Annotated in this window: 52 protein-coding genes and 1 pseudogene (1 of these 53 running past the window's edge); 22 read left to right on the top strand and 31 right to left on the bottom strand. The window is 69.0% G+C overall.

Going from position 1 to position 54,827, the window contains the following annotated elements; genetic code table 11:
- Window positions 1–54: 54 nt before the first annotated feature.
- The 6 genes from AC1RS9_RS01235 to AC1RS9_RS01210 all read right to left on the bottom strand — a co-directional run bounded on the left by AC1RS9_RS01235 (window position 55) and on the right by AC1RS9_RS01210 (window position 5,421).
- Window positions 55–1,227 (bottom strand): transposase family protein, encoded by a 1,173-nt coding sequence (locus tag AC1RS9_RS01235; RefSeq protein WP_492920246.1) that lies wholly within the window; start codon window positions 1,225–1,227, stop codon window positions 55–57.
- A gap of 11 nt (window positions 1,228–1,238) precedes the next feature.
- On the bottom strand, window positions 1,239–1,949 hold the full coding sequence (locus tag AC1RS9_RS01230; protein WP_170957188.1) for a TnsA-like heteromeric transposase endonuclease subunit: 711 nt from the start codon (window positions 1,947–1,949) through the stop codon (window positions 1,239–1,241).
- A 322-nt stretch (window positions 1,950–2,271) separates the two neighbouring features.
- On the bottom strand, window positions 2,272–2,724 hold the full coding sequence (locus AC1RS9_RS01225) for a hypothetical protein (RefSeq protein ID WP_051805866.1): 453 nt from the start codon (window positions 2,722–2,724) through the stop codon (window positions 2,272–2,274).
- A gap of 66 nt (window positions 2,725–2,790) precedes the next feature.
- Entirely contained in the window at window positions 2,791–3,711 is a 921-nt protein-coding gene (locus AC1RS9_RS01220; RefSeq protein ID WP_240742490.1) for a formate transporter FocA, read from the bottom strand.
- A 224-nt stretch (window positions 3,712–3,935) separates the two neighbouring features.
- Window positions 3,936–4,880, bottom strand: a complete 945-nt coding sequence (locus AC1RS9_RS01215; RefSeq protein ID WP_083603754.1) for an aminoglycoside phosphotransferase family protein — start codon at window positions 4,878–4,880, stop codon at window positions 3,936–3,938.
- Window positions 4,881–4,992: 112 nt separating this feature from the next.
- Window positions 4,993–5,421: a PH domain-containing protein gene (locus AC1RS9_RS01210; RefSeq protein ID WP_006947257.1), complete on the bottom strand. Its 429-nt coding sequence runs from the start codon at window positions 5,419–5,421 to the stop codon at window positions 4,993–4,995.
- 212 nt (window positions 5,422–5,633) lie between these two features.
- Here AC1RS9_RS01210 and AC1RS9_RS01205 point away from each other — a divergent pair, with 212 nt between their 5' ends.
- The 8 genes from AC1RS9_RS01205 (at window position 5,634) to AC1RS9_RS01170 (ending at window position 12,708) form a co-directional block, all read left to right on the top strand.
- Entirely contained in the window at window positions 5,634–6,110 is a 477-nt protein-coding gene (locus tag AC1RS9_RS01205) for an SRPBCC family protein (protein ID WP_006947224.1), read from the top strand.
- Window positions 6,111–6,213: 103 nt separating this feature from the next.
- Window positions 6,214–7,074 carry a pseudouridine synthase gene (locus AC1RS9_RS01200; protein WP_006947219.1) on the top strand — a complete coding sequence of 287 codons (861 nt, stop codon included), beginning with the start codon at window positions 6,214–6,216 and terminating at the stop codon, window positions 7,072–7,074.
- A 163-nt stretch (window positions 7,075–7,237) separates the two neighbouring features.
- Window positions 7,238–8,809, top strand: coding sequence for an APC family permease (locus AC1RS9_RS01195; protein ID WP_083607152.1), 1,572 nt, complete (start codon window positions 7,238–7,240; stop codon window positions 8,807–8,809).
- 126 nt (window positions 8,810–8,935) lie between these two features.
- Window positions 8,936–9,748: a gamma-glutamyl-gamma-aminobutyrate hydrolase family protein gene (locus AC1RS9_RS01190; protein WP_074045337.1), complete on the top strand. Its 813-nt coding sequence runs from the start codon at window positions 8,936–8,938 to the stop codon at window positions 9,746–9,748.
- Window positions 9,745–10,482, top strand: coding sequence for an HAD hydrolase-like protein (locus AC1RS9_RS01185; RefSeq protein WP_136788354.1), 738 nt, complete (start codon window positions 9,745–9,747; stop codon window positions 10,480–10,482). The genes AC1RS9_RS01190 and AC1RS9_RS01185 overlap by 4 nt, the downstream gene beginning before the upstream one ends.
- 11 nt (window positions 10,483–10,493) lie before the next feature.
- Window positions 10,494–10,697 carry an antitoxin gene (locus AC1RS9_RS01180; protein ID WP_074045335.1) on the top strand — a complete coding sequence of 68 codons (204 nt, stop codon included), beginning with the start codon at window positions 10,494–10,496 and terminating at the stop codon, window positions 10,695–10,697.
- Window positions 10,698–10,753: 56 nt separating this feature from the next.
- Window positions 10,754–12,121, top strand: a complete 1,368-nt coding sequence (locus AC1RS9_RS01175) for an MFS transporter (RefSeq protein ID WP_074045334.1) — start codon at window positions 10,754–10,756, stop codon at window positions 12,119–12,121.
- Between the two features lie 218 nt (window positions 12,122–12,339).
- Window positions 12,340–12,708: an RNA polymerase-binding protein RbpA gene (locus AC1RS9_RS01170; protein WP_006947299.1), complete on the top strand. Its 369-nt coding sequence runs from the start codon at window positions 12,340–12,342 to the stop codon at window positions 12,706–12,708.
- 132 nt (window positions 12,709–12,840) lie between these two features.
- Here the strand turns inward: AC1RS9_RS01170 and AC1RS9_RS01165 are convergent, their stop codons facing one another.
- Both AC1RS9_RS01165 and lnt read right to left on the bottom strand, forming a co-directional pair.
- On the bottom strand, window positions 12,841–13,473 hold the full coding sequence (locus tag AC1RS9_RS01165) for an FxsA family protein (RefSeq protein ID WP_235006151.1): 633 nt from the start codon (window positions 13,471–13,473) through the stop codon (window positions 12,841–12,843).
- 103 nt (window positions 13,474–13,576) lie between these two features.
- Window positions 13,577–15,274, bottom strand: a complete 1,698-nt coding sequence (lnt, locus tag AC1RS9_RS01160; protein WP_074045333.1) for an apolipoprotein N-acyltransferase — start codon at window positions 15,272–15,274, stop codon at window positions 13,577–13,579.
- Between the two features lie 284 nt (window positions 15,275–15,558).
- On the opposite strand from lnt, the gene ybaK reads away from it, so the two are divergent.
- Together ybaK and AC1RS9_RS01150 are read left to right on the top strand one after the other, a co-directional pair.
- The gene (ybaK, locus tag AC1RS9_RS01155) at window positions 15,559–16,062 is read left to right on the top strand and encodes a Cys-tRNA(Pro) deacylase (protein WP_074045332.1); all 504 of its coding nucleotides are present in this window, start codon (window positions 15,559–15,561) and stop codon (window positions 16,060–16,062) included.
- Window positions 16,063–16,105: 43 nt separating this feature from the next.
- Complete coding sequence (locus AC1RS9_RS01150; protein WP_006947213.1) at window positions 16,106–17,032, top strand: 5'-3' exonuclease; 927 nt, start codon at window positions 16,106–16,108, stop codon at window positions 17,030–17,032.
- A gap of 3 nt (window positions 17,033–17,035) precedes the next feature.
- Here AC1RS9_RS01150 and AC1RS9_RS01145 read toward each other — a convergent pair whose 3' ends face one another.
- From AC1RS9_RS01145 to AC1RS9_RS01090, 12 genes are all read right to left on the bottom strand, one after another.
- Window positions 17,036–19,825, bottom strand: a complete 2,790-nt coding sequence (locus AC1RS9_RS01145; RefSeq protein WP_006947218.1) for a DEAD/DEAH box helicase — start codon at window positions 19,823–19,825, stop codon at window positions 17,036–17,038.
- A gap of 82 nt (window positions 19,826–19,907) precedes the next feature.
- Window positions 19,908–20,732 carry a twin-arginine translocase subunit TatC gene (gene tatC, locus AC1RS9_RS01140; protein ID WP_006947222.1) on the bottom strand — a complete coding sequence of 275 codons (825 nt, stop codon included), beginning with the start codon at window positions 20,730–20,732 and terminating at the stop codon, window positions 19,908–19,910.
- A 17-nt stretch (window positions 20,733–20,749) separates the two neighbouring features.
- Window positions 20,750–21,034 carry a Sec-independent protein translocase subunit TatA gene (gene tatA / locus AC1RS9_RS01135; protein ID WP_006947258.1) on the bottom strand — a complete coding sequence of 95 codons (285 nt, stop codon included), beginning with the start codon at window positions 21,032–21,034 and terminating at the stop codon, window positions 20,750–20,752.
- A gap of 56 nt (window positions 21,035–21,090) precedes the next feature.
- Complete coding sequence (locus AC1RS9_RS01130; RefSeq protein WP_006947226.1) at window positions 21,091–21,432, bottom strand: hypothetical protein; 342 nt, start codon at window positions 21,430–21,432, stop codon at window positions 21,091–21,093.
- On the bottom strand, window positions 21,429–22,505 hold the full coding sequence (locus AC1RS9_RS01125; protein ID WP_006947310.1) for a helix-turn-helix transcriptional regulator: 1,077 nt from the start codon (window positions 22,503–22,505) through the stop codon (window positions 21,429–21,431). The genes AC1RS9_RS01130 and AC1RS9_RS01125 overlap by 4 nt, the downstream gene beginning before the upstream one ends.
- The gene (locus AC1RS9_RS01120; protein WP_006947232.1) at window positions 22,502–23,494 is read right to left on the bottom strand and encodes a helix-turn-helix transcriptional regulator; all 993 of its coding nucleotides are present in this window, start codon (window positions 23,492–23,494) and stop codon (window positions 22,502–22,504) included. Before AC1RS9_RS01120 ends, AC1RS9_RS01125 begins: the two co-directional genes overlap by 4 nt.
- A gap of 206 nt (window positions 23,495–23,700) precedes the next feature.
- Window positions 23,701–24,120, bottom strand: a complete 420-nt coding sequence (locus AC1RS9_RS01115; protein WP_006947303.1) for an FKBP-type peptidyl-prolyl cis-trans isomerase — start codon at window positions 24,118–24,120, stop codon at window positions 23,701–23,703.
- A 41-nt stretch (window positions 24,121–24,161) separates the two neighbouring features.
- Window positions 24,162–25,211 carry an FKBP-type peptidyl-prolyl cis-trans isomerase gene (locus tag AC1RS9_RS01110; RefSeq protein ID WP_074039273.1) on the bottom strand — a complete coding sequence of 350 codons (1,050 nt, stop codon included), beginning with the start codon at window positions 25,209–25,211 and terminating at the stop codon, window positions 24,162–24,164.
- 104 nt (window positions 25,212–25,315) lie between these two features.
- A complete protein-coding gene (gene pafA, locus AC1RS9_RS01105; protein ID WP_006947220.1) occupies window positions 25,316–26,689 on the bottom strand; it encodes a Pup--protein ligase in 1,374 nt (457 codons plus the stop codon).
- A 125-nt stretch (window positions 26,690–26,814) separates the two neighbouring features.
- Window positions 26,815–27,006, bottom strand: a complete 192-nt coding sequence (locus AC1RS9_RS01100) for a ubiquitin-like protein Pup (RefSeq protein WP_074045330.1) — start codon at window positions 27,004–27,006, stop codon at window positions 26,815–26,817.
- A gap of 179 nt (window positions 27,007–27,185) precedes the next feature.
- The gene (gene dop, locus AC1RS9_RS01095; RefSeq protein ID WP_492920235.1) at window positions 27,186–28,703 is read right to left on the bottom strand and encodes a depupylase/deamidase Dop; all 1,518 of its coding nucleotides are present in this window, start codon (window positions 28,701–28,703) and stop codon (window positions 27,186–27,188) included.
- Between the two features lie 70 nt (window positions 28,704–28,773).
- A complete protein-coding gene (locus AC1RS9_RS01090) occupies window positions 28,774–30,786 on the bottom strand; it encodes an MFS transporter (protein ID WP_492920233.1) in 2,013 nt (670 codons plus the stop codon).
- Between the two features lie 113 nt (window positions 30,787–30,899).
- On the opposite strand from AC1RS9_RS01090, the gene AC1RS9_RS01085 reads away from it, so the two are divergent.
- Entirely contained in the window at window positions 30,900–31,256 is a 357-nt protein-coding gene (locus tag AC1RS9_RS01085; protein ID WP_144694029.1) for a DUF3054 domain-containing protein, read from the top strand.
- A 141-nt stretch (window positions 31,257–31,397) separates the two neighbouring features.
- On the opposite strand, the gene arc is transcribed toward AC1RS9_RS01085, so the two are convergent.
- From arc to AC1RS9_RS01070, 3 genes are all read right to left on the bottom strand, one after another.
- On the bottom strand, window positions 31,398–33,029 hold the full coding sequence (gene arc / locus AC1RS9_RS01080; protein WP_144694031.1) for a proteasome ATPase: 1,632 nt from the start codon (window positions 33,027–33,029) through the stop codon (window positions 31,398–31,400).
- A gap of 210 nt (window positions 33,030–33,239) precedes the next feature.
- Entirely contained in the window at window positions 33,240–34,448 is a 1,209-nt protein-coding gene (locus tag AC1RS9_RS01075; protein WP_144694033.1) for a tRNA (adenine-N1)-methyltransferase, read from the bottom strand.
- 11 nt (window positions 34,449–34,459) lie between these two features.
- A complete protein-coding gene (locus AC1RS9_RS01070) occupies window positions 34,460–35,635 on the bottom strand; it encodes a site-2 protease family protein (RefSeq protein ID WP_144694035.1) in 1,176 nt (391 codons plus the stop codon).
- Window positions 35,636–35,668: 33 nt separating this feature from the next.
- Here AC1RS9_RS01070 and AC1RS9_RS01065 point away from each other — a divergent pair, with 33 nt between their 5' ends.
- The 4 genes from AC1RS9_RS01065 to thiC all read left to right on the top strand — a co-directional run bounded on the left by AC1RS9_RS01065 (window position 35,669) and on the right by thiC (window position 40,975).
- Complete coding sequence (locus AC1RS9_RS01065) at window positions 35,669–36,514, top strand: RecB family exonuclease (protein WP_074039296.1); 846 nt, start codon at window positions 35,669–35,671, stop codon at window positions 36,512–36,514.
- A gap of 293 nt (window positions 36,515–36,807) precedes the next feature.
- Window positions 36,808–37,998: a CE1758 family FMN-dependent luciferase-like monooxygenase gene (locus AC1RS9_RS01060; protein ID WP_074039298.1), complete on the top strand. Its 1,191-nt coding sequence runs from the start codon at window positions 36,808–36,810 to the stop codon at window positions 37,996–37,998.
- 103 nt (window positions 37,999–38,101) lie between these two features.
- Window positions 38,102–38,812 carry a CE1759 family FMN reductase gene (locus AC1RS9_RS01055; protein ID WP_492920229.1) on the top strand — a complete coding sequence of 237 codons (711 nt, stop codon included), beginning with the start codon at window positions 38,102–38,104 and terminating at the stop codon, window positions 38,810–38,812.
- 297 nt (window positions 38,813–39,109) lie between these two features.
- Entirely contained in the window at window positions 39,110–40,975 is a 1,866-nt protein-coding gene (gene thiC / locus AC1RS9_RS01050; protein WP_136788364.1) for a phosphomethylpyrimidine synthase ThiC, read from the top strand.
- Between the two features lie 161 nt (window positions 40,976–41,136).
- On the opposite strand, the gene AC1RS9_RS01045 is transcribed toward thiC, so the two are convergent.
- Together AC1RS9_RS01045 and metH are read right to left on the bottom strand one after the other, a co-directional pair.
- The gene (locus tag AC1RS9_RS01045; RefSeq protein ID WP_136788365.1) at window positions 41,137–41,889 is read right to left on the bottom strand and encodes an HAD family hydrolase; all 753 of its coding nucleotides are present in this window, start codon (window positions 41,887–41,889) and stop codon (window positions 41,137–41,139) included.
- A gap of 3 nt (window positions 41,890–41,892) precedes the next feature.
- Window positions 41,893–45,681 (bottom strand): methionine synthase, encoded by a 3,789-nt coding sequence (metH, locus tag AC1RS9_RS01040; protein ID WP_006947305.1) that lies wholly within the window; start codon window positions 45,679–45,681, stop codon window positions 41,893–41,895.
- A 164-nt stretch (window positions 45,682–45,845) separates the two neighbouring features.
- On the opposite strand from metH, the gene AC1RS9_RS01035 reads away from it, so the two are divergent.
- The 3 genes from AC1RS9_RS01035 to AC1RS9_RS01025 all read left to right on the top strand — a co-directional run bounded on the left by AC1RS9_RS01035 (window position 45,846) and on the right by AC1RS9_RS01025 (window position 47,275).
- Window positions 45,846–46,724 carry a proteasome assembly chaperone family protein gene (locus AC1RS9_RS01035; protein WP_492920226.1) on the top strand — a complete coding sequence of 293 codons (879 nt, stop codon included), beginning with the start codon at window positions 45,846–45,848 and terminating at the stop codon, window positions 46,722–46,724.
- 195 nt (window positions 46,725–46,919) lie between these two features.
- The gene (locus tag AC1RS9_RS01030; protein ID WP_040015113.1) at window positions 46,920–47,129 is read left to right on the top strand and encodes a type II toxin-antitoxin system Y4mF family antitoxin; all 210 of its coding nucleotides are present in this window, start codon (window positions 46,920–46,922) and stop codon (window positions 47,127–47,129) included.
- A complete protein-coding gene (locus AC1RS9_RS01025; RefSeq protein WP_160126205.1) occupies window positions 47,126–47,275 on the top strand; it encodes a hypothetical protein in 150 nt (49 codons plus the stop codon). The genes AC1RS9_RS01030 and AC1RS9_RS01025 overlap by 4 nt, the downstream gene beginning before the upstream one ends.
- 23 nt (window positions 47,276–47,298) lie before the next feature.
- Here AC1RS9_RS01025 and AC1RS9_RS01020 read toward each other — a convergent pair.
- A pseudogene (locus AC1RS9_RS01020) lies at window positions 47,299–48,473 on the bottom strand (trans-sulfuration enzyme family protein).
- Between the two features lie 85 nt (window positions 48,474–48,558).
- On the opposite strand from AC1RS9_RS01020, the gene AC1RS9_RS01015 reads away from it, so the two are divergent.
- Both AC1RS9_RS01015 and AC1RS9_RS01010 read left to right on the top strand, forming a co-directional pair.
- The gene (locus AC1RS9_RS01015; protein ID WP_492920223.1) at window positions 48,559–49,152 is read left to right on the top strand and encodes an Lrp/AsnC family transcriptional regulator; all 594 of its coding nucleotides are present in this window, start codon (window positions 48,559–48,561) and stop codon (window positions 49,150–49,152) included.
- 106 nt (window positions 49,153–49,258) lie between these two features.
- Complete coding sequence (locus tag AC1RS9_RS01010) at window positions 49,259–49,636, top strand: hypothetical protein (RefSeq protein WP_492920220.1); 378 nt, start codon at window positions 49,259–49,261, stop codon at window positions 49,634–49,636.
- Here AC1RS9_RS01010 and AC1RS9_RS01005 read toward each other — a convergent pair.
- The 5 genes from AC1RS9_RS01005 to AC1RS9_RS00985 form a co-directional block, all read right to left on the bottom strand.
- Window positions 49,623–50,204: a hypothetical protein gene (locus AC1RS9_RS01005; protein WP_241724521.1), complete on the bottom strand. Its 582-nt coding sequence runs from the start codon at window positions 50,202–50,204 to the stop codon at window positions 49,623–49,625. The two genes, AC1RS9_RS01010 and AC1RS9_RS01005, sit on opposite strands and share 14 nt — an antisense overlap.
- Complete coding sequence (mshC, locus tag AC1RS9_RS01000; RefSeq protein ID WP_492920218.1) at window positions 50,201–51,463, bottom strand: cysteine--1-D-myo-inosityl 2-amino-2-deoxy-alpha-D-glucopyranoside ligase; 1,263 nt, start codon at window positions 51,461–51,463, stop codon at window positions 50,201–50,203. Before mshC ends, AC1RS9_RS01005 begins: the two co-directional genes overlap by 4 nt.
- Window positions 51,464–51,534: 71 nt before the next feature.
- Window positions 51,535–52,356, bottom strand: a complete 822-nt coding sequence (locus AC1RS9_RS00995; RefSeq protein WP_006947217.1) for an SCO1664 family protein — start codon at window positions 52,354–52,356, stop codon at window positions 51,535–51,537.
- A complete protein-coding gene (locus tag AC1RS9_RS00990; RefSeq protein ID WP_006947252.1) occupies window positions 52,353–52,880 on the bottom strand; it encodes a DUF3090 family protein in 528 nt (175 codons plus the stop codon). Before AC1RS9_RS00990 ends, AC1RS9_RS00995 begins: the two co-directional genes overlap by 4 nt.
- A gap of 10 nt (window positions 52,881–52,890) precedes the next feature.
- Window positions 52,891–53,610, bottom strand: a complete 720-nt coding sequence (locus AC1RS9_RS00985; protein WP_006947223.1) for an MSMEG_4193 family putative phosphomutase — start codon at window positions 53,608–53,610, stop codon at window positions 52,891–52,893.
- 79 nt (window positions 53,611–53,689) lie between these two features.
- On the opposite strand from AC1RS9_RS00985, the gene AC1RS9_RS00980 reads away from it, so the two are divergent.
- On the top strand, window positions 53,690–54,694 hold the full coding sequence (locus AC1RS9_RS00980) for a magnesium and cobalt transport protein CorA (RefSeq protein WP_006947278.1): 1,005 nt from the start codon (window positions 53,690–53,692) through the stop codon (window positions 54,692–54,694).
- Window positions 54,685–54,827, top strand: partial view of an aldo/keto reductase gene (locus AC1RS9_RS00975; protein WP_473957301.1) — the 5' portion only. 832 nt of this gene lie beyond the right edge of the window; only the first 143 of its 975 coding nucleotides appear in the window; it begins with the start codon at window positions 54,685–54,687; the stop codon falls past the right edge of the window. The genes AC1RS9_RS00980 and AC1RS9_RS00975 overlap by 10 nt, the downstream gene beginning before the upstream one ends.

The raw sequence follows: 54,827 nt of genomic DNA, 5'->3' as shown, positions 1-54,827 counted from the left end.
TGGGCATGGTGCACATCCTCTCCTGCGGCACCGAACGGCACCACAGAGTCGATGTCACCTATCCGTGCAGCAGTCCCCTAGCGTTAGACCGATTTCGAGGCGTTCGCATGCGTTCCTGAAAACCTCACTCATGTAGTTCTTTCCCCGGTCGATCGTGATCGTTTCGGGGTAGATGAGGGGGCGGGCGGCGATCCCCGCTCTCAGTTCGGGGTCGGGAACCATCATTTCGACGGGCAGGGTGGATCGCGCGAGAGAGAGGGCGTCGTCCCATCCGGGCTGCATGGGAAGTGGGGTCAGAGAGCGCGCCAACAATTGAGTACCGAGTTCCACTCCCTTCGTTCCCTCGGGCACCAGGATGGCGCCGCAAATGGTCCCGGTGGCTACGTCGATCATTGCGGACAGCTCTGGGCGCCCGGTGCTTCCGTCTGGGTACACGATGGCGAGGTCGAGTGGGGTCGAGTCGATTTCAACGAGTTGGCCTGGAAGCGTGGCCCGGCGCCTGCTGAAGGGCTGGTTCGGCCGGTTGGCGCGGGTTCGTCTGGTCGTGGCGTTGCCAAATGGGTGCAGGTCACCTTCCACTTGGGACAGGAGGCGGTAGAGGGTCGCGTCGGAAGGAACCGTGATGCCCTCAAGCCGGGCCTGGTACTTCAGATGATCCAATGCGCGTTTACGGGTTCCGGTAGACGTCTCCGTTTGGTCGACGACGTACGCGTGTAGGAGCGTCATGATGCGCGGATCTTGTCGGAGACCGGGCCGCTTGTCGCGCAATTTGCGCTTGTCGACGAGGGCGGCCACGCCATCGCGTTCATATGCCTTCACGTATTGCCGAAGTTGCCGCTCCTTTAGGGGTCGTGCCGTTGAGGCGAGCTCGGCTACTTTGGCTTCAATGCGGCGGTAGCGGGGGACGTCGTCGGCGTAGGCCGGATTCGGGATAGTCTCCTGGGGGGTGTCGTCGATGGGTGGCACACCGCGGATGATTTCCACGATGTGCCGCTGGAGCCAGCGGGCATCCTCGGCGACCTGCTGGGGGACGCTCTCCAAGAAACGCACATCGTCGAGGGTTGGCAAGCGGTCCGGGGTCTCTGGCTGGAAGGAGTCATCGGCGAGTAGCTCGGTGAGCGCGACGTGGCGGATGCGCCCACTCGCTTGGCTTTTCAACGCGGCTCTCGGGCCATCCACGCCGACGACCTGCCAGGCCTGGGCGTCGAAGAGAATGAAGTCGTACATCCTGACAGATTTCATGCACTCTCCGCCGTGACTATGGTGCTGCTGCGTAGCGGCTGCTCGAGGTCAAACGTAAGCTGCTGGTGCCACATCATGTTGTAGAGGTGCATGCGCGCTTCGTGTTCGGGTAGCGCGGCCTCGCGCATCAGACGCCTCATCCCGAGGTTGAATGACGCGCCACCGTCGAACGCCGTTAGCGCTGCGTCACGCACTGAGGGATCGGGAACGAAGCGCGTGCGCCGGTAGGTGCACAGGTGTTCCATGTTGAATGCCCGCTGGGGTTCCCAACCTGAGAACACCTCGTACTGCCATCCAACGGTTTCACAGGCTGTGCGGGTGAGGGCGAACTGATCTGCGGCAGCTTCAGTGTGATCGGCGGACTTGACGTCAACGACGAGACCGTCACCGCTAGCGAGTCGGCAGAAGAAGTCTGGGACGTGGTCACGTCGTCCGGGTGTTCCTCGCGGCCAGGAGAAGATGAGCGGCTGCCATGAGTACGCGACCACATCGCGGCGGAAGTCAGCCTCGACCGCGAACCTCTTCTCGAGCCCAGATTCGTGGTGAACGAGGCACCCCAGCGTCGCGGACCAATAATCGCCCTCAAATGAGCGCTTCTGCTTGTACGAGGTGACCTCCCGTATGGGGCGAGCGTGCTCAACGGCCACCCTGGCTAAATCGGGCCCGAGGGGAGTTACGAGTCGCTCACCGTCCGCTGTGCGGATCATGCACATCGTCTCGTCACTGGCGGCTACGGAGGTTGTACCCATGGTCCCTCGATCTAGTGGCGATGAATCGTGCGAGTCAACCATCAAAAGGTAACAGGAGGAGTTGAGTGAGAAAACGGCAGTCTTTTATGAACGATAACACGTGTGGGGGTGCTGGGGAAGGCCCCTCATCCGCTTACTTAACATAATGTCGATTATCGGATGACGAACGTGGCTCGGAAGAGGTCCCGATGACAGTGGGTCACACCGCGTCGTGCAATGTGACCCACTGCTGGACTCTCGTCGCCAGACTCCTGACGCTTACGTCCGCGCGCCCGAAGCGTCAGGACACGTCGTCGAGCGTCGACGTCGTGCCGTTGAACTCGAATGTGTCTTCGGCCCGCTTGCCCTCGATGGCTGCGTAGATCGGTGCGTCCGGTGAGATGCCCAGGTAGGTCGTGCCGCCCGAGGTGAACTCGTCCGTCGCCACGCCGACGACGAAGTGCTCGCCGCCGAAACTGATGACCGCGCCGGGCTTGACGACGTCACACGCCGTCGTCGTCAACGCCTTCGCCGTCTCGACGATGCGCTGCTGCGTCTTGTCGACCTCCTGGAGCATGTCGTGCATGTCGCCAGCGTCCTCCTGATGCGAGACGTCGTCGACGCGGTGCTCGTCTTGCTCGATCACCTCGCCGACCTGCTGGCGCAGGCCGACAGCCTTGTCGGCCTGGTCGAGGCGCTCGCTCAGGTGTGCGACGAGGTCCTCCAGGACCTGCGCCTTGTCGACACCGCTCACGGTGGTCTCCTCCTGGTGCAACTCCCCTGCGCCATAAATATAGCTAATGAATGTAAAGCGCGATCCTCAGACCGCAGCTGCTTCGACCTTCGGACGGTTCGCGTACCACTGGTACAGGCCCGCGATGAGCCCGCCACCGATGATGTTGCCGAGCGTCACCGGCAGCAAATTGTTGACGAAGACATGCGTCCAGGTGAGATCCGAGTACGCCGACATGTCGAGGCCCTTGAGGAACTTCGCTCCCCCGTGATCCTTGAAGATCATGGCGAGCGGCAGGAAGAACATGTTGGCGATCGAGTGCTCCAGACCCGTCGCGACGAACAGCGCGACCGGCCCGACGACGGCGAACGCCTTGTCGACGAGCGTCTTGCCGGCGAACGCCATCCACACCGCGAGGCAGACCGCGAGGTTCGCGAAGATGCCGAGGACGAACGCCTCACCCCACGAGTGATGCAGCTTGGCGGCCGCGCCGTCGAGGACGACCTTGCCCCACCCGTTCTTACCGTTCGTCTGCAGCCCACCGAAGTAGCACAGCGCCGCGACGAGCAGCGCGCCGACGAAGTTGAACACCCACACGATCACCCAGTGCAGCGCGAACTGGGGCCACGTGATGCGTCCAACGACCTTGGCGATGATCGTCATCGTCGAGGACGTGAACAGCTCCGCGCCCGTCACGATGACGAGCAGCAGGCCGACGGAGAACGCGACGCCGCCAATGGTGCGCGAGATGCCCCACGGCATCGTCGACGCGCCCGTTTGCGTCGTGATGTAGAAGACAAAACCGAGCGCGATCCATGCGCCGCCCAGCACGGCGAGCATGGCGATGCGCCACGGTTCGCGCACAGGCCGCTTGGCCATCGCGGCCTCGGCAGCCGTCGCGATCGCTTCAGGGGTGAGGATGGCGGTCGATGCGGCGGGTGGCGCCGCAGGCGCCGGGGCCGAGCTGACGGGCGCGGCGGGCGTCGACGAATCACTGGGATGGCTCATGGCCACAGCGTACGAGATGGCCCGCCGCCGGGTGGCGCGACGCTCCGCACGGTCCGGGCACCTCACCTGCCACGTGCGACGGCCGGGGCGAATGCTTCCGAAAATCGCAGATGGGGACGCAGATCGCGAATGGGGACGTACATCGCACGTGGGGCGGGGCCGCTGGGCAGTAGTCGGAAGCTCTCTGAGGCCTTCGAACCGAGGCGTTCGGGCAGGGGTGAACGTCAGCCCTGCATGGCCTTGATGATGGCGACCTCGCGCGTCAGATCCGGTGCAGGAGCGCGTCGCTCGCGCGCGTCGTGGCAGGCCCACCAGGCGTTGGCGAGCACCCGAATGATCGTCCATGCCCGGGCCGCTTCGGGTGCGACGCCCATCGGGTCGCACGCGTAGTCGACGCGAAAACGCAGGTGATTCCTCAGGTTGTAGGCGTCAGCGGCCTCGTCCCACCGGTTCCACAACAACGGTGCAACCGCGAGCGCGAGGTTTCCCGCGACCGGTTTCGGGTCGATCGCGACGAGCCCGCCAACAGCTCCGGCTCGCGTCACGTTCATGACGTTGTCGTCGTGCAGATCCGAGTGCACGAGCGTCGCGTCGACACCACGCTCTTGCGCGAGCGATCTCGCCAACGACACCCCCTGGGTGACGAACCGCCTCGGCATCGGCAGCTCCTCTCCCGTCAGCCGCTCGGCGATCCGGCCGCACCACGCAGACGCCGTGTCGAGCTGCGGCAACGCCGGCACGGCGAGACGCCGGTGGATCGCGCCGATCGTCTCCGCCGCGTCGAGCGACGACATCTCCACCAGCTGCGTCGCCGGCCGACACCGTTCGAGCAGCAGCGCCCATGACGACGGTTCGGCCGCGACGAGCTTGACCGCTCCGACACCGCGCCACGCGCGCAGCGCCAGGTGCTCGTGCCGCGCCTCGGCGTGCGGCCACGCGAGCTTGAGCGCGAGCCGCTCCGAACCCTGCCGCACCGGCACGACGAGCGCGCACTGACCGTGCATCGACGGCCCGTCCGGCGTCAGACGCCAGGTGCCCAGCAGCGTCTCGAGCGTCTTCGGGACGCTGCGCAGCCACGCCTCACCGTCAGGCAGCCCGGCGCCGTCAGCCGCCCGACCGGCCATCAGCGCTCGCAGCGACTCGGGGATCAACGCGTCCGTCTCGACCATTGCCCGATCCTGTCATGCGCGTCGAGTCCCCAACTCGGCGCGCAGGCGACATCTCGCTCGGCGCGCAGCCCCGCGTCGAGCGGCTACGCACGCAGGCCGGCAGGCACCACTGTCACGCGCGGTTCAGGTTCTGACGGTTGTTGAGGGCGATGCCCATGAGATGCCGATACAGCGCCGCGATGTCGAAGTTCTTGGGGAACTCGAACGTGTACTCGCCGTACTGCAGGGTGTGGGCCCTGAGGTAAGGCGTCACGACGTACGTGATCGTGATCTCCGAGTCGTCGACTCCTCCGCCTGCGGTCTCTGCGGTGACGTCCACGATCGCAGCCAGCTGGATCGACTTGACGCGAGTCTTCTTCCCCGTCGCACCCTGGTGATCGAGCGTGATGATGCGGAAGTTGGTCATGCAGAAGCCGTCGCGCAGCATCTTGTACGCCGACTGGATCTGCTCACCCTCGAGCAGCCAGGGGCCGTAGAGCTCATGTGCTTGCTGCGGGTCGATCTGCTGCATGTTGCCAGCGAGGCCCTGAAAGATTCCCATGCCGTGAATCTACGTGGCTGGAGGTACCTGCGGGCGCCCGGCGCCCTACTCCTTGTCTCCGCGACTCCTGCTGCGAGGCCGGCCACGCGGGCGACCCAGGGCCTGTCCGGGCCGACCTGGCATTCCCTGCCACCACACTCGATGAGGGCGGCCGGGTGAGCCCCGGAGCGTGCGTGTACCAGCTCGGGCGGCTCCCGCATATCCTCTGGGGCATGGGTGAGTTCCGCGTCAGTCGCAGCCGTCACATCGCTGCGCCGCTCGAGCAGGTGCACGGGTTCGTCGACGACTTGCACGAATGGGTGCACTGGTCACCGTGGGAGGGGCTCGATCCGCAGCTGCGCCGCACCTATTCGGGGGCCGCACGTGGCGTCGGCGCGCCGTACGAGTGGGCCGGCGACAAGAAGGCCGGGTCGGGACACAGGGAGATCCTCGACTCGACGCCGCACGAGATCACCGTCGCGCTCACGTTCACGGCGCCGTTCGAGTCGGAGAACACCTCCCACTTCGCCTTCTCCCCCGCCGCTGACGGCGGAACCGACGTCACCTGGACGATGACGGGTCCGCAGAGCGCGCCGCAGCGCGTCCTGTTCACCCTCATCCGCATGAACGCGAAGGTGGCGAAGGACGTCGACAAGGGCCTCGCCGCCCTCGACGCCGCCGCGACGGGCCGCGCGCCCGCGGGCGCCTGACGGTTCGCGAGCGCCGTCCGTGCCAGATTTTCATCCCCTTCCCCGCCGTCACGGCCTCAGTGCCGCATGGGTGCGCACGCCCGATCGTGACCGCACGAACCCCATGCCCTGGCCGACGATGCGGGCGTTCCTGCACGACAAGCTGCCCGACCACGTCGACGTCGACGGGATGCTCGAACGCGGCCGTTTCGTCGACGACCACGGCCGATCCTGGAACGGTGACGAACCGTACCGGCCGCACACGTTCGTCCACTTCCACCGCGAGCTGCGCGAGGAGCCGGAGGTGCCGTTCGAACTCACGGTGCTGCACGAGGACGAACGCATCGTCGTCGTCGACAAGCCGCACTTCCTCGCTTCGATCCCGCGCGGCAGGCACGTCACGCAGTCGGTCGTCGTCAAGGCACGCGCGATGCTCGACGAACCGACGCTCGTGCCCGTTCACCGCCTCGACCGGCTCACCGCCGGGGTGCTCCTGCTGACGCGCGAGCCACGCTGGCGCGCTGCATACCAGGGCATCTTCGAAGCGCGGCAGGTGAGCAAGACGTACGAGGCCGTCGCGGCGTACGACCCGTCGCTCGAGCTGCCGCGTCGGGTCGAGTCGCACATTCGCAAGCAGCACGGCCTCGCGCAGGCGTTCGAGGTGCCGGGGGCGCCGGTCAACGCCATCACCGACATCGAACTCGGGCAGGTGCGCGGCGACGTCGCCACCTACCGACTGACCCCCGCCACGGGCCGCACCCATCAGCTGCGCCTGCACCTCAACGGTCTCGGCATCCCGATCGTCGGCGATCCGCTCTATCCGCACGTGCGTCTCGACGACGACATCGACGACTTCACGCGTCCGCTGCAGTTGCTCGCGAAGACGCTCGCGTTCGTCGACCCCGTCGACGGCACCCCCCGCCACTTCACATCGGCGCGCACCCTCACCTGGCCCGACGGCACCGCGGCTCCGTCGCCGGCGTGACCACGCTGACGTCCTGCCCAACCCGCGGACGTCACGTCGCCGGCGGCGAACGCAGCACTAGGCAGATGAGGACGAATCACGCGGCGATGCGTCTGGGGGCGACTCACCGCGACTGACGCCGTCGTCCCCTCGCCGGGGCACGGCCCGAGGAGAGGAAGCCGTCATGGCCGCATCATCGGCGGGTTCGACCCCGTCTGCGAGCGCGGACGGGTCGTCGACGCCCGCGACGACGCCTGATCAGCCCACTCGCGGCGAGACGCCACAGGACGCGACGACGCGCGGCGAGACGCCGCAGGAAGCGGCGAATCGGGATGACACCAGCGGGCGCAAGACGTCGCGCGCCAAGTTCGGGCTCGCGTCAATCGTCCTGCTGACGATCAACGGCATCATCGGCTCGGGCATCTTTCTCTCCCCCGGCGCCGTCATGAAGGTCGCGGGCACGTGGACGCCGCTCGTCTATGTCATCGCCGGTGTTTTCGCGGCCGTCCTCGCCGTGACGTTCGCCGCCGCGGCCCGTTGGACGAGCGAGAACGGCGCGGCGTTCGCGTACACGCGGGTCGCGTTCGGTGACGACGTCGGGTTCTACGTCGGCCTGACGCGCTTCGTCGGCGCCGCGATCGCGTGGGGTGTCATGGCGACGGCCGTCGTGACCACCGTGCTCACCGTCTTCGGCGGCCACGAGGCGGTGACGACGACGAACATCACGATCGGCTTCGTCCTACTCATGGTGGTGCTGCTCGCGATCAACCTGGCGGGCACAGGCATCACGAAGGTCGTCAACAACATCTCGACGATCGGTAAGGTCGCGGCGCTCGTCCTGACGATCGTCGCCGGCCTCGTCGTGCTGGCGATGACCGGCGACAACCACTTCTCCGATCTCACCCATCTCGAGGGCCCCGACGGCAGCCCTCTCGTGCCGAGCATGGACACGACCGCGTTCGTCGGCGCGATGCTCGCGGCGTTCTACGCGTTCACCGGGTTCGAGGGCGCCGGCAGCGCCGCGAGCGAGATGGAAGACCCGGCCCGCAACCTGCCGCGCGCCATCCCGATCGGTGTCGCGGTCGTCATCGTCGTGTACGTGGCCGTCGTGTCCGTGGCGATGATGATCAACCCGACGGGCGTGCTCGAGTCGAAGGACGCCGTCGTGCTCGCGAGCGCCTTCGACAACTCGATCGTGCGCGACCTCATCGTCCTCGGCGCCCTCGTCAGCATGTTCGGCATCAACGTCGCGGCGAGCTTCAACACGCCGCGCATCTTCGACGCGATGAGCCGCCGTCGGATGCTGCCCGCCGCGGCAAGTCGGACGTCGCAGCGCGGGGTGCCGGTCGTCGCGTTCGTCGTGACGGCGGTGCTCGCGATCGTCGTGCCGATGGCGTTCGGGTACTCGATGCGCGGCATCATGGTCATCAGTTCGGTGACGCGGTTCGTGCAGTTCGTCATGGTGCCGCTCGCGCTCATCCTGTGCTTCCTCGGGCGCACGCGGCACCGCCCGAACGATGTGAAGCGCAGCGTCGTCCTCGACGTCGTGTTCCCGATCCTGTCGATCGCCGCGTCGGTGTTCCTCATGGTCGAGTTCGACTGGCGTGGCCAGTTCAGCAACCCTGGCGGCGGCCTCAACCTGTGGGCGGTCGCAGCGATGATCGTCGGCTACGTCGTGTTACCGGCGGCGTTGTACTTGCCGTGGAAGCTGGGCGTCTACGACGACACCCCGAAGCAGCTCCCCGAGGACCGCTGAGCTGACACATCGGCGATTCACGGACACATTCGCGATCTACGGTCACATCGGCGATCTGCGGACACATCCGCGATTCACGGTCACATTCGCACCGCCCCACGAGGGCCAGGCCAGGAAGGACGCACGATGAGCGCCCGCAAACCCGTCATCGGCATCATCACCAACGTCGAGTACGACCCGCACTACCTCTTCCCCGGCTACCGGCGCGTCGCCGTCAATGAGGACTATTCGCGCTCGATCACGCAGGCCGGCGGCATTCCGATCATGTTGCCGCCGTCGACGGATCACTCGACGCTGCCGCAACAGCTGGCCCTGCTCGACGGCTTGCTGCTCGCCGGCGGTTCCGACGTCGACCCGCTGCTGTACGGCCAGCCCGCGAAGCAGGAATGCCAGACGACGTCGCCGATCCGCGACGCGTACGAGATCGAGGCGCTCCGGCTCGCGCGCGAGAACCGGCTGCCCGTGCTCGGCATCTGCCGCGGCATGCAGCTCATCAACGTGGCCCTCGGCGGGAGCCTGTTCCAGGATCTGCGCTACGCGGGCACCGACCAGCAGCACATGGCGATGGGCAACCCCGCCTCGCCGCTGCACCACATCAGCGTCGAGGAGCGCTCGTTCCTGCACGACGCGTGGGGCGTGACGAAGGCGGCCGTCAACTCCTTCCACCACCAGGCGCTCGACGCCATCGCCGACGCGCTGCGGGTCGTCGCGCGCGCCGACGACGGCCTCGTCGAGGCGGTGCAGCACGCGGACGACGCGTGGTGCCTCGCGGCCGTGCAGTGGCACCCGGAGATGATGAGCGGGGCCGACGTGCGTTCGCAGCAGGTGTTCACGTGGTTCGTCGACGCCGTCACCGCCGACGCTGAGCGTCGCGCCGCGGCCCGCTCCGCGCGCATCACCGCGAACCCCACCCACGACACCGCGCAGGCCGCGTCATGACAAGCGCTTCACACCAGGCTGACGCCGACACCACCTGGCCGCACGGCCCGCTCACTCTCGTGCTGTTCGATCTCGACGGGACGTTGTCCGACTCGGCGCGCGGCATCACAGCATCGATGCGGCATGCGCTGGGCGCCCACGACGTCGCGGTGCCCGAGCAGCACGTGCTCGACTCGTTCGTCGGCCCGCCGTTCAAGGTCGCCCTCGAAGGCATCGGTATCCCGGCCGAGCAGGTACCGGGCATCGTCGGCACCTACCGCGAGGATTACAACGCCGGGCGCCTGTTCGACAACGACCTCTACCCCGGCATGGCCGACCTGCTCGCCGAGCTGCACGCTGCCGGCGTCAGCGTCGCCGTCGCGACGTCGAAACCGCAGCCGACGGCGCGCCGCATCGTCGCCCACTTCGGCCTCGAGCCATACCTGACCGGGGGTCTCGACGGCGTCTTCGGGGCCGACATCACGCGCCCGGACGACGCGAAGGCGGACGTCATCGTCCGGGCGCTGGCCGCGCTCGGTCGCGACGCCGGGCCGGACGTCGTCATGGTCGGCGACCGCCTCCACGACGTCGAGGGCGCCGCGCGTCACGGCATCGCGACGATCGGGGTGAGCTGGGGCTACGCCGCGGACGACGAGCTCGCGCGCGCGGGAGCCGTGGCCGTCGTCGACACCGCCGAGCAGCTCGCGGCACTGCTGCTGCCCCGGGCACAGGACGAGACGGCGGACGTCCACTAGGATCACGCCCCATGAAGACCAACATCGCCAGGCAGCTCGTCGCGCAGGGTCGCCGCTACGTGCAGCAGAACCCCGAGAAGGTGCGCGCCATGACCGACAAGGCCGGCGAGTTCGTCGACCAGCGCACGGGCCGCAAGTTCTCGGCGCAGATCACGAAGGCGCGCGCCTCGGCTGGGCGCTACCTCGACAAGCAGCGCCTCGATCGGCGGCGCTGACCTCTCAGTGGCCCGCATCACCGAAAATCGCGTCGTCGATGTGACACGCTTCACCCGTGATCGAAGCCCCCACCCCGCCCCCTGACGCCGTTCGGACGAGGCGCCAGCGCAGCTGGTACTTCTACGACTGGGCCAACTCGGCGTACGTGACGACGACGTCGACGGTGCTGTTCTCCCCGTATCTCACGGCGGTCGCGAAGTCGGCGGCCTGCCCGGGGCAGGATACGGACCTGGCGTGCCACACCGACCTGCACGTGCTCGGTCTACCGATCTCGCCCGGCTCGCTCGCGCCGTACACGGTGACGGTCTCGACGATCATCAGCGCGATCCTGCTCATCTTCGTCGGCGCGATCGCCGACCGCATCTCGCGCCCGGCGCACCTGCTGGGCGTGTTTGCGTTCGTCGGTGCCCTCGCAGCGAGTTCGATGTTCTTCGTCGCAGGCAGCAACTGGCAGCTGGGTGTTGTCGTGCTCATCCTCGCGAACCAGTGTCTGGGTGCCTCCCTCGTCGTCTACGACGGGCTGCTCGTTCAGATCTCGAGCGACGACGAGCGTGACCGCGTCAGTTCACGGGGGTGGGCGCTCGGCTATCTGGGCGGCGGGCTGCTGCTGACCGTCAACCTCGTCATCATGACGATGCACGACTCGTTGGGGCTGTCGACGGGCGAGGCCGTGCGCGTCAATCTGCTGAGTGCCGGCGTGTGGTGGGGCATGTTCACGATCATCCCGGTCCTCGGCCTACGGGACGTGCGTCGCGTCGGCCCGGCCGTGACCGGCTCGCTGACGGCGGCGGTGAGCGGCAGCGTCCGTCAGCTTCGCTCGACGTTCGCGGAGTTGCGGCACTTCCCCGACACGATGACGTTCCTGCTTGCGTACCTGTTCTTCAACGACGGCATCCAGACGGTCATCGTCTCGGCGAGCCTGTACGGCAAGGAGGAGCTGGGCTTCGGCGACAGCCAGCTCATCGTGACGATCCTGCTCGTGCAGTTCGTCGCCTTCCTCGGCGCGCTGCTGTTCGGTCGGCTCGCTCGGACGATGGGCGCCAAGCGGGCCGTGTTGCTCTCCCTCGGCTTGTGGACGCTCGTCGTGTTCGCAGCGTTCTTCCTGCCGTCGGGGCAGTTCGGGTTGTGGCTCGTGCTGGGCGTCGGCATCGGCATCGTGCTCGGCGGGTCGCAGGCACTCAGCCGGTCGTTGTACTCGCGGCTCGTGCCGACGGGCCGGGAGTCCGAGTACTTCAGCCTCTATCAGGCGATGGAGCGAGGGACGAGCTGGTTCGGCACCCTCACGTTCGGTCTCGTGCACCAGCTGACTGGCTCCTACCGCCTGTCGATCGTCGCGCTCGTCGTCTTCTTCGCGCTCGGCGCGGTGCTGCTGCGCCGCGTCGACGTCGAGCGAGGCAGCGCCCGGGCACGCGCCGCCGGCTGACGCCCCGGGCTCGAGACCGGCGGCAGGATGCGCGCCGGCCGCTCCCCCGAACGCGATTCGTGACGCGTCCCGTCCGCGCCGTAGACTGGTGTGTCAGCGCGTCGGCGTGCGTGCGGAACAAACGGCCCCCGGCCGGCGTTGTTCCGTCAGGATCGCGCGGGCTGCAGGCTCAGCGCATCACGAACCAACACGAACCCCGTGTGACGTAGGGAGACACCATGGCAGAACGTTCACTGCGAGGCACCAACCTCAGCACGCTCTCGCTCGAGACCGACGAGGGCATCGCGTTCAGCGAGCGACAGATGGTCAGCTACAAGTGCGCTCAGGGCCACGTCATCGAGCTGCCGTTCTCCGTCGAGGCCGACGTGCCCGCGCTGTGGGAGTGCCGTTGCGGCCTCGAGGCGCTGCTCGTCGACGGCCCCGAGCCCGACCGCAAGCCCACGAAGCCGGCGCGTACCCACTGGGACATGCTGCTCGAGCGCCGTTCCGTCGAAGAGCTCGAGGAGCTGCTCGACGAGCGCCTCACGCTGCTGCGCGAGTCGCGCGGCGAAAAGCCGAAGCGAAAGCGTGCTGCCGCGTCCAAGTGACGCTCACGTCGTGACGAACAAGGCCGCCCCCGGTTCGGGGGCGGCCTTCGTGTGTGCTCGCCTGTCTTGTTCAGGGCCTTGGGTATCAGCCTGTGACGGCGGAGGGCACTGCGGCCGAGCCGTCTCACGAACTCAGTCGATGATCTCGCCCTCGACGACGTCGGACGCACCCCGTCGTGGAGAGTTCCAGGCAGCGTCTCGCCCGGCCTGCGTGGCGAACGCGTCGGCGGTGGGGTATGGCCCGGGCGCGGGTAACGGACCGGCCGCCGAAGAGCCGCCCGCATCGGCGGCGCGCACGCGGGTGAAGCGCACTCGGCCGGGCGCCGCGTTCGCGGCACCAAAGGCGGCCGCACCAAGGGGAGATGCACCGAACAGCTTGTGTGCGACGGCACCTTCGAGCAGTCGGCGCGTCAGCGGGCGCGTGAGGGGCAGCAGGACGAACAGGCCGAGTGCGTCCGTGAGGAAGCCCGGGGCGAGCAGCAGCGTGCCGCCGATGAGGACGAGCGCCGCGTCGGAAAGCTCGCGCGCAGGCATACGACCAGAGCCGAACGCCTGACGGAGGGAGCCGAACGCGCGCGAGAACTCGCGCTTGACGATCCACGCGCCGAGCGCCGACCAGAACAGGAGCAGCAGGAAGGTGCTGAGGCCACCGATCTGCTGCCCGACCTTGAGGATGATGAAGACCTCGACGACGGGGACGACGAGCAACGCCAGCATGAGCCAGCGCGCGAAGCCGCGGCGGCGAGGTCGAGTCGTGGTGTTCACATCTGGTTCAACGCGCGGGCACGCTCGAAGAGTTCCGATTCGTCGACGAATCGTGAAGCGATCGCCGGTCGTGGAACCCCGGTGGGCACCAGCGAAAGCGGGCTCAGGCGTCGCCGCGACCGTTCTTGCGGCGACGGCGCGGCAGGCGGGCATGACGCAGCGCGAACGCGAGCGCGACGACGCTGACGACGGAGGCGGCGATCTCGGGCCAGCGTCCGAGCCGCTGGGCGGGCGTCGCGTCCGAACGCAGGGGCAGCTGCCCGGTCAGCACCTTCTGCGTGAACAGTTCGCTGCGCTCGTGCAGCTGCCCGTCGGGGGTGATGAGGGCGCTGACGCCGACCGTCGAGACGTGGATGATCGAGCGGCCGTATTCGAGCGCGCGTAGGCGCGAGATCGCGAGTTGCTGCGTCGACTCGGCGGTGTGGCCGAACGTCGCGTTGTTCGTCTGGACGGCGAAGATCTGTGCGCCCTGGTTCGCCGGTTTGCGCAGCAGATCGTCGTAGGCGACCTCGAAGCAGATGATCGGGGCGAGCTTCACGTCACCCTTCGCGTTCGGCAGCGTGAACAACCCGACCTTGCGCCCGGAGGCGAAGTCGGCCTTGACGAGATCGACCTGCGAGGAAAACGTGCGGAAGAACGAGCGGTACGGGATGTATTCGCCGAACGGCACCGGGTGCTGCTTGACGTAGGTGTCGCTCAGGCCCTTGCCGGGCAGGTAGAGCATCGACGCGTTGGACACCTCGGGGCGTGGTTCGTTCAGCACCGCACCGACGATGAGCGGCGTGTTGACGGCGGCGAGGGCTGAGGCGATCTCGGCGCCCGCGTCGGGGTTGCGCTTGGGGTCGATGTCGGAGGCGTTCTCGGGCCAGACGACGACATCGGGGCGCGGCGTCGCTCCGGCATCGATCTGCTTGGCGAGGTCGAGCGTCGCGTGGACGTGGTTGTCGAGCACGGCGCGGCGCTGCGCGTTGAACTCGAGCCCCTCGGTGGGCACGTTGCCCTGCACGCCGACGACGCGCAGCATCCGCCCGCTCGTGCCGGGCGTGATGAGTGAGCCGACGATCAGTGCGAGGACGGCCGTCGACGCGGCCGCAGCGGGCACGGCGATCGGGAGACGAGCCGTGATGCCGCGCGCGCCGTCGGGCCGTGCGTCACCAACAGGCGTGGCCCCGGAGCCCGTGGCGTTCGCTGAGGTGTGGGCGTCGTCCGAAACCGAAGCCGAATCCGAAGCAGACGTTCGGCCCGCACTCCCCCGCCGCTCCGCCGTGAAGAGCCGCGGCGCGGCCAGGGCCACGCACGATGCGAGCGCCGCGCCGGCGAGCGCGAGCACGAACGTCAGGCCGGGTGCGCTGACCCACGCGATGAGCGGTGCCCACGGTGCGTCGGCCTGGGAGAACGACAGGCGTGCCCAGGGGAATCCGCCGAACGGCGTCGTCGAGCGCAGCCATTCCTGCATCACCCACAGGCAGGCGACGACGAACGGCGCGATGCGGCGACGTTGCACGAGCGCAACCGCTGCGCCGAGCGCGGCCATGTAGAGCGATTCGAGGACGGCGAGCGCTGTCCACGGGAACGCGCCGACGTAGACGCCCGACCACGACAGCGTCGGCAGGAAGAACGCCATGCCGAAGACGAAACCGAGCAGCGCGCCGGTGCGCGCCCGCACGCGCCAGAGGCACAGCGTGATGAGGGCGACGGCTATTGGCGGCGTCCACCACAGACCGTGGTCGGGAAACGCGAGCCACAGGAGCAACCCGGCGCCGATGGCGCCGAATGCGCGAAGGAGAGCTTTCGTGGGCACCGGCCAAGTGTAGGCCTCTCAGGCGAGAGGCGGCGGACGGGCTCACGCCGTTGGGGCCATCGCGGGGTGAACCGCGAAGTTTTCTACTAGGCGTGAGGCCCGTCCGCAATGACGCGCGCTACGGGCGCGTTCGAGCCAACATAGCCGCCCCACAGCCCAGGAGCAACGCAGGTGAGCGCACTGGCGCCCGGCCGACGGGGCGCCGAACAGTGGCCGAGGTGCGTCATGCCTTGTGTGCGCAGGCGTGTCACGCACCTTGAATCCGTCGCGCATGAGGTAGCAGGATGAACGCGATGTCTCGCACGATGAACACACCACCCGCCACGCCCGCGACCCGCGCCCTCGACCGGCTCGGTATCGCCTACGAGGCGCTCCCCTACGCCCACGATCCCGACGTCACGAGCTACGGCGCCGAGGCGGCATCCGCGCTGGGGCTCGACCCTGCGTCGGTCTACAAGACGCTCGTCGTGAAGCTCGACACCGGCCGCTTCGCGATGGCCTGCGTCCCCGTCTCGACGATGGCGGACCTCAAGGCGGTCGCCGCCGCGTGCGGCGCGAAGAAAGCTGTGCTGGCCGCGGAGGCCGACGTCCGGCGCCTCACCGGCTACGTCCTCGGCGGCGTCAGCCCACTCGGAACGCGCTCACGCCTCGACGTCGTCATCGACGCGCAGGCGCACGAACATCCGCGGGTCTGCGTCTCCGGCGGCCGTCGCGGCTTCGACGTGCGGCTCTCCCCCGACGACCTCGCCCGTGCCTGCGACGCCCACATGGCCGACATCGCGCGCTGACGAGCACTGACGCTCGACGCCGCACCGTGACAGGATGGCGCCCATGACGCCGCGCCGACTCATGCTGCTCGACTCTGCCAGCCTCTACTTCCGCGCTTTCTACGGCGTGCCCGAGCGCACCGCCGCCGACGGCACGCCCAACAACGCGCTGCGCGGCTTCGCCGACATGATCGCGACGCTGCTCACGACGTACGAACCGACCGACATCGTCGCCTGCTGGGACAACGATTGGCGCCCCGCGTTCCGCGTCGAGGCGATCCCGAGCTACAAGGCGCACCGCGTGCAAGAGGGCTCCGACGTCGCCGAGGAGAGCCCCGAGAACCTCACCCCGCAGGTGCCGCTCATCCGCGAACTGCTCGAACTCGCAGGCATCACCCGCCTCGGCGTCGACGGGTACGAGGCCGACGACGTCATCGGCACCCTGACGCACCGATTCCGCGACGCCGGCCCCGTCGACGTCGTCACCGGTGACCGTGACCTGTTCCAACTCGTCGACGACGCGATGGGCGTGCGCGTCATCTACACGGCCAAGGGTGGCGTGCGGGCCCCCGACCTCGTCGACGAGAGCTTCCTCATGGCGAGGTACGGCGTCGCGACGGGCCGCGCCTACGCCGACATGGCCGTCATGCGCGGCGACACGAGTGACGGGCTGCCCGGTGTCGCCGGCATCGGTGAGAAGACGGCGGCGGCCCTCATCGCCGAGTTCGGCTCCCTCGCGGCCATCCGCGACGCCATCGCCTCCGGCGACCCGCGGATCAAGGGCGCACGCCGCACGCGTCTCGAGGCAGCCTCCGATTACCTCGACGTCGCACCGCGCGTCGTCGACGTCGCTCTCGACGTCCGTGTGCCCCACGACCTCGTCACGACGCGCCCGCAGGGCGTCGCCGACGGCGCCGGATTCGCTGACTTCGCAGCGCGCTGGGACATGGGCGGCTCCGCTGAACGCCTTTCCGCAGCCCTCGCCCGCTGACGTTCAGTCGATCCGGTCAGCCGCGACGACGCCGCGCTGCACGCCCTTGATCGCCTTGCGCGCTGCCCTGCGGATGCCGTCGTCATCGGTGGCGGCGGCGATCTGGTCGAGCACGTCGACGAGCTGACGGCAGCGTCGTACGAAGTCGCCGGCGGTGAGGTCCTCGTCGCGTAGCACCGTCTCGAGGCCCTGGCCGCTCGCCCAGCGGTGCGCGGCCCAGGCCAGGCCCGCGTCGGGTGCCGCCATCTCGGGCAGTCGGTGCATGACGAGCGCGTCGTCGATGACCGACCACAGCTCGTGCGTGCGCTCCAGCGCGTCGGCGACATCACGGTTCGGCATGCGCGGGGTCTCACCGACCACGTCACGCCGCGACTCGTGGACGAGCGCCGAGACGGCCGCCGCGAGCGACGGTGCGTCAAGGCCCTTCCACGCACCCGAGCGCAGGCACTCGGCGGTGAGCAGATCCTTGTCCGAGTACAGGCGCATGAGCATCGCGCCGTCGTCGGTCAGCTTCACTCCACCGGCAGCCGACGGATCGGCCGCGAGGTAGTCGAACTCGAGCAGCAGGTCGCAGATGCGGTCGAACTGCTTCGCGACGGTGTTCGTCCGGTTCTCGACCTTCGTGACGAGCGCGTCGGTCTCGCGGCGCAGCGTCCACCAGCGTTGCGCCCAGCGCGCGTGCTCCTCGCGGTACTCGCACGCGTGGCACGGATGGGCGGCGAGCCGGCGTCGCAACTCCTCGATCTCCGCGGTGACGGCCTTGTCCGGTTCGATCTCGGTGCGTCGCAACGGCTTCGGCGGATCGTGCGGCACCTTGGCGCGCAGCGTCGCCGCGAGGTCGCGGCGCGACTTCGACGAGCGTGCGGTGAATGTCTTCGGGATGGCGAGGTGCGTCAGCACCTCGAGCGGCGCGTGGATGTCGCTGGAACGGATCTGGCGCAGCTGTGCGTCCTCGGTGACGACGGACGGGCTCGGGCCCTCGCGCTTGCCGCCGCGGTTGGTGCGCACCACGATGGCGAGCCCCTCACGTCGCCCGGACGGCACGCGCACGACGTCGCCGGGGCTGAGGTCGGCGAGCGAGCGGTCCGCGGCGGCGCGCAGGGCGGCGGCGCGTCGCTTCTGCGCGTTCTTCTCGAGGTCGCTGATGCGACGGCGGATGCCCGCGTACTCCGCGAAATCGCCGAGGTGGCACTGCATCGCCTCGGCGTAGCCCTCGAGGCCCTCATTGTTCTTGGCGATCTGACGCGACAACCCGACGACGCTGCGGTCGGCCTGGAACTGCGCGAACGACGACTCGAGCACCTCGCGCGCCCGCTCCCGTCCGACGGTGTGGACGAGGTTGACGGCCATGTTGAACGTCGGGCGGAAGCTCGAGCGCAGCGGGTAGGTGCGGCGCGATGCGAGGCCTGCGACCGCCTCCGGTTCGACGCCGCGGTTGTACAGGACGATCGCGTGGCCCTCGACGTCGATGCCGCGCCGGCCCGCGCGGCCCGTCAGCTGGGTGAACTCCGCGGGCGTGACGTCGACGTGAGCTTCACCGTTGTACTTGACGAGCCGTTCGAGCACGACGCTGCGCGCCGGCATGTTGATGCCGAGAGCGAGCGTCTCCGTCGCGAATACGGCCTTGATCTGACCGGTGACGAACAGTTCCTCGACGATCTCGCGGAACGTCGGCAGCATCCCCGCGTGGTGCGCGGCGAAGCCGCGCGCGAGGCCCTCGACGAAGTCGTGGTAACCGATGACGGCAAGATCCTCGACGGGGATGTGCGCGACGCGCTCGGCGACGTAGGCGCGGATCGTGGCGCTCTCATCGTCGGTGACCAACTGCATGCCGTACCCGAGCAGCTGCGCGACGGCGCCCTCGCACCCGGCGCGGCTGAAGATGAACGTGATGGCCGGCAGCAGCCCCGCGCGATCGAGTGCGGCGATGACCTCGGCGCGCGGCGCCGGGCGGAACGTCTCCCCCTGCGGCTGACGCGGCACGGGACGGCGGCCGCGCCCACGTCGACCGGACGGGGCGCCGACGTCGAAGCGGTGACCGCCGCGCGCGGGCGCCGTCAGGCTCGCGATGCGCGAGAGCAGGTCGGGGTTGACGACGCGATCGCCGCGTTCGTCCTCGCCCAGCAGGTCGTACAGGCGCGCGCCGACCATCATGTGCTGGTACAGCGGCACCGGGCGGTGCTCGGTGATGACGACGTCGGTGTCGCCGCGCACCTGCTGCATCCAGTCGCCGAACTCCTCGGCGTTGCTCACCGTCGCCGACAGCGCGATGACCTGCACCGACTCGGGCAGGTGGATCATCACCTCTTCCCAGACGGCGCCGCGGAAGCGGTCGGCGAGGTAATGGACCTCGTCCATGACGACGAAGCCGAGGCCGCCCAGCGTCGAACTGCCCGCGTAGAGCATGTTGCGCAGCACCTCGGTCGTCATGACGACGACCGGCGCCTCACTGTTGTGCGAGGTGTCACCGGTCAGCAGCCCGACGTTCTCCGTTCCGAGCATCTCGACGAGGTCGGCGTACTTCTGGTTCGACAGCGCCTTGATCGGCGTCGTGTAGAACGCCTTGCGCCCGGTGTGCACCGCGAGATAGCAGGCGAACTCGCCGACGACGGACTTGCCCGCACCCGTCGGCGCTGCGACGAGGACGCTGCGTCCGTCCTGCACGGTCCGCGCCGCCTCCGACTGGAAGTCGTCGAGCGGGTACGGCAACGTCTCGACGAAGTGGCCGAGGTGACTCGAGTCGAACTTTCGCCGACGAGCGGCCTGGGCGAACTTCTCGGCGGGCGACGACATGCCCCCAGGCTATGACAACGGCGGGCTCCCGCTCGGGAGCCCGCCGTCGGGCGTCATGTGTGTCGTGCCTGCAGCCTGGGCCTCACAGGGCCGAGGCCTGGTCGTCGCTGACGTCCATCCAGGCCGGACGCTCACGCTTCTCCTTGCGTGCACGCCACGCGTCGAGTGCGAGGGCTAGCCCCGCGCTGCCGAAGAACAGCACGATGAGCGGCACTGCCATGAGGAACATCGTGTAGACGTCCGGCGTCGGCGTCATGATGGCCGCGAAGGCCACTGCGATGATGACGGCGAAGCGCCACCCCTTGAGCATGATCCGGCCCTTGAGCACGCCGACCGCGTTGAGTGCCAGCAGCAGGATCGGCAGCATGAACGTCAGCCCGAACGACAGGATGAAGCGGGTGACGAACGAGAAGTACATCCCGCCGTCGGCGAAGTTGGCCGCGCCGCGCGGCGTCGCACTGATGAACATCTCGACGGCGTTGCCGAAGGTCAGCGACCCCATGTAGACGCCGCAGGCGAACAGCACGATCGCTGAGGCGACGAAGATGCGGCCGACGCGCTTTTCCCGCGGCGTCAGGCCGGGCACGAGGAAGGCCCAGATCTGCCACAGCCACACGGGCGCCGCGAGGATGAGGCCGGCCCACGCCACGACCTTCAACTTGAGGTTGAACGGCGCCGTGACGGCGTTGAACGCGACCTCGACGTGCGCCTCGGGGTGGGCGTGCTGGTAGTCGCGGAACGGCTGCTCGATGAAGTCGTAGATGTTCTGGTAGTAGTGCCAGCCGATGATGCAGCACAGCAGGATCGCGACGCCGGCGACGATCGCGCGGTTGCGGAATTCGCGCAGATGGTCGCCGATGGACATCCGCGCTTCGGGGTTGTCCTTGCGTCGTCCGAAGATTGCCACGAGCGAACGGGATCCGATCAGACGTCGTTGCGGTGCGCGTCGGTGCGCGTCACGGGGTCACCGGAGTGGACCGGGTTGCCGTTGGCGTCGTGCACCGGGTTCGCCGTCTCACCCTCGACGGTGGCGCCGGAGGCCTTCGACCGGTTGCTCTCCGTCTTCATCTCGTCGATCTCGCTCTTGAGGATGCGCGAGCTGCGCCCGAGGCTGCGCGCCATGTCGGGCAGCTTCTTCCAGCCCAGGAGCACGACGATGACGAGCACCAGGATGAGCAGTGACGCGGGGTGTTCGAGCAGGTTTTTCATGGCCAGTCCTTGAGTCCCGGGAGTTTCCGGCGCGGCGGCAGCCGCATGGTCGTCGTTCACTCTAGTGGATCGCGCCAAGACGACCACACCTCGGCCTGGGAGTCCAAGCGCAGGTCGCGCTGCCGTTCGCGGGCCCGCTGACGCTCGCCTCGCCAGTGCGAGGCCGGCTTGTTCCACGCGAGATCGTCGACGCCCTGCGTGACGAGCGCCGCACTGTTCTCGGCGGCGGATCGCTGCTCGGCGAGGTTGCGCGCCTCGTCGAGACGCGACCACGCCTCGGACGTCGTGCGGGCGAAGTCGCGCGCGTGCGGCCACACGCGCCAGCATCGCCAGGCGAGGTAGGCGACGGCCGTGACCCAGAAGATCGCCCAGAACAGCAGCCACATCCACCACGTCACGGCACGGTGCCCCCGAGCATCTCGGCGTAGGCGTCGAGGGCGCGGCGGGCCTCGTCGGCGACCTGCGCCCGCACCGCGGCAGGCGCGAGCACCTGGGCGTCCCGGCCGAGCTGCAGCAGCAACCGGCGCAACCAGCGCCCGTCGCCGAGGACGAGCGAGACGTCTGCGTGCTCGCCGTCGTCGGATCGTTCGACGTCGAAGCACGGGTAGTAGTCGATGATCCAGAACGCGGCCCGCTGCACCCGCAGACGCACCTGCGGCGCGTCGGGGCTGGGGGCGAAGAAGCCGCGCGAGAGGTCGGTGCGCTGCGCGTCCTGCGGGATCTCGGCCCGGACATCGAGGAGCTCGACGCTCTCGATGCGGTCGAGACGGAACGTGCGCATGCCCTCGGCGCGACGGCACCACCCTTCGAGGTACCAGTGGCCGTCGGAGGTGAACAGGCGCAGCGGGTCGACGTCACGCTCCGTCACCTCGTCCCGGGCCGGCGCAAGGTAGCGCAGGTGCACCCGATGTGCGCGGCGCACCGCGTCCTGCAGCGTGCTGAGCACCTGCTCACCATCGCGTTCGAGGCTGACGTGGACGCGTGCGGCGCCGCTCTCCCCCGTCGCCTCGCTCAGCTTGGCGAGGGCGCGATCGACGGCGTCGCGCTCCTGCAGCCCGGGCACGTCGAGCAGCGTGCGCAGCCCGACGGTGAGGGCGAGCGCCTCGTCGCGGGTGAAGCGCAGCGGTTTGGCGATGGCGTCGGCGTTGCGGATGTAGACACGCCCCTGCTCCCACTCGGCCTCGATGAGGTCGTCGGGCATGTGGCCGGGTGTGCCGCAGACGAAGAGCAGCTCGAGGTCGGCCTCGATCTGCGCGCGGCTGACGCCGAGGGTGCGGGCCGCCTCCTCGATGTCGATGCCCTGACGGTTCATCAGCCACGGCACCATCGTGAGCAGCCGTGACAGGCGCGTCGTCGCCGCTTCGGAGTTGATCGGCCCCGAGTTGATCGACCCCGAGCTGATGGACCCCGTGTCGGCGGACCCAGAGTCGATCGCCCCAGAGCGGGCGGCCTTGTCAGTGCGGGCGTTCATGGTGCAGTCTCCGCCGTCTGGGCTTCATAGGCGCCCCGCAGGCGCGCCATGACACGTTCGCGCAGCTCGTCGGGCTTCTCCACGAGCACGTCGGCGCCGAAGGAGACGACTTCGTCGGCGAGCACGCCGGGGTCGGCGTACTCGATGTCGATGAGCTGCCACGTCTCGTCGATGACGCCGACGGTGCGGGCGCGCCGCACGAGCGAGTGTCCTCGCCCCGCGCGCACCCGCAGGACGGCAGGCGCCCAGTCGGGGGTGCGTTCGGTACGTTCGATGAGGGCGCTCGTGTCGTGATCGTCCGGCACCTCGTAGGCGCCCGGCTTGCCGACGAGTCGCACCGGGCCCTCGATTCGCGAGAGACGGAAGACGCGCGGCGCGTCACGGTCGGTGTCGAACCCGGCGACGTACCAATGACCCCGGCGGTTCGTCACCGTCCACGGCTGAACGTGACGCACAGCGCTCTCCCGCCCGGCCGCGCGGTAGGTGAACGTGATGGCGCGCCGCGTCATCACCGCGTCCTTGACGGCGTCGAAGGCGGGTTCGCTGGTGCGGATACGAGGTTCGAGGCCGACGACCGATTCGACGTCGGGGCTGATGTCGAGCGCCTCGAGCTTGCGCATCGCCGCCGCCGCAGGGCCGGCGAGGCTGGCCTGCTGCCACGCACGCGAGGCGAGGCCGAGGACAGCGAGTTCGTCGGCGTCGAAGTGCAGGTCGGGCAGCTCGTACTCACGCTTGTCGATGCGGTAGCCGATCTCGTCCTCGAACAGGATGTCGATGGGTTCGGCGCGCAGCGGGATGCCGAGCTCACGCAACTCGTCCTTGTCCCGCTCGAACATCCGGTCGAAGGCTTCGTCGTTCGGTGCCTCGGTGTACGGGCGCACGGCCTGACGGATGGCGTCCTTCGTCAGCGGCCTGCGCGTGTAGAGCAGCGCGATGACGAGGTTGAGCAGGCGCTCGGTCTTCGCCTCCGGGGTGGGTCGTGCTGCCACGCTCGCTCCTTCGTCGCTGTCGGGTCTGACGCCGTGGTCCTGCTGCAGAGCCTACCCTCTCATTCGCACAGGTGTGCGATTGGCGGCACTCGGCCCCGCGTGATGGCCACGGGCACGCAGAACGGGGTGAGTACCGATGGCACTCACCCCGTCTTGTTGCTCAGGCCGAACCCACTCGCGGGACGACCAGAGCGGCGAAGGCTACCTCAGCGCAGGCCGAAGGAGCGTCCAGCGCCGGGCTTGTTCGTCGAAACGAGGTCGACGACGAAGATCAGCGTCTCGTTCGGGCCGATCGAGGCACCCGCGCCGCGCTCGCCGTAGCCGAGCGCCGGCGGGATGATGATCTTGCGGCGGCCGCCGACCTTCATGCCGAGCAGGCCCTCATCCCAGCCCTGGATGACCTGGCCGACGCCGGCGGTGAACTCCAGCGGCTCGCCGCGGTTCCACGAGGCGTCGAACTCCTCGCCGGTCGACCAGGAGACGCCGACGTAGTGCGCCTTGATGATGTCGCCGGCCTCGACGGTGGCGCCGTCACCAACGGTGATGTCCTCGACGACGAGTTCCGCCGGCGGGGTGTCACCGGGGAAGTCGATCTCGGGCTTGGTCGTCTTGGGGTCGAAACCCATGGTTGCTCCTTCGAGAAAGTGTCGCTGACAGGCTCAGCGTGTCAGTTGGCGGCGAGGATGTCGACGACGAACACGAGGGTGTCGGTGCCCTTGATGCCCGCCTGCTGGTTGCCGTCCTTGCCATAGCCCTCGGACGGCGGCACCACGACGAGCACGCGGCTGCCGACCTTCTGGCCGACGAGCGCCTTGTCCCAGCCGGTGATGACCTGGCCCTTGCCGATGACGAACACCGACGGCTTGCCACCGTCGTTGTGCTTCGCGGTGGCGTCGAAGATCGTCGACGTGCCCCAGATCTGGCCGGTGTAGCTGACGGCGACCGAGTCGCCGGAGGCGACCTTCTTGCCGTTGCCCTCGATGAGGGTGGCCGTCTTGAGGCTCGTCGGGGCCTTCGCGCCCTTGGCGACGGTGATGCTCGCCTGCTTGCCCTGGCCGGCGGGGACGCTGACCTTCGGCATGTCGGCGGGCGCGTCCTTGGTCGTGCCCTGGGCCTCCTTGAGCGGCGTGTCGGTGGCCTTGATCTCCATGTAGAGCACGAGGTTGTCGTTCGCGCCGACACCGATCTTCTCGTTGCCCGCGGCACCGAAGCTGTCCTTCGGCGGCAGGGAGACGACGAGCTTCGTCCCGGCCTTCTGGCCCTTCAGGGTGCTGATGATGCCCGGCAGGTTGTTGTTGTCGCTCATGTTGAAGCTGGGCACGGTCTCACCGAACGTCGAACCGATCGTCTTGCCGGTCGTGCCGTTCACCATGACGAAGTTGGCCTTGACGATGTCGTTGTCGCCGACCGTCTTGCCGGAACCCTGCGTCAGGATCTTCGGCTTCGTGCTGCTCGTGCCGAACGGCAGCTTGTCCTTCGGGATCGAGACGGTGGGCTTCGCAGCGTCCTTCGTGTCGACCTTGACGTCGTCGAGGTTGCCCTTCGTCGCGGGTGCGGACAGCCCGCTCGACGACGACGGTGACGATGCGTTCGACGACGCGCTGGCGCCGGAGGAGCCGCTCGAGCTCTTGGAGGCCTTCGAGTCGTCGTTGCCGCATCCGGCCAGGAAGACGATGGGCAGAGCGGCCAGGGCAAGCAGACGCTTGGGGGAAGTCACAGCAGAGGATCCTCGCGCGATGGGTGACAGGTCGTCCGCCACGATAACCCGCGTGGGGTGTGCTTTGCCTGGCAAGGGCCTGTGCGTCCGAGCCCGCAGGCGTCTCAGACGGGCGTCGTCAGGCTCTCGACGAGACGATCGACGCGGGCATCGGTGGCGAGGAACGGATCCTTGCACATGAGCGTGCGGCCGGCTTGGTCGTTGAGCTTGAGGTGCACCCAGTCGACGGTGAAGTCACGCCCCGCCTCACGCGCGGCCCTGACGAAATCGCCGCGCAGCTTCGCGCGTGTTGTCTGTGGCGGCGTCGTCATGGCCTCGGTGACGCGGGCGTCGTCGACGATGCGTCGCACGCGTCCAGCCTTCTCGAGCAGGCCGAACACGCCGCGTCCGGCGCGGATGTCGTGGAACGTGAGGTCGAGTTGGGCGAGCTTCGGGTCGTCCAACTCGAGGCCCTGACGCGCCGCGTAGTCGGTGAGCAGCTTGCGCTTGATGACCCATTCGATCTCGGTCTCGATGCCGGTGAAGTTCTGCGATTCGACCGCCTCGAGGGTGCGCCCCCACAGGTCGAGGACGTCCGCGATCGCCGGGTCGGGGTCGCCCTCGCGCTCGACGAACGCCGTCGCGCGCTCGAGGAACATGTGCTGCATCGCGAGGGCCGTCATGCTCGTGCCGCCCTGCAGCTCGATGACGCACTGGCCGGTGGGGTCGGCGGAGACGTCGCGGATCGCCTGGATCTGGTTGGCGAGGTGCAGGCGCGGGAAGCTCTCCCCCGCCTCGATCATGCGCAGCACGAGGTGGGCGGAGCCGACCTTGAGCAGCGTCGTCGCCTCGCTCATCGTCGAGTCGCCGACGATGACGTGCAGGCGACGGTAGCGCGCCGAGTCGGCGTGCGGTTCGTCGCGGCTGTTGATGATGGGGCGTGAGCGCGTCGTCGCGCTCGAGTAGCCGTCCCAGATGTGCTCGGCGCGCTGCGTCAGGTTGAACACGGTGCGCCCGTCGCGCACGAGCAGCTTGCCGGCGCCCGCGACGAGCTGGCGGGAGACGAGGAACGCGACGAAGATCTCCGCGATGCGGTTCATGTCGGCGCCGCGATCGAGCAGGAAGTTCTCGTGGCAGCCGTAGGAGTTGCCCGCCGAGTCGGTGTTGTTCTTGAATACGTAGATCGTGCCGTCGACGCCGTCCTCCGCCAGGCGCGCCTGGGCGTCGCTCGTCATGTCGTCGAGGATGCGCTCGCCGGCGCGATCCTGGGCGACGAGATCAAGCAGCGAATCGCACTCGGCCGTCGCGTACTCGGGGTGCGCGCCGACGTCGAGGTAGAGGCGCGAGCCGTTGTCGAGGAAGACGTTGCTCGAACGCCCCCACGCGACGACCTTGCGGAACAACGCGCGGCTCACCTCGTCAGGCGTCAGGCGACGCTGACCGTTCGTCGTCGCGGTGACGCCGAACTCCGTCTCGATGCCGTAGATGCGGCGTTCCATGGCTGCTCCTGATCGTCTGACTGGCTGCTGAGGTCGTGACTGGACGCGGTGTCAGGGCCGCTCGCGGTGGTGTCGCGTTATTGCGTTATCGCGTCAACCCTGCGTCGGGCGCGTAGCCCATGGCGTCACTCGCCGCCCTTCTGCACGAACCCGGAGACGAACTCGCTCGCATTGGTCTCGAGCACGCCGTCGATCTCGTCGAGCATCGAGTCGATGTCGCTCGTCGACGACGCCGCCTGCACCTGGCCGGCGTCTGCGCCTGCCTCGAACTCGTCGTCGCTTTTGCCGCCGGCGTTCTTGAATTGCTGACCGCTCATCGTTGCTCCTCGAAATGACGTCGCTGGTTGCTGTTCGCCACCCTATCGCCGCCCGAACGCCGGAGCGCTCGTTGCACGAGTAATGCGCATCTGCAGGAGGAATGAGCGGCACAAACCCCGTGCACTTGCACAATTCTCGAGCAGCTTTGCCACGGCGTCGCGCAGCCCGCCCCGATCGCTCACTCCACGACGAGGTCGGGTCCGACCTGAGCGATGAGGTGCTCGACGTCGGCGTCGAACCAACCGCGGGTCTGGTCGGCGCTGCCGGCGAGCGGCTCGGGCAGACGGATGCGCGTGTAGCTCGACGGCTGGGTGGTGCGGTAGACCATCCCGTCCCAGGATGCGGAAGCGACGTCGCTGCCGAACGCCTCGATGCTCTTGCCGCGCAACCATGCTCGCGTGTCGCGCGGGGGCTCGACGACGGCGCGCGCGACGTCCTCGTCACTGACGACGCGCATGAAACGACCGGCGCGTTCGAACGTGTGGAAGAGGCCCTTGTCGGCGCGCACGTCGGACCACTGGATGTCGAGCGCGCGCAGGCGCGGGTCGTCCCACCCGACATCATGGCGCGTCATGAACGCCTCCATGACGCTCTTCTTCGCCACCCAGTCGAGGTCGGCCGCGAGGCTCATGGGGTCGCGACGCAGCCCGTCGAGGACGCGCCCCCAGTGCTCGAAGACCTCGCGCGTCTGCTTCTCGACCGGGTCGTCGCCGCGCCGCTGCCACCACGTGTGCGTGGCATCGCGGTACACCTCGAGGATGTCGAGCGCGCTCATCGCGCGGCCGTCGACGAGGTCGAGCGGCTCGGCGAGCGTCAGGTCGTAACTGACGGCGCGCATCGACGTGACCGGTCGCGCGAGGACGATCCGCGGCAGGGCCTCGTCCTCGAGGGCGCCGAGCACGAGGCTCGTCATGCCCATCTTGAGCAGGTTCGCGACGTCGGCGTGGTTGGCGTCGCCGACGATGACGTGCAGGCGGCGATACTTGCGGTGGTCGGCGTGCGGTTCGTCGCGCGTGTTGATGATGGGACGCTTCAACGTCGTCTCGAGACCGACCTCGGCCTCGAAGAAGTCGGCGCGCTGAGTGAGCTGGAAACCGGCCCGCTCGCTCTCGGTGCCGATGCCGACGCGGCCGCTGCCGGTGACGACCTGACGCGCGACGAAGAACGGCGTCATGCCCGCGACGACGCGCGCCCACGGCACGTCGCGGCGCAGCAGGTAGTTCTCGTGCGTGCCGTACGAGGCGCCCTGACCGTCGGTGTTGTTCTTGTACAGCTGCGTCGGGCCGTCCTCGTCGTCGGCGAGCAACGCCGCCGTGCGCCGCATGATGACCTCGCCCGCGCGGTCGTACGCGACGGCGTCGCGGGGCGTCGTCACCTCCGGCGAGCTGTACTCGGGGTGGGCGTGGTCGACGTACAGGCGCGCGCCGTTCTTGAGCACGACGTTGGCGAAGCTCGGGTCGATCTCGTCGGTCAGCTGGCTCTCGTGCGCGACCTCGCGAGCGATGTCGTAGCCGCGTTGATCGCGCAGCGGTGACTCGTCGCTGTAGTCCCACCGACTCTGCGCCGCGTTGAGCCCGACGTCGTTCGCGTAGGCGCGCACGACGAGGCCCGACAGCACCATCGGCGTCGTTCGTTGATCGCCGGGGCGCAGCACGCCGTACTCGGTCTCGATGCCCATGATGCGCTGAACCGTCATGGCGCCACCCTAGTGATGTTGCCCGGGATTCCGCGTGCCCGCGCCCGAAATCGCGGGCAACATCGGCGGGTCAGAGGGTGATGTCGGCGCTCACCGGTTCGGTGAGCACGGTGACGCTCGCCGCGGCTGTCGCGTCGTGCTCGGCATCGAGAGCGGCGACGACGTAGCGCCCACCCGGCGGCAGCGGCATGACGTAGCGACCTTCGCCGTCGGTGAGCGTGTCGGCGTGGTACTCGCCCGAGTGCTTGATGAGCGTCACCGGCACCTGCGCGGCTGGCGAACCGTCGCTGCGCCGCACGACGCCCGTGAGCTGCAGCGGGTCGACGAGGCTGAACTGCGGCAGACCGGGGCCCGCGACCTCGACGATCCGCGAGCGCGTGGCCCAGCCCTCGGCGGAGGCGACGAGCACGTAGCGTCCCGCGCCGGGCAGGGCGAGGCGATAGCGCCCGTCGTCGTCGACGCGCCCCCAGTCGAGGTGGGCGCCGTCGCTCGCGAGCACCGTCACGACGCCGCGGCGTACGGGGTGGCCGTCGAGGCCGACGAGTGTGCCGGTCGCGACGATCTCGCGGCTGTCGCCACCACGCACGGCGTCCTTGTCGGCGCTCGTCGGGGCGGGGTGCGTCGCGGGGGTGGCGCTCGGTGCGCTCGCGGACGCGGGCTGCGCCGTCGGCACGAACGCAGCGACGATGGCGGAGGCGAGCGCCGCGATGGCGGCCATGACGAAGACGGCCTTGAACGCGGCGAGCTTCGGCAGGTCGTGCCCGTCGACGTGCATCGCCATGTTCGTCAGGATCGCCGCGACGGCGGCGGACGACGTCGACGTGCCGATCGAGCGCAGCAGCGTGTTGAGGCCGTTCGCGGAGGCGGTCTCCGTCAGCGGCACCGACCGCATGATGAGTGTCGGCATCGCGGCGTACGCGAACGCGGTCGCGGCGCTGCACAGCGTGGCGCCGAGCACGACCTGCCACACCGCGCCGGTGAGGAAGACGCGCAGCGTGTACGACGCGGCAAGGCCGAGCGCGCCGGCGAGCAGTGTCGTGCGGGCGCCGAAGCGCTTCGTGACGGCAGCGCTCGCGGGCGACAGCACGACCATCGCGAGGCCACCGGGCAGCATCGCGACGCCCGCGGCGATGACGGACATGCCGAAGCCGTACCCGGTGATCTCGGGCATCTGCAGCTGCTGCGTCGTCGTCATCATGTTGGCGTACATGGCGAAGCCGACGAGCAGGCTCGCGGCGTTCGTCAGCAGCACGGGGCGTCGCGCCGAGGTGCGCAGATCGACCATCGGCGAGTTGTGACGCAGTTCGTACGGCGCCCAGACGGCGAACAGCGCGATGCTCGCGGCGAACAGGAGCAGGACGCGCTCGCTCCCCCAACCCCACTGCCCGCCCTTGGTGATGGGCACGAGCAGGCACAGCAGCGCCGCCGACAGCAGCACGGCGCCGACGAGGTCGAAGCGTCCGCGCGAGGTGACCTTCGATTCGGGCACGACGAGCGCGACGGCCGCGAACATGAGGCTCGCGGAGACGACCGACACCCAGAACACCATGTGCCAGGAGAAGTGCTCGACGAGGAAACCGGCGAGCGGCAACCCGATCGCGGAGCCGATGCCGAGGGTCGCGCTCATCGTCGCGACGGCGCCGCCCACCTTCTCGCGTGGCAGCTCGTCGCGCAGGATGCTGATGCCGATCGGGATCATCGACGCGCCCACGCCCTGGAACGTGCGCGCGACGACGAGCGCGCCGAGCCCCGAGCCGATACCACCGATGACCGAGCCGACGATGACGAAAGCCAGCGACACGAGCATGATCTTCTTCTTGCCGACCATGTCCGCCAGGCGCGCCAGGATGGGCGTCGCGACGGCACCCGCGAGCAGCGTCGCGGTGACGAGCCATGAGGTGTTGTCGGCGCTCGTGTGCAGCAGCGTCGGCCACTCGGGGATGAGCGGGATGACGAGCGTCTGCTGCAGCGCGACGACGGTGCCGGCGATGCACAAGACGGCGGCGATCAGGCTCTGACGCGACGAGCCCGCACCGGAGCGGGCCGAGGGCTCGGCGTGGGCGGGTGAGTGACGGCTGGGCACGAAGCTCCTCGGGCGACGACTATTGAATTGACAATAAATATAGTCGATGTTGTCCGGGTTCCGCGGCGTCTGCGCTGCGAAACCCGGGCAAGATCGGCGGATACGGTGGGGTCATGCTTGCTCTCGCGCCGCTTCTCGACCTGCTCGTCGTCCTCGTCTTCGCCGCCGTCGGACGGCGCAACCACGGCGAGGCCGACGCCCTCACCGGCATCGTGACGACGGCGTGGCCGTTCGTCGTGGGAGCGATCGTCGGGTGGATCGTCCTCGTCGTCATGAAGCGATTGCCGGGGCGCTCGCTGACGTCGGGAGTGATCGTGTGGCTGACGACGGTCGTCGTCGGAATGATCCTGCGTCAGGTCTCCGGGCACGGCACGGCCGTCGCGTTCGTCATCGTCGCGCTGGCGTTCAACGGCGCGTGCATGCTCGGCTGGCGTCTCGTCGCGCGCGTGCTGGAACGTCGTCGCGCTTGATCCGGCTCCCCGTTCGGGAATCGCCGCAGCGATGCGGCACCTCGCGCCCTCGCCCGCATGGCGCCCGACGAAGCCGAACTGGAACGCGGCGTCGCGCGGCTCGTCGAGGTGCTGCGGGACTGACCCGTGGCGACGCGTGAGTCAGTTCTTGTCCGCGAGCGTGCGGATGTTGACGATGCGCTCACCGCGGCGACCGGACACGCGGGCCCAGTCGTCGGGGTTGCTCGTGCCGGGCAGATCCTCGTTCTCGCGGAACTCGTCACGGCACGCCTGACGCACGTGCTCCGCGCGAATACCGCGCTCGCCGGAGGTAATGAGGGCCTTGATCGCGGCCTTCTTCGCGCGGTCGACGATGTTCTGGATCATCGCTCCGCTCGCGAAGTCGGCGAAGTACAGCACCTCGCGCGAACCGTCCGCGTACGTCGCCTCGAGGTAGGCGTGCGCGTCGTCGCGGGCATACAACTCCCCCGCAGCGATGTCGATGAGCGACGCCGCAACCTTCGACGGATCGCCGTCGTACGCGGCGATCTCGTCGGCGTGGAACGGCAGGGCCGGCGTCAGATACTTGCCGAAGATGTCGCGCCCGGCGACCTCGTCGGGGCGTTCGATGCGGATCTTGACGTCGAGGCGCCCCGGGCGCAGGACGGCCGGGTCGATCATGTCCTCGCGGTTGCTCGCGCCGATGACGATGACGTTCTCGAGGCTCTCGACGCCGTCGATCTCGGCGAGCAGCTGCGGCACGATCGTCGTCTCGACGTCCGAACTGACGCCGGCGCCACGGATGCGGAACAGTGACTCCATCTCGTCGAAGAACACGACGACGGGCGTGCCCGAACTCGCGACCTCACGCGCGCGCTGGAACAGCACGCGGATGTGACGCTCCGTCTCGCCGACGTACTTGTTGAGCAGCTCCGGGCCCTTGATGTTGAGGAAGTAGCTCGTCGCATCCGAGTTGCCCTGCTTCGCCGCGACCTGCTTCGCGAGCGACGCGGCAACCGCCTTGGCCACCAACGTCTTTCCACACCCAGGCGGGCCATAGAGCAGCACGCCCTTCGGTGGACGCAGGTGGTGCTCGGCGTACAGATCGGCGTGCAGGAACGGCAACTCGACGGAGTCGCGGATCGTCTCGATCTGCCCGGCGAGACCCCCGATGTCGGAGTAGTCGATGTCGGGCACCTCCTCGAGCCCGAGGTCGGAGACCTCTGCGCGCGTCAGCCGTTCGAGCACGAAACCGCTCTTGGCCTCCATGAGCAGCGTGTCGCCGGGACGCACCGTCACGTCCGCGAGCGGCCCGGCGGTACGGACGACACGTTCCTCGTCGTTGCCCGTCGCGACGAGCAGGCGGCCGTCCTCGAGCGTCTCCTTGAGCGTGACGGTCTCGCCTGCGCGCTCGAACCCGACGACCCTGACGATGTTCATGGCCTCGTTGACCATGACCTCCTGGCCGGGCACGAGCTCCTCGATCGTGATCGCGGGCGAGAACGACACGAGCATCTTGCGGCCCATGTAGAAGATGTCGGCGCTGCCGTCGTCATGCGCGGCGATGACGGTGGCGTAGTTGTTCGGCGGCTGCGCGAGACGTTCGATCTCACCCTTCATCGACGCGATCTGGTCGCGCGCATCCTTGAGCGTGCGCACGAGACGCTCGTTCTGCGACGACACCGTCGTCAACTGCGAACGCAGCCGCAGGACGTCGGCGGGCGACGTCGCGCCTGATGACATGTCGTTCGAGGACGACGTCCGGTCCGTCGGGTCGAACTTCGGGCCGCTCATCACCGTTTCCTTCGCCTTCGGGGTGCTCGTCAGAGCCGTCCGGCTTCTCGTGCGCACCGAAGCGCGGCCCGAGCAGCCACTCGTTCCACCCTATCGACCTGCGCACACCCGCGACGACGAAAGAGCACGACCCGTGTGGATCGTGCTCGTTCGACGAGGCGCTGATGGCTGGCTCGTGCCTCGATGACGACGTCTGAGACGACCCTCGCGTCAGTCCTGATCGGTTGCGACGGGCGCCTCGGCGTTCTCTGCTGCAGCGTCCGGTTCAGCAGCGACGGACGTCTCCGCATCGGCGGCCGAGCCGGCGCTCGCCTGCGCCACCGAAGCGTCGTCAGAGCCCGCTGGCGCCGCCGACTCAGGGGCGCGTGCGATGTCATCGCCTGCGAGCGCCTGTGCCGTCGGGGTGTTCTCGAACGAGCGCACGAGCTTGCGCATCTTCTTGTCGGAGACGGGGCGTTCGCCGACGGCTTCGGGTGTCCACGCGTCGTCGGGCGTGGGCTCCGGGGCGCTGGCGGGAGCGCCGTCGTCACCGTAGGCACCCTTGGCAGGGCGGCGCTTGACGAGCGGCGCGGCGACGCCGTCGGCGAGGCGGCGCGTGGAGATGAGGAAGCCGGTGTGGGCGTGCATGCGGTGCTCGGGGCGCACGGCAAGGCCTTCGAGGTGCCAGCCGCGCACGAGGCTCTCCCACGCGTTCGGCTCGGTGAAGCCGCCGTGATCGCGCGCGGCCTCGGCGACGCGCGACAACTGTGTCGCCGTCGCGACGTAACAGATGAGCACGCCGCCGGGCGCGAGCGCCTCGTGGACGACGTCGAGGCACTCCCAGGGCGCGAGCATGTCGAGCACGACGCGGTCGATCGTGCCCGACTCGACGGTCTGCGGCAGCGCCTCGACCAGGTCGCCGACGGTGATGCTCCACGCCGGGTGGTCGACGCCGAAGAACTCGCGCGCGTTGCCCGCGGCGATGGCGGCGAAGTCCTCGCGACGCTCGAACGAGTACAGGCGCCCGTCCTCACCGACGGCGCGCAGCAGCGACATCGACAACGCGCCCGAACCGACGCCCGCTTCGACGACGCGTGCGCCGGGGAAGATGTCGGCCATCGTGACGATCTGCCCGGCGTCCTTCGGATAGACGACGGCCGCGCCGCGCGGCATCGACATGACGTAGTCGCTCAGCAGCGGACGCACCGCGAGGTACTCGACGCCCGCCGTGTTCGTCACCGTCACCGCATCGTGCGAACCGATGAGGTCGTCATGCTTGATGTGACCGCGGTGGGTGTGGAACTGCTTGCCGGGCGTCAGCGTGATCGTGTGCATGCGCCCCTTGGGGTCGGTGAGCTGGATGCGCTCGCCCTCCCGGAAGGGGCCGCGGCGGTACTCGGCGCCGGTCGACGGGGCGGGGGTCTGATCGCTCTCGCTCATGGGGAGCAAGTCTAGGCGCCCCGCGGCATGGTGCCGCTCTCGTGTGCGTGACGCTGCATCGCACGCTCGAGGTCGGCGAGCGTCGCGATGCCGACCAGTCGCAGCGCGACCGGGTCGTCGGCAGCTGCGGGCTGCCCTTCCACCGGCATGCTGACGGTGACGACACCCGGCGTCGGATCGCCCTCGAACGCGGGCAGGATCGCCATCACGTCGTCCTGCGGTGAGGAGATGACGGCGCCCGCATGCGGCAGCAGGGCCTCGCCGAGGGCGCTCGCGGGCACGTGCGGGCGCTGATCCACGGGCACCCGCACGTGCGCACCGGGCGCGACGAGGGCGCTCGCGGCGCCGTCTGCGTCGATGAGGACGATCGTGTCGCCCGTCTCCGGCAGCGCCGCGACGGGCGTGCTCGCGGGGACGGCGACGGCGGGGCGCATGACGTCGGCGACTCGGATGCCGCCGAGGAACTCGCGGTTGATGCCGACGTTGACGGCGACGCTCGCGCCGCGCCAGAGGAACGAGGCGATGAACAGCAGCCACACGAGGCTCCACAACGAGCCGGGCGCGCGTACGAACCCGAGCACGGCCCACGCGGCCACGCCGATGGCGACGACGCGTCCGCACCAGCCGGCGGCCTTCATGCCCGTGGCGCGGTTGCCCGTCAGCTTCCACACGAGCGCGTCGACGAGGAACCCACCATCGAGCGGCAGACCGGGCAACGCGTTGAACGCCGCGACGAACGCGTTGCTCCACGCGAACGCCCCGAGCAGCAGCGGCACGGCGCCGTCGCCGTCACTCGCGCGGTGGCCGAGGAAGCCGATCACCGCGAGCACCGCGTTCGACAGCGGCCCGACGGCGGCGACGAGCGCGCTGCGTCCGGGCGTCGCGTCGGGGGTGTCGTAGCTCGTGTGGCCGCCCATGAGGTCGGCGACGATGTGCGTGACGCGGTAGTGGCAAGCCTGTGCGACGAGGGCGTGCGCCGCCTCGTGGACGAGCACGCTGAGCAGCAGCAACAACGCGTACCCGATGCCGACGACGTACGCGCCGAAACCCCATTCGGGGTGCAGCGAGGCGACCTGCGGGCCGAAGATCGCGACGATGATGACGGCGATGATCGGCCACGTGCGTCCGATGTAGACGGGCACGCCGCGCAGCGAGGCGATCTTGAGGCCGGGTGTTGGCTCGGGCATGCCCCAAGACTATGTGGGCCTTAGACTCCTCGGATGCCCGCTTCGTTGTCTCCGTCGCGCGCCTCCGACTTCATGCAGTGCCCCCTGCTCTATCGCTTCCGCGTCATCGACAAGCTGCCGGAGTCGCCGAGTGCGGCAGCGTCGCGGGGGACGCTCGTCCATTCGGTGCTCGAGCGCATCTTCGACGTCGACGCCCCGAAGCGCACGCTCGAGCGGGCGCTCGACCTCGTCCCCCATGCCTGGGAGGACATGCTCACCGACGAACCGGAGCTGGCCGAACTCGCGGGCAGCACACCGCACGATCTCGCGACGTGGCTGCGTGATGCGGAGAAGCTCGTCGAGAAGTGGTTCGCGATGGAGAACCCGCAGTTCCTCGAACCCGCCGAGCGCGAGCTCTACGTCGAGGCCGACCTCGACGGGCTCACGCTGCGCGGGTACATCGACCGCCTCGACGTCGCTTCCGGCGGGCAGATCCGCGTCGTCGACTACAAGACGGGACGGTCGCCGTCGGAGCTGTTCGAGGGCAAGGCGTTGTTCCAGATGAAGTTCTACGCGCTCGTCATCTGGCGCACGCGGGGCGTCATGCCGCTCATGCTGCAACTCGTCTACCTGGGCAACAGTCAGTTCCTGCGTTATCAACCCGACGAGGCCGACCTGCTCGCGCTCGAACGCAAGCTCAAGGCGCTGTGGCGCGCGATCGAGCGCTGTGCTCAGACGGGTGACTGGCGGCCCAAGAAGTCGCGCTTGTGCTCGTGGTGCGATCACAAGGCGCTCTGCCCGGAATGGGGCGGCACTCCCCCGCCGCTGCCCGAACACGCGGCGCGTCTCGCGCTCGATCCCCGCACCACCGGCGACCTCGGAGACGTCGATGACGACTGAAGGATGACCGTTCGGGCCGGTCGTCGAAGCGGCAACCACCGTCCGAGTGACGCGTTGCGGGCATCTATCGCCTCCTGCACTGCGCCCGCCCCCGCGACGAGGCTGACGACAACCGCTCATTCACCAACGTCCATCGAATGTGGACGAAAATCGCAGATGGGTACGGGAGTCGCGGTTGGGCCGCGCAGGGCCAGGGTCACCGGGGGCGCAGCTGGAATAACCGGCCGCGCCGTCCCGTTCCGCAAGTAGTTGCATTTTCAACTACATGAATGCATGGATCAAGGGAGGCCCTCATGCAGTTCGGCATCTTCACCGTCGGTGACGTCACGACGAACCCGACGACAGGGCGCACCGTCAGCGAGCACGAGCGCATCGCGAACACCGTCGAGATGGCGAAGCTCGCCGACGAGGTGGGCCTCGACGTCTTCGCCACGGGCCAGCACCACAACCCGCCGTTCGTCGCACCGGCCAACCCGGCCGTGCTGATGGCGAACCTCGCGGTGGTGACGAAGAACATCATCCTGTCGACGTCGACGACGCTCATCACGACGACGGACCCGGTGCGCATCGCCGAGGACTACGCCTACGCGCAGCATCTCGCCGGCGGCCGCGTCGACCTCATGCTGGGGCGCGGCAACACCGGCCCGGTCTACCCGTGGTTCGGCAAGGACATCCGCGACGGCATCCCGCTCGCCATCGAGAACTACGCGCTGCTTCGCCGCCTGTGGAACGAGGAGAACGTGACGTGGGAGGGCAAGTTCCGCACACCGCTGCAGGGTTTCACCTCGACGCCGCGCCCGCTCGACGACATCGCGCCGTTCGTCTGGCACGGCTCGATCCGCAGCCCCGAGATCGCGGAGCAGGCCGCCTACTACGGTGACGGTTTCTTCCACAACCACATCTTCTGGCCGCCGCAGCACGCTGCGCAGATGGTGCAGTTCTACCGGGAGCGCTTCGAGCACTACGGTCACGGCCGGGCGCAGGACGCGATCGTCGGCCTCGGTGGGCAGGTGTTCATGGCCGAGTCGAAGGCGAAGGCGATGGAGACGTTCCGCCCCTACTTCGATCACGCGCCGGTCTACGGCGGGGCAGGTTCGTTGGAGGACTACACGCGTCAGACGCCGCTGACGGTCGGCACGCCGGACGAGGTCGTCGAGGCCACGCTCGGCTTCCGCGACTACGTCGGTGACTACCAGCGTCAGCTGTTCCTCATCGACCACGCCGGGTTGCCGCACGCCGAGGTCATGCACCAGATCGAGCTGCTCGGCACGAAGGTCGTGCCGCAGCTGCGCGCCGAGATGGACGTCCGACGCGCCGCCGGCGTACCTGACGCCCCGACGCATGCCAGCCTGCTCGCTGCGCGCGCTGCCCAGACGACCGACACGCCCTCGGCTGACGCCGGTCAGATGGGCGGCGTCGAGACAGGTGTGCCGCGTGCTCCGAAGACCGACGACGTGACGGGAACGCGCGCCGAAGACCGTTGAGCATCAGCCCGGTTCGTCGACAACTCGGCTGACCGGGCCGGGCGGGCGACGCCGGCGGCGGCGTTACGCCCAAACTCAGAGCAACGAGACGAAGGAGAACACGATGATGAACTGGACGGCACGCCTCGCCGTGATCAGCGGCGGGTTGAGTGAGGAATCGTCGACGCATCGTCTCGCCCAGCTGCTGAGCGACGCGGTTGTCGAGAGTGCGCGGGAGCAGGGCAGCGAGGTCGTCGTCGAGCGGATCGACCTGCGGGCGCTGGCGCACGACATCACGACGGCGTCGTTGACGGGGTTCGCTCCCCCGGCGCTCGCGGACGCCTACGAGGTGCTGGGCGCGGCCGACGCCGTGGTCGCGGTGACGCCGACGTACAAGGCGAGCTTCACGGGCTTGTTCAAGTCGTTCTGGGATGCGACTGCGGGCGGCGTGCTGAGCGGCGTGCCCGTCATCGTCGGCGCGACGGGCGGTTCCGCCCGACACTCACTGGTGACGGACACCGCCTTGCGACCGCTGTTCGCGTACATGAAGGCGCTCGTCATGCCGACGGCGGTCTACGCCGCGCCCGACGACTGGGCCGGGCGAGGCCTGGAAGCGCGGGCGAGCGAGGCCGCCGGTGAGTTGACGCAGCAGCTAGAGCGCGTGCTCGGCGGAGCAGACGTGGCGGTGAACGGCGGTTCTGACGCGCGCGTGTCCAAGGATGGGGAAGCGCCGAGAACATCGTCGAAATCGGTTCGTACGCTTGCCGAGACGCGCAATCGGGCGCGCGATCCGTTCGTCGCGGTGCCGACGATGGAAGAGATGTTGCGCCGCTGAGCACGACTCGTGACCGGAGGGGTCCGTCAGGTTCGTCACGAACCTGACGGACCCCTCCGTCACGTTCGTCTGCGGGGATGTGCCATAGTCGGAAGCGTCCTTCGTGGGAGTCCTGAGAACAGGGCTGAGAGGGAGCTGATACTGCTCCGACCGCTACCCGACCTGACCCGGATCATGCCGGCGCAGGCAGCCAAGGAGACCTCATGGTCGCTCATCCTCCGTTCGGTGCCGACGTTCGTCGACGCCTGCTGCGTGGGGTCTTGCCGTGCCTTCGTCCGATCCGAAGGAGGCACCATCATGACGACGTTCAACTCCCGCGACCTCGCGGCCTCCACCGACCGAGCAGCCACGTCGCCGGCGTCGGCCCCCGTTCAGACGCGCGCAACCACCCCCGCTGACGGATCGGACGCTCGCCGCAAGCAGTACCGCGACGCGGACGGCCTGCGCGTGCCCTACACCGAGGTCATCCTCGACAACTCCCCCGGCACCGGCGCGGCCAACGCCCCCGTCGAGCTGTACGACACCTCCGGCCCGGGCAGTGACCCCGAGGTCGGACTGCCGCCGCTGCGCGCCGAGTGGATCGCCGAGCGCGACGACGTCGAGACCTACGCCGGCCGCGAACGCACCCTGCTCGACGACGGCCGCTCGGCCGTCCGACGCGGCGAGGCGAGCCACGAGTGGCGCGGCGAACGTCGCGCACCGCTGCGCTCCAAGGACGGTGCCGTCGTCACCCAGATGCACTACGCCCGCAAGGGATTGATCACCCCCGAGATGCGATTCGTCGCCGCCCGCGAGAACTGCGCCGTCGAACTCGTGTGCGACGAGGTCGCCGCGGGACGCGCGATCATCCCCGCCAACGTCAACCATCCGGAGAGCGAGCCGATGATCATCGGGCGTCGCTTCCTCGTCAAGGTCAACGCGAACATCGGAAACTCGGCCGTGACGTCGTCGATCGCCGAGGAGGTCGACAAGCTGACGTGGGCGACGACGTGGGGCGCCGACACCGTCATGGACCTGTCGACCGGTGACGACATCCACACGACGCGCGAGTGGATCATCCGCAACTCCCCCGTCCCGATCGGCACCGTGCCGATCTACCAGGCCCTCGAGAAGGTCAACGGTGAGGCCGACAAGCTGACGTGGGAGATCTTCCGCGACACCGTCATCGAGCAGTGCGAGCAGGGCGTCGACTACATGACGATCCACGCCGGCGTGCTGCTGCGCTACGTGCCGATGACGGCCGAGCGCATCACGGGCATCGTCAGCCGCGGTGGCTCGATCATGGCCGGCTGGTGTCTCGCGCACCACGAGGAGAACTTCCTCTACACCCACTTCGACGAGCTGTGCGAGATCTTCGCCCGCTACGACGTCGCCTTCTCCCTCGGTGACGGCCTGCGCCCTGGCTGCACCGCCGACGCCAACGACGAGGCGCAGCTTTCCGAGCTGCGCACCCTCGCCGAGCTGACGAAGCGGGCATGGCAGTTCGACGTCCAGGTCATGGTCGAGGGCCCCGGGCACGTGCCGCTCGACCTCGTCGAGGAGAACGTGCGCCTGCAGCAGGAGTGGTGTGACGGCGCGCCGTTCTACACGCTCGGCCCGCTCGTCACCGACGTCGCACCCGGCTACGACCACATCACTTCCGCCATCGGCGCGACGACGATCGCGATGGGTGGCACCGCGATGCTGTGCTACGTCACGCCGAAGGAGCACCTCGGCCTGCCGAACCGTGATGACGTCAAGACCGGCGTCATCACGTACAAGCTCGCGGCGCACGCCGCGGACGTCGCGAAGCGCCACCCCGGCGCGCGAGCGTGGGACGACGCGTTGAGCAAGGCGCGCTTCGAGTTCCGTTGGAACGACCAGTTCAACCTGTCGCTCGACCCCGACACCGCGCGCGAGTTCCACGACGAATCGCTGCCCGCCGAGGCCGCGAAGACAGCACACTTCTGCTCGATGTGCGGGCCGAAGTTCTGCTCGATGCGCATCAGCCAGGACGTGCGCGACCGCTTCGGCGACGCCGGCGCCCAGCAGCGCGTCGTCAGCGAGAGCGAGGCGCGCGAGGGCATGCAGCAGATGTCGAAGACGTTCGTCGAGCTCGGGCGCAGCGTCTACGTCGAACCCGACACCGCCCACGCCCTGGCAACCCCCACGCCCCAGGACTGACGGGTTCGCAACGGTGAGGGGTGGAGCAACTCGACTCCGCCCCTCACCGACTCCTGTCTCCGCCCCATCTGCGATCTACGTCCACATTCGCGAACGGCGTACCCATCTGCGATTTTCGGTCACATTCGCCGGTGCCACGGCCTGCCGGGCCGGCTCGAGCATCAGCGCGTCGCGCGAGCTTGCTCCGCCAGACGCGGCAGGTCGTCGAGGCTGACGGTGGCGAGGTCGGGGACGACGACGAGACCGTCGAGCTGCGGAATCTCGACGAGATGCGGCACGGCGAGCGTGGGGACGCCGGCCGCGACGGCCGAGCGCACGCCCGTCGCCGAATCCTCGATCGCGACGCACTGATCCGGGCGCAGGCCCAGCTCTGCCGCGGCCCGCACGTACGCCTCCGGGTCCGGTTTGCCCGCGCTCACCATGTCACCGGTGACGACGACCTCGAACGTCCCGGCCGGCAGCGCGTCGACGAGCACCCGCGCGAACGACTCGTACGACATCGTGACGAGCGCGCACGGCATCCCCGCCTCGTGGGCGGCGAGCAGCAGCTCCTGCGCGCCGGGGCGCCACGGCACGTGCTGCTTCAGCTTCTCGATGACCTGCTCGAGCAGGATGTCGACGATCTCGTCCGGCGTCAACGGAATACCCGTCTGATCCTTGATCATCCGACCCGTGACGGGCAGCGCGTTGCCGACGAGCTGGAACGCCTGCTCCTCGCTCCACGACGCCCCGTACGACTCGATCAGGCCGCGCTCGGCCTCCATCCAGTACGGCTCGGTGTCGATGACGGTGCCGTCCATGTCCCACAGGATCGCGCGGGGGGCATGCGAACCATGCGCCGCGCCCATGGATCTCGATGCGTCGAGCGCGTCGAGGTGGGCGTCGAGATGGTTCAGGTGCGGCGTCGGGTTCACGCGTCAGTCCTCCGGGTCGTATCCGAGGTTGGGGGCCAGGTGGCGCTCGGCCTCGGCCATCGTCCATCCCTTGCGCTCAGCGTAGTCGGCGACCTGATCGCGCCCGATCCGCCCGACGACGAAATACTGCGCCTGCGGATGCGCGAAGTACCACCCGCTCACGGACGCGCCGGGCCACATCGCCCGCGACTCGGTCAGTTCGACCCCGATCGACGCGGTCACGTCGAGCAGGTCGAACAGCGTGTCCTTCTCGGTGTGCTCGGGGCACGCCGGGTAGCCGGGCGCGGGACGGATGCCCTGGTAGCGCTCCCTGATGAGTTCGTCGTTCGACAGCTTCTCCCCCGCCTCGTAACCCCAGAACTCGCGACGCACACGCTCGTGCAGCCGCTCGGCGAACGCCTCCGCGAGGCGGTCGGCGAGGGCCTCCAGCAGGATCGCCGAGTAGTCGTCGAGGTCGTCCTTGAACGCGCGGATCCGCTCCGGCAGCTCCGTCCCAGCCGTCACGGCGAACGCACCGACCCAGTCGTCGGCCGCACCCGTAGGGGCGACGAAGTCGGCGAGCGAGCGGTTCGGCACGCCGTCACGGTGCGTGCCCTGCTGACGCAGGTGGTGCAGGCGCGCCACCTCGGCCGAACGCGACGCGTCGCCGAACAGCACGGTGTCGTCACCGTCGGCCTGCGCCGGCCAGAACCCGATGACACCCGCCGGGTGCAACCAGCCCTCGTCACTGATGCGGTCGAGCATCGTCTGCGCGTCGTCGTACAGCTTGCGCGCCGCCTCGCCCTGCGCGGGGTTGCTCAGGATGTCGGGGAAGCGCCCCTTCATCTCCCAGGCGGCGAAGAACGGCTGCCAGTCGATGTACTCACGCAGCTCGCTCACCGGGTAGTCGGTGAACACCCTCGTCACGGGGGCGCCGTCGACGGCAAGGGCCGGAGCGTCGGGAACGCCTGCAGCCCAGTCCATCTCGGTGACGTTGGCCCGCGCCTCGTCGAGCGTCAGCAACGGACGCTCGTCGCGCTTGGCCGCGTGTCGGGCGCGCAACGCGTCGTAGTCGGCGACGACGTCGGCGAGCAACGCCTCGCGTCGCTCCCCCGTCGACAACAGCGCAGCGACGACCGGAACCGAGCGCGAGGCGTCCTTCACCCACACGACGGGCTCGTCGTAGCGCCCGTCGATCTTGACGGCCGTGTGCGCACGCGACGTCGTCGCGCCGCCGATGAGCAGCGGCTGAGTGAAGCCCTGACGCTGCATCTCAGAGGCCAGGTGCACCATCTCGTCGAGCGACGGCGTGATGAGGCCCGACAGCCCGATGATGTCGGCGTCGTGCTCGCGCGCAGCGTCGAGGATCTTCTGCGGAGCGACCATGACGCCGAGGTCGATCACCTCGTAGTTGTTGCACTGCAGCACGACGCCGACGATGTTCTTGCCGATGTCGTGCACGTCGCCCTTGACGGTGGCGAGCACGACGGTGCCGTTCGTCTGCTTGCTCGTGACGCCGCTCGCTTCCTTCTCCGCCTCGATGAACGGGATGAGGTAGGCGACGGCCTTCTTCATGACGCGCGCCGACTTCACGACCTGCGGCAGGAACATCTTGCCGGCGCCGAACAGGTCACCGACGACGCCCATGCCGTCCATGAGCGGGCCCTCGATCACCTCGAGCGGACGCTTGCCCTCGGCCTCCAGCTCGGCGCGCATCTGCTCGGTGTCGGCTTCGACGTGGTCGTCGATGCCCTTGACGAGCGCATGCGTGATGCGTTCGCGCACCGGCAGTTCGCGCCACTGTTCCGTCTTCGCTTCCGCCTGCTCACCGCTCGAGTTGTACTGTTCGGCGGCCTCGAGCAGCCGCTCGGTCGCGTCGGCGCGCCGGTTGAGGACGACGTCCTCGATCAGCTCGCGCAGTTCGGGGTCGATCTCGTCGTAGACGACGAGCGCGCCGGCGTTGACGATGCCCATGTCCATCCCCGCGGCGACCGCGTGGTAGAGGAAGACGGCGTGGATCGCCTCGCGCACCGGGTTGTTGCCGCGGAAGCTGAACGACACGTTCGACACGCCACCGCTGACGAGGGCGCCGGGCAGGTTCGCCTTGATCCATCGCGTGCCCTCGATGAAGTCGACGCCGTAGTTGGCGTGCTCCTCGATGCCCGTGCCGATCGCGAAGATGTTCGGGTCGAAGATGATGTCCTCGGCCGGGAAGTCGACGTCGGGGCCGGTGAGGATGTCGTAGGCCCGCTTCGTGATCGTCTTGCGCCGCTCGAGGGTGTCGGCCTGGCCGTCCTCGTCGAACGCCATGACGACGATCGCCGCGCCGTAGCGCTTGCACAGCCGGGCGTGCTCGATGAACGGTTCGACGCCCTCCTTCATCGAGATCGAGTTGACGATCGACTTGCCCTGGATGCACTTCAGCCCGGCCTCGATGACCTCCCACTTCGAGGAGTCGACCATGACCGGGACGCGGCAGATGTCGGGTTCGGAGGCGATGAGCTTGCAGAAGCGATCCATCGCGGCGACGCCGTCGATCATGCCCTCGTCCATGTTGACGTCGATGATCTGCGCGCCGTTCTCGACCTGCTGACGGGCGACGGACAGCGCCGTCGCGTAGTCGCCGTCCTTGATGAGCTTGCGGAAGCGCGCCGAACCGGTGATGTTCGTGCGCTCACCGACGTTGACGAACAGCGAATCCTCGTCGACGGTGAACGGCTCGAGCCCGGACAGGCGCAGGGCGGGCGCGACGTCGGGCACGCTGCGCGGGGCCGTGGCGGCGACCGCGTCGGCGATCGCCCCGATGTGATCGGGCGAGGTGCCGCAGCATCCGCCGACGAGGTTGACGAGGCCGTCGCCCGCGAATGCGGCGACGGTCTGCGTCATCGCCTCGGGTGTCTCGTCGTACTCGCCGAACGCGTTGGGCAGGCCGGCGTTCGGGTAGCAGGAGACGAAACAGTCGGCGATGCGCGAGAGGTCGGCGACGTAGGGGCGCATCTCGTCGGCGCCGAGCGCGCAGTTGAGTCCGACGGCGAGCGGGCGCGCGTGACGCACCGAGTTCCAGAACGCCTCGCCCGTCTGCCCCGACAGGGTGCGGCCGGAGGCGTCGGTGATCGTGCCGGAGATGATGACGGGCCAGCGCCGCCCGCGTTCCTCGAACAGCTGCTCCAGCGCGAAGATCGCGGCCTTCGCGTTGAGCGTGTCAAAGATCGTCTCGATGAGCATGAGGTCGACGCCGCCGTCGGCCAGGCCGCGGGCCTGCTCGAGGTAGGCGCCGACGAGGTCGTCGAAGCTGACGTTGCGCGCGCCCGGGTCGTTGACGTCCGGTGAGATCGACGCCGTGCGGTTCGTCGGGCCGATCGCGCCGGCCACGAACCTCGGACGCGCCCCGGTGGTCACCGAATCGGCAGCAGTGCGAGCGAGTTTCGCGGATTCGACGTTGAATTCGTACGCGAACTCGGACATGTCGTAATCAGCCAATGAGATGCGCTGCGCGTTGAACGTGTTCGTCTCGACGATGTCAGCGCCGGCCTCGAGGTACTCGCGGTGGATGCCCTCGATGATGTCGGGCTGCGTCAGTGACAGCAGGTCGTTGTTGCCCTTGAGGTCGCTCGGCCAGTCGGCGAATCGCTCACCGCGGTAGTCGTCCTCACTCAACCCGTGCCGCTGGATCATCGTGCCCATCGCGCCGTCCATGACGAGGATTCGCTCACGCATGAGCGCGGCCAGCTCCTCGCTGCGATCCCCGCCTGCGTCGCGGCGGGCGTCGTGGTCGGTCGTGGTCGGGTCGGTTGCCTTGGAGCGGCTGCTCACGTGACGTCCCTTCGAGGGCGGGTGGATGTCGCATCATGCTATCGAGCGGCGTCGCCCCGCCTTGGAGCGTGCACGCCGTTGGCCGCATACTGGAATGTCAGGCCCTCGCCGCATCGTCGCCGCGCGCCCGATCCACTCTCACGACCTGCAGAAGGAGACACGCTGTGCGTCGTCACTTCGACCTCACCACGTCGACCCCACCGACCGTCCTCGTCGCCTTCCAGGGCTGGAACGACGTCACCGGCGCCGCGTTCGACGCGATGGATCACCTCGTCAAGGCCACCGGCGCGCGCCTGTGGGCCGACGTCGACCCGGAGGACTACTACGACTTCCAGGTCAACCAACCGCGCATCGACGTCGTCGACGGCGAGCGCCGCGTCATCTGGCGCACGACGGAGATCTTCCACACGCGACTCGAAGCCGTGGGCGACGTGCTCATCGTCAAGGGCATCGAGCCGTCGTTCCGGTGGAAGGCGTTTCTCGCCGAACTGCTCGACGCCATCCATGCGAGCGAGCCGGCGCGCGTCGTCGTGTGCGGTGCGCTCGGTGGGGACACGCCGCACACGCGGCCGCTGCCTGTCACGCTGACGTCGCCGCAGCCGGCGACGCGTGAGGCGTATGACGCGAAGACGCCGACGTACGTCGGCCCGGCGGGCATCGTCGGCATTCTCATCGACGCGCTCGGGCGATCGGAGGTGACGACGATCGCGCAGTGGGTCGTCATGCCGCAGTACGCACTGGGCAGCCCGCAGCCGAAGGTGACGTGGACGATGGTGCAGGGGTTGTCGAGACTGCTCGACGTCGCGCTGCCCGAGGGCGATCTCGAGGAGCAGGCGCGGGCCTGGGAGCGTGGCGTCAGCGAACTCGTCGCGCAGGACGGCGACATGACCTCCTACGTCGACACGCTCGAGCACTCGATGGACGTCACCGAACTGCCAGAGGCCTCCGGTGACGCCATCGCCGAACAGTTCGAGCAATTCCTGCGCCGGCGGGACGGCGACAGCCGCCGCGGGGAGCAGGGCCCTGGGGGCGACACGGTCTGACGGGCCGTCGGAACGGCTGGCGTGAGCGGCATGATCGTGCCGAGTTTCTCGCGACGACGGCAGCAGGGGTCCTCGTCGGATCGTGCCGGTGTTGGCGCGACCAGTGTGTTCAATCTCAAAGCGGAACGATCGTGTCGCTTCGGGTCGAATCGGCCCAGGACGAGTGCTCTGACGGCACGATCGTTCCGATGAAGGGTGCATGAGCCTGTTCAGGACGTGCGAGCGAGGCGGCGCAGCCTCGGCCTCGGCCAGATGGAGCTTGCCGAACTGGCTGATGTCTCCGAACGCTTCGTCCGCTCGCTCGAGCAGAACAAGGCCACGGTGCGACTCGACAAGCTCACGGCCGTCCTCGACGCGCTGGGTCTGGAGCTGCGTGCTGAACCCCGCGGGGGCGTCGGCGCATGAGCCCGCGCGCAGATCGCGCGCAGACGGCGGCGCTGGGTGCCGCTGAAGACCTCGACGAGATCGGGTTTGACGCCAGGCGTGTGCAGGACCTGAGCCGCGTCACGCGTCATCCGGCCCGGACGATGGCGGCCACCGCAGCGCGGTGACCGCCACCGGTAGCGATACACGCTCAACCGCGCTGATGCACCGCGTCGAAGGCCTGGCTGAGGTCGGCGATGAGGTCGGCGGGGTCTTCGAGGCCCACGGACAGGCGCAGCACCGACTGTGACGGCTTCGCGTCCCCCTCCACGGGACGGTGCGTCAGGGCTGCCGGGTGCTGGATGAGCGTGTCGACTCCCCCGAGCGAGACGGCGTGCACGATGAGGCGGCAGGCCGACGTCACGGCGGCGGCCGCATCAAAACCGCCGGCCATGCCGAACGCGAGCACCGAACCGGGCCCGGCCATCTGACGGGCCGCGACGCCGTCGGCGTCGAACTGCGGCAACCCCGGCCACATGACGGCGTCCACCTCGCCGCGCGTCAGCAGCCACTCGGCGACGGCGCGCGCGCCTTCCTGCTGCGCCTTGACCCGAATCGGCAGCGTCTGCAGCCCACGGTGCAACCCGTACGCGTTCGAGGGCGACAACAGCGCCCCCGTGATGGCGCGCACCTGACGCAGCCGCGACGCCCACGCCTCGTCACACGCGACGACGCCGCCCATGAGGTCGCCGTGACCACCCATGAACTTCGTCGCCGAATGCACGCTCAACGTCGCACCGAGCGCGAGCGTTTGCTGCAGCACGGGCGTGGCGAACGTGTTGTCGACCATGACGGGCACGTCGCCCGCGGCGCGCACGACGGCCGCGATGTCGACGAGGTCGAGCGTCGGGTTGCCGGGAGACTCGAGGACGACCAGGCCCGTGTCGGCCTCGATCGCGTCGGCGATCTCGTCGACGCCCGCCCACGTCACCCGTGTGCCGAGCAGGCCGGTGCGAGCAGGTGATCGGTGCCGCCGTACAGCGGGCGGACGGCGACGACGTGCGGGGTGCCCGCCGCGACGGCCGCGAGTAGCACTGCGCTGATGGCGGCCATGCCGGTCGCGAACGCGACGGCCTCGTCAGCGTCCTCGAGCTGCGCGACGGCGCGCTCGAACCGGTCGACGTTCGGGTTCCACAGGCGCTGGTACACGAGGGAGCCGTCGACGACGGGGTGCCCGCCCGTCGCGAGCACCTCGTACGAGTCGCCGCCGCGCTCGATGCTGGGCAGCGGGTACGTCGTCGACGCATCGAGGCTCGGCACGTGCACACCGAGGGCGGTGAGGTCGTCACGCCCGGCGTGGACGGCGGCGGTGGCGAGTGATTTCATGTGATCTGTCACACAGGAAGAATGGAAGGACACAGCATCCGCTGTCCATCTGGCTGAAGAAACCTCACGACGAAGCGAGCACACGGTGAAACCTTCGAGTAGTGCACCGCGCTCCCCCGCCGAACGGGGGAATCGTCGCACCCGCTACCGGCCATCGTGGCAACCCGACGCCACCGACCGTCGCATCGTCGAACTGCTCCTCGCAGAGGGACGCATGCCGAACGCCGAGCTGGCGCGCCGCATCGGCCTGCCCGAGTCGACGTGCAGCATCCGCGTGCGCACGCTGCGCGAGCAGGGCGTTCTCGCCGGTGTCCACGCGGACGTCGACCTCGCCCGGCTGGGGCGCGCCATGGAGGCGATGGTCGCCGTCCGGTTCGCCGGGCATCGACGTGAGCAGATGGACGCCTTCCGCGCAGCGATCGTCACCGTCCCCGGCGTCATCGCCGCCTACCACGTGGCGGGTGAGAACGACTTCCTCATCCATGTGTGCGCCGAGTCGCCCCACGCCCTGCGCGACTTCGTCCTCGACCGGCTCACCGGCATGCCGGGCATCGCGCAGGCGCAGACGAGCCTCATCTTCGCACGAACCGGGGCACCTGCTGCACGGATTCGTCGCGCGACGAGGTGTCGAGATCGTCGGCGCCGCACTCATCGAACAGGAGGCAGGCGAGCCCGCTGAGGTGACGGTCGGGGTGCGCTCGCAGGCGCGACGACGCGGTTCGGCCCTCAGATGGCCGACGACGTCCCGCTCGGCGGCCTCACCCTGCCCGGCAAGCGTGACGGCGATGCCCGCCGCCGCGGGGACGAGCGTCACGCCGAGGGAGGGGTACCTGCTCGTGCGCACCCTCGCCTGGCTCGACGGCCGGACGGCCGGGTACACGCAGATCCTGCTGGCGAGCGACGCCCCGCAGATGGCGTTGCAGGACGACACGCTCGTCGACCGTTCCTGCCGTCATGCGGGCGTCGCGCGGGCGCTCAAGGTCGTCAATCTCGAGCACCTGCAGTCACTTCCGCAGGCGAGCGCGACGCAATGGGCCCAGACCTACTGCGCCGAGACGAACACCGCCATCCTCGCGCGCAAAGCCGCGCTGGGCTTTCGATGCGTCGACGTCATGACCGCGCTCGAAGGGCTCCCGGAGGCAGCTGCGCTCAGGCGTACCTGATCCGGTCGAGCAGCATCGCGAGCGGCTCGGGCACCTCGTCGGCGCCGAGCGCCGCGGCCAGCACAGCGGCCGCGTTCTCCTTGCGACCGGACGCGGCGCGCGCGAACCGGCGCAGCTGATCCGCGAGCGGTTCGTCGGCCCACGCGGCCTGCGTGCGCAGCGCATCGAACTTGCTGCCGAGACCCGCGCCCTCGATGGCGGCCTTCGCACGCTCCGCGCCGAGCGCGCGGATCAGTTCCCCCTCGAGGTCGGGTTCGCAGACGAAGAAGCCATAGACGGGCAGGTCGCTCGCGTCGAGCACGGGCAGCCCGTCGTCGGCGAGCGCCTTCTCGGCCGCGCGGGTGTCGGCGGCGTCGCAGAGCCCGACGACGTCGGCGTCGGATCGGATCTGCCGGATCTCGCCGAGGACACGGCCGACGTTCGTCGCGCCCTGCAGGTTGACGAGTTCGACGTTCGGGCTCGCGAGCCCGTCACGCTCCATGAGGGCCGCGACGGCTGCGACGTCGCTCGGGCCTTCGAGCAGGACGAACATCGTCGCGGCGCTGGCCGTGCTGATCGTCGTGGTCACAGCTTGACCCCGAGCAGGGCGTCGACGACGTCGCGGATCTGCTGCGCGGAGCCGACGGCTTCTTCGCCCTCGGCTGCACACCAGGCGTCGATCGCGGCGAGCGCGGCGGGCGTGTCGAGGTCGCTGCGCAGGGCGCGGCGGACCGCTTCGATCGTGGGCGTCGCGTCGACGCCATCCGCCTCGATGGCGCGTCGCCACGTCGCGAGGCGCTCCTTCGCGGCGTCGAGCCGCGCGTCGGTGTACTCCCAGTCGGTGCGGTAGTGCTGGTCGAGCAGGACGAGCCGGATCGCCATCGGGTCGACGCCCTCGCGGCGCAGCACGGACACCTTGACGAGGTTGCCCTTGCTCTTGCTCATCTTCTCGCCGTCGTAGCCGACCATGCCCTGGTGGGCGTAGTGGTGCGCGAACGGCGGCTGCCCCGTCAGCGCGTCGGCCTGCACGGCGCTCATCTCGTGGTGCGGGAAGATGAGGTCGGTGCCGCCGCCCTGCAGCGTGAAACCGTTGCCGAGGTGCTCGAGCGCGATCGACGTGCACTCGATGTGCCAGCCAGGTCGGCCGCGTCCGACGCCGGGGCCGCCGTCCCACGCCGGCTCTCCCTCACGCTCGGCGCGCCACAGCAGCGGGTCGAAGACGTCGCGCTTGCCCTCACGCTCGGGGTCGCCGCCGCGGTCGGCGAACACGGCCAACATCTGCTCACGGTCCCAGTGCGAGACTGAACCGAACGTCGGCTGCTGCGCGAGGTCGAGGTAGACGTCCTTCGCGCCGGGAGCCGCGTTCTCGGCGGCGGGTACGTCGACGGTGTAGGCGAGACCGCGAACGAGCAGCCGGGCGACGTTGGTCGAATGCAAGGTCATCGACTCGACGACGCCGACGTAGTGCTGCGGCGGGATGACGCCGAGGGCCTCCATGTCGCCGTGGAACAGCTCGATCTCGCTCGTCGCGAGCTCACGCCAGTCGACGCCGTCTCGGGCGGCCCGCTCGAGCAGTGGGTCGTCGACGTCGGTGACGTTCTGCACGTAGGTGACCTGCGCGCCCGCGTCGATCATGACGCGCTGGGCGATGTCGAAGGTGACGTAGGTGGCCGCGTGGCCGAGGTGCGTCGCGTCGTACGGCGTGATGCCGCAGACGTACAGCCCGGCCTGCTCGCCGAGGTCGATCGGGACGATCTCACCGGCTGCCGTGTCGAAGAGGCGGACGTCGATGTCGGCTCCAGCCGGGGAGGCGACGGGGTTGAGCGCAGGGCGAGACCAGGATTTCACCGCCTCAGCCTAACGGGTACGACCGACGCCTCCGCCCGGCGGACGCGTCACGGCGAGGCCCTCGTGGGCTCTTACAGCGGCGGCCACGGCAGCGGGTAGCGATCGGACGGCGGCTGTGGAAACACGCCGGCGGTGCGCAGCGCCGCCACGCGCTCGAAGAACGCCTCGACCTCGTCATCGTCGAGGTGTGCGCTGAGCTGCGCGCCGAGCCCGTCTCGCGCGGCCAGGAGCGCCGTGAGGCACGCGTCGTGCGCCGCACTCAACGGTTCACCGGCGAAGCCCCACAGGACGGTGCGCAGCTTGTCGTCGATGTGGAACGTCAGGCCGTGATCGATGGCGTAGAGCTGCATGTCTCCCCCGCCCGATGTGTCCTCGATGAGGTGAGAACCCTTGCGGTCGGCGTTGTTCGTCAGCACGTCCAGCAGCGCGACGTCGCGTAGTGGGTCACCGTCGTGGTGAGCGAGCACGAGGGGGCCCTCGTCGGTGTCGAACGCGGCGATCGCGTGCACGTCGTCAGTCAGCTCGTCCTCGTCGAGCAACGCCACCTGGTCCTGCTCGGCCGGTTCGAGCGGTCCGACCCAGCGCTGCAGGGATCCCTCGCCGAGCTGCGGGTCGACGTGCCACGTCGTCTCCGGAACGCAGCGCATGCCGGCCGCGGCGGCGACGAGGTAGGTCGCGACCTCGCGGTGCGCGAGCGTCCCCGACCGGAAGTCGCGCAACGGTTGTTCACCACGCACGGGTTTGAACACGGCGCGCTCCCCCGTCGCCGTCATCAACCGCACGACGACGTTGGAGGCGTCGACGAGGCGACCCTCGATCTGCCACTCGAGCTCGCTCAGTTCGGGCGTGCCGAGCTCGAGTGGTCGGGAGGTGACGTCGCGCGTCTCGCTCACCGGCGTCGGTACCCGTTCGCGCGGGGGCAGACGTGGCCGCGCGGGTCGAGCGGCTCGTTGCACAGCGGGCAGGGACGGCGGCCCTGCGCGACGAGCGCGAGCGAACGACGCGTGAACTCGCGCGCGGCGGGCGGGGCGAGCACGACGCGCAGGCCCGTGATGGCGGTGATCGCGGCGCCGTCATCGTCCTGGTCCATCTCGGCGTCGAGGTCGTGGCACTCGAGCGCGAAGACGCGCTCCATCGGATTCCAGCTGACGCTCATGCTGCCGACGCGGAACAGCGGGTCGACGGGCAGTTCGAGCGGGTCGTTGTCGGGTGCGGTGGCCGGCTCGTCGCGGTCGGCGCCGACCTCGTCGAGCAGCTCTTCGAGGCGCTCGGCGAGCAGAGCCACCTGCTGCTTCTCGATGGCGACGCCCTCGACGCGGCGCGCGTCACGCACCTGCAGGTAGAACTCGCGAGAGCCCGGCTCACCGACGGTGCCCGCCACGAAGCGCGCGGGCTGGTTGAACTCGACTACAGACATGTCCGTGAGCCTACTGCGTCGCGCCGGTGGCGCCACCGACGGTGGATTCGGCGCTCGTCGAGCGCGCCAGACCGACGGCCTCGCCGAGGCCACCGGAGGTCACGTTCATCGCGAGGACGAAGGGGCGATCGCCGACGAAGCGGATGACGCTCATCGACGCGGGTGCGAGGACGATGCGCTGGAAGTCGTCGAGGTGCTGACCGAGCGCGTCCGACAGCACCGACTTGATGACGTCCCCGTGGCTGACGACGACGCCCACGCCCGAACCGCCCTGCTCGTCGTTGCTGCGTTCGTCCAGCTCGCGCGCGAGGGCGCGCACGGCGTCGACGGCGCGTCGCTGCATGGCGAGCATCGACTCGTGCTCGAACTGCGGGCTCGGCGGGAACGTCACCTGCGACGGGTGTTCCTGCACCTGCTTCCACAGCTCCTCGCCGGCGAGGTCGCTGAGCTTGCGCCCCGTCCAGGCGCCGTAGCGGCACTCGCCGACGGCGTCGTCGGTCTCGACAGCGGCGCCGCTCGCCGCGCGCAGGGCGTCCGCCGTCTCCTGGCAGCGCACGAGCGGCGAGGCGACGATGCGCTCAGGCGTGCAGCAGGCGCTGATCGCCGCGGCGGCGGCGTCGGCCTGGGCGCGCCCCAGCTCGTCGAGATGGACGTCGGGGCTCCAACCGGCGAGGACGCCGGAGGCGTTGGCGCTCGTGCGCCCGTGCCGCAGCAGGATGATGGTGGCCACGAAGCCAGGCTACCGGCCCGGCCGTCCATGACCCGTGTCGCGCCACGGCGCGGGCAGCGCGGTAGCGCAGAATACGACGGTGATCATCGACCAGGCCGTCTATCGCGGCGGCAAGCGCATCGACTGCGGCGACCTGCACGCCGGGCTCGCCGATCTGCGCGAGCACGACGACGGCTTCCTGTGGGTCGGGTTGAAGGATCCGACGGCCGGCGAGTTCTCGCTCATCGCCACGGAGTTCGGCCTGCACCCCCTCGCGGTCGAGGACGCTCTCGGCGGTGGGCAACGCCCCAAGTTCGAGGTCTACGACGGCATGGCGTTCCTCGTCATGCGCACGTTGCGCTACATCGAGGCGACGTCCGACGTCGAGACCGGCGAACTCATGGTGTTCGTCGGCGACCGCTTCGTCGTCACCGTCAGGCGCGGTGAGCCGACGCCGCTGGAGACGGTGCGCACCGCGTTGGAGCACGACCCGAGGCTGCTGGAGAAGGGCCCCGTCGCGGTCATCTACTCGGTCATGGACGCGGTCGTCGACAAGTACCTCGCCATCGACGAGGAGCTGAGCGACGACGTCCTCGCGATCGAGCATCAGGTGTTCACGCCGAGCGTGACGACGGACGTCAGCGACATCTACGAACTGAAGCGCGAACTGCTCGAGGCGCGGTGGGCTGTGCAGCCGCTCATCGAGCCGACGCGGCGCCTCGTCGCGTCGTCGTTCGTCGACGAGGGGTTCGCGCCGTTCTTCCGTGACGTGCTCGATCACCTGCAACTCGTCAGCGAGCACATCGAGACCTACGATCGGTTGCTGTCGGACGTGCTGTCGGCGTACCTGTCGCAGGTCGGCGTGCAGCAGAACAACGACATGCGCAAGATTTCGGCGTGGGTCGCCATCGCGACGGTGCCGACGATGCTCGCCGGCATCTACGGCACGAACTTCCACTCGGTGCCGGAGCTGGAGGCGTCCGTGCACTTCGGCGGCCGCGGCGGTGGGTACGAGTTCTACTACGGGTACTACCTGATGATCGCCGTGCTCGCGACGATCGGCGTGCTGCTGTGGCGCGCGTTCAAGAAGTCTGGATGGTTGTGATGGTGGTTCGCCACATCGGTGACGCGGCGCCGCGGGTGCCGACGCGCGTGCTCAACGGCAGCGGGACGCGTGTCAGCGCGTTCGTGCTCGGCGTTTCCGGGTGGGCCCGCGGCGTGACGGTGGAGAGCGCGCA

It is taken from the genome of Dermacoccus sp. MPR-E5 (assembly GCF_058809565.1).
This window is presented reverse-complemented; position numbering and strand designations above follow the sequence as displayed.

Bases quoted from the DNA above. Each gene is read 5' to 3' on its own strand.
- AC1RS9_RS01075 (WP_144694033.1), bottom strand. From the start codon at position 34,448: ATGAGCGAGAGCGATCAGACCCCCGCCCCGTCGACCGGCGCCGAGTAC.
- dop (WP_492920235.1), bottom strand. From the start codon at position 28,703: ATGACGGTTCAGCGCATCATGGGCATCGAGACCGAGTACGGCGTGCTG.
- AC1RS9_RS01055 (WP_492920229.1), top strand. From the start codon at position 38,102: ATGATGAACTGGACGGCACGCCTCGCCGTGATCAGCGGCGGGTTGAGT.
- AC1RS9_RS01210 (WP_006947257.1), bottom strand. From the start codon at position 5,421: ATGGGAATCTTTCAGGGCCTCGCTGGCAACATGCAGCAGATCGACCCG.
- AC1RS9_RS01125 (WP_006947310.1), bottom strand. From the start codon at position 22,505: ATGAACGCCCGCACTGACAAGGCCGCCCGCTCTGGGGCGATCGACTCT.
- AC1RS9_RS01145 (WP_006947218.1), bottom strand. From the start codon at position 19,825: ATGTCGTCGCCCGCCGAGAAGTTCGCCCAGGCCGCTCGTCGGCGAAAG.
- AC1RS9_RS01070 (WP_144694035.1), bottom strand. From the start codon at position 35,635: ATGCCCGAGCCAACACCCGGCCTCAAGATCGCCTCGCTGCGCGGCGTG.
- arc (WP_144694031.1), bottom strand. From the start codon at position 33,029: ATGAGCGGCCCGAAGTTCGACCCGACGGACCGGACGTCGTCCTCGAAC.
- AC1RS9_RS01085 (WP_144694029.1), top strand. From the start codon at position 30,900: ATGCTTGCTCTCGCGCCGCTTCTCGACCTGCTCGTCGTCCTCGTCTTC.
- AC1RS9_RS01170 (WP_006947299.1), top strand. From the start codon at position 12,340: ATGGCAGAACGTTCACTGCGAGGCACCAACCTCAGCACGCTCTCGCTC.
- AC1RS9_RS01215 (WP_083603754.1), bottom strand. From the start codon at position 4,880: ATGGTCGAGACGGACGCGTTGATCCCCGAGTCGCTGCGAGCGCTGATG.
- AC1RS9_RS01010 (WP_492920220.1), top strand. From the start codon at position 49,259: ATGCCCGCCGCCGCGGGGACGAGCGTCACGCCGAGGGAGGGGTACCTG.
- AC1RS9_RS01180 (WP_074045335.1), top strand. From the start codon at position 10,494: ATGAAGACCAACATCGCCAGGCAGCTCGTCGCGCAGGGTCGCCGCTAC.
- AC1RS9_RS01060 (WP_074039298.1), top strand. From the start codon at position 36,808: ATGCAGTTCGGCATCTTCACCGTCGGTGACGTCACGACGAACCCGACG.
- AC1RS9_RS01065 (WP_074039296.1), top strand. From the start codon at position 35,669: ATGCCCGCTTCGTTGTCTCCGTCGCGCGCCTCCGACTTCATGCAGTGC.
- AC1RS9_RS01100 (WP_074045330.1), bottom strand. From the start codon at position 27,006: ATGAGCGGTCAGCAATTCAAGAACGCCGGCGGCAAAAGCGACGACGAG.
- tatA (WP_006947258.1), bottom strand. From the start codon at position 21,034: ATGAAAAACCTGCTCGAACACCCCGCGTCACTGCTCATCCTGGTGCTC.
- AC1RS9_RS01150 (WP_006947213.1), top strand. From the start codon at position 16,106: ATGACGCCGCGCCGACTCATGCTGCTCGACTCTGCCAGCCTCTACTTC.
- AC1RS9_RS01195 (WP_083607152.1), top strand. From the start codon at position 7,238: ATGGCCGCATCATCGGCGGGTTCGACCCCGTCTGCGAGCGCGGACGGG.
- ybaK (WP_074045332.1), top strand. From the start codon at position 15,559: ATGAACGCGATGTCTCGCACGATGAACACACCACCCGCCACGCCCGCG.
- AC1RS9_RS01205 (WP_006947224.1), top strand. From the start codon at position 5,634: ATGGGTGAGTTCCGCGTCAGTCGCAGCCGTCACATCGCTGCGCCGCTC.
- AC1RS9_RS01115 (WP_006947303.1), bottom strand. From the start codon at position 24,120: ATGGGTTTCGACCCCAAGACGACCAAGCCCGAGATCGACTTCCCCGGT.
- AC1RS9_RS01200 (WP_006947219.1), top strand. From the start codon at position 6,214: ATGCCCTGGCCGACGATGCGGGCGTTCCTGCACGACAAGCTGCCCGAC.
- AC1RS9_RS01230 (WP_170957188.1), bottom strand. From the start codon at position 1,949: ATGATCCGCACAGCGGACGGTGAGCGACTCGTAACTCCCCTCGGGCCC.
- AC1RS9_RS01220 (WP_240742490.1), bottom strand. From the start codon at position 3,711: ATGAGCCATCCCAGTGATTCGTCGACGCCCGCCGCGCCCGTCAGCTCG.
- AC1RS9_RS01185 (WP_136788354.1), top strand. From the start codon at position 9,745: ATGACAAGCGCTTCACACCAGGCTGACGCCGACACCACCTGGCCGCAC.
- AC1RS9_RS01235 (WP_492920246.1), bottom strand. From the start codon at position 1,227: ATGTACGACTTCATTCTCTTCGACGCCCAGGCCTGGCAGGTCGTCGGC.
- thiC (WP_136788364.1), top strand. From the start codon at position 39,110: ATGACGACGTTCAACTCCCGCGACCTCGCGGCCTCCACCGACCGAGCA.
- pafA (WP_006947220.1), bottom strand. From the start codon at position 26,689: ATGGAACGCCGCATCTACGGCATCGAGACGGAGTTCGGCGTCACCGCG.
- AC1RS9_RS01190 (WP_074045337.1), top strand. From the start codon at position 8,936: ATGAGCGCCCGCAAACCCGTCATCGGCATCATCACCAACGTCGAGTAC.
- AC1RS9_RS00990 (WP_006947252.1), bottom strand. From the start codon at position 52,880: ATGTCTGTAGTCGAGTTCAACCAGCCCGCGCGCTTCGTGGCGGGCACC.
- AC1RS9_RS01025 (WP_160126205.1), top strand. From the start codon at position 47,126: ATGAGCCCGCGCGCAGATCGCGCGCAGACGGCGGCGCTGGGTGCCGCT.